The sequence below is a fragment of the Nocardia sp. NPDC059240 genome (assembly GCF_042753865.1).
GTDB lineage: Bacteria > Actinomycetota > Actinomycetes > Mycobacteriales > Mycobacteriaceae > Nocardia.
Genome location: NZ_JBHZAC010000010.1, coordinates 226718 through 280567, shown reverse-complemented (window position 1 = coordinate 280567; position 53850 = coordinate 226718). Strand labels below are relative to the sequence as shown.

General features: G+C 66.0%; 59 protein-coding genes (1 of these 59 running past the window's edge). 33 read left to right on the top strand and 26 right to left on the bottom strand.

Annotation, left to right across the window (positions count from 1 at the left end; genetic code table 11):
- Window positions 1-591 carry the 3' portion of a PCRF domain-containing protein gene (locus ACFXHA_RS33345; RefSeq protein ID WP_379363461.1) on the top strand. It extends 279 nt beyond the left edge of the window, so the window shows 591 of its 870 coding nt (coding positions 280-870); its start codon lies off the left edge, out of view; it ends in the stop codon at window positions 589-591.
- Window positions 592-733: 142 nt separating this feature from the next.
- Here the strand turns inward: ACFXHA_RS33345 and ACFXHA_RS33340 are convergent, their stop codons facing one another.
- Complete coding sequence (locus ACFXHA_RS33340; RefSeq protein WP_379363198.1) at window positions 734-1822, bottom strand: ADP-ribosylglycohydrolase family protein; 1089 nt, start codon at window positions 1820-1822, stop codon at window positions 734-736.
- A gap of 59 nt (window positions 1823-1881) precedes the next feature.
- On the opposite strand from ACFXHA_RS33340, the gene ACFXHA_RS33335 reads away from it, so the two are divergent.
- The 5 genes from ACFXHA_RS33335 to ACFXHA_RS33315 all read left to right on the top strand — a co-directional run bounded on the left by ACFXHA_RS33335 (window position 1882) and on the right by ACFXHA_RS33315 (window position 5930).
- Window positions 1882-2841: a nitronate monooxygenase gene (locus ACFXHA_RS33335; protein ID WP_379363196.1), complete on the top strand. Its 960-nt coding sequence runs from the start codon at window positions 1882-1884 to the stop codon at window positions 2839-2841.
- A 68-nt stretch (window positions 2842-2909) separates the two neighbouring features.
- Window positions 2910-3998: a hypothetical protein gene (locus ACFXHA_RS33330; RefSeq protein WP_379363194.1), complete on the top strand. Its 1089-nt coding sequence runs from the start codon at window positions 2910-2912 to the stop codon at window positions 3996-3998.
- Window positions 3999-4028: 30 nt separating this feature from the next.
- A complete protein-coding gene (gene lexA / locus ACFXHA_RS33325) occupies window positions 4029-4688 on the top strand; it encodes a transcriptional repressor LexA (protein WP_379363192.1) in 660 nt (219 codons plus the stop codon).
- Between the two features lie 9 nt (window positions 4689-4697).
- On the top strand, window positions 4698-5195 hold the full coding sequence (locus ACFXHA_RS33320; RefSeq protein WP_379363190.1) for a DUF4189 domain-containing protein: 498 nt from the start codon (window positions 4698-4700) through the stop codon (window positions 5193-5195).
- 111 nt (window positions 5196-5306) lie between these two features.
- Window positions 5307-5930, top strand: coding sequence for a hypothetical protein (locus ACFXHA_RS33315; RefSeq protein WP_379363188.1), 624 nt, complete (start codon window positions 5307-5309; stop codon window positions 5928-5930).
- A gap of 6 nt (window positions 5931-5936) precedes the next feature.
- On the opposite strand, the gene ACFXHA_RS33310 is transcribed toward ACFXHA_RS33315, so the two are convergent.
- The 5 genes from ACFXHA_RS33310 to ACFXHA_RS33290 all read right to left on the bottom strand — a co-directional run bounded on the left by ACFXHA_RS33310 (window position 5937) and on the right by ACFXHA_RS33290 (window position 11580).
- Window positions 5937-6929: an SMP-30/gluconolactonase/LRE family protein gene (locus ACFXHA_RS33310; protein WP_379363186.1), complete on the bottom strand. Its 993-nt coding sequence runs from the start codon at window positions 6927-6929 to the stop codon at window positions 5937-5939.
- A 101-nt stretch (window positions 6930-7030) separates the two neighbouring features.
- Window positions 7031-7609, bottom strand: a complete 579-nt coding sequence (locus ACFXHA_RS33305) for a GNAT family N-acetyltransferase (protein ID WP_379363184.1) — start codon at window positions 7607-7609, stop codon at window positions 7031-7033.
- A gap of 75 nt (window positions 7610-7684) precedes the next feature.
- Window positions 7685-8602: a Ku protein gene (locus tag ACFXHA_RS33300; protein ID WP_379363182.1), complete on the bottom strand. Its 918-nt coding sequence runs from the start codon at window positions 8600-8602 to the stop codon at window positions 7685-7687.
- Window positions 8603-9320: 718 nt separating this feature from the next.
- Entirely contained in the window at window positions 9321-10259 is a 939-nt protein-coding gene (locus ACFXHA_RS33295) for a hypothetical protein (protein WP_379363180.1), read from the bottom strand.
- A gap of 757 nt (window positions 10260-11016) precedes the next feature.
- Window positions 11017-11580 carry a hypothetical protein gene (locus ACFXHA_RS33290; RefSeq protein ID WP_379363178.1) on the bottom strand — a complete coding sequence of 188 codons (564 nt, stop codon included), beginning with the start codon at window positions 11578-11580 and terminating at the stop codon, window positions 11017-11019.
- Between the two features lie 640 nt (window positions 11581-12220).
- Between ACFXHA_RS33290 and ACFXHA_RS33285 the strand changes: the two genes are divergently transcribed.
- Window positions 12221-14803 (top strand): hypothetical protein, encoded by a 2583-nt coding sequence (locus tag ACFXHA_RS33285; protein ID WP_379363176.1) that lies wholly within the window; start codon window positions 12221-12223, stop codon window positions 14801-14803.
- 102 nt (window positions 14804-14905) lie between these two features.
- Window positions 14906-15307 carry a VOC family protein gene (locus ACFXHA_RS33280; RefSeq protein ID WP_379363174.1) on the top strand — a complete coding sequence of 134 codons (402 nt, stop codon included), beginning with the start codon at window positions 14906-14908 and terminating at the stop codon, window positions 15305-15307.
- A gap of 283 nt (window positions 15308-15590) precedes the next feature.
- Here ACFXHA_RS33280 and ACFXHA_RS33275 read toward each other — a convergent pair whose 3' ends face one another.
- Window positions 15591-16427: a hypothetical protein gene (locus ACFXHA_RS33275; RefSeq protein WP_379363172.1), complete on the bottom strand. Its 837-nt coding sequence runs from the start codon at window positions 16425-16427 to the stop codon at window positions 15591-15593.
- Window positions 16428-16721: 294 nt separating this feature from the next.
- Here ACFXHA_RS33275 and ACFXHA_RS33270 point away from each other — a divergent pair, with 294 nt between their 5' ends.
- From ACFXHA_RS33270 to ACFXHA_RS33260, 3 genes are all read left to right on the top strand, one after another.
- Window positions 16722-17042, top strand: a complete 321-nt coding sequence (locus ACFXHA_RS33270; RefSeq protein WP_379363170.1) for a hypothetical protein — start codon at window positions 16722-16724, stop codon at window positions 17040-17042.
- Window positions 17043-17271: 229 nt separating this feature from the next.
- A complete protein-coding gene (locus ACFXHA_RS33265) occupies window positions 17272-17478 on the top strand; it encodes an NUDIX domain-containing protein (RefSeq protein ID WP_379363459.1) in 207 nt (68 codons plus the stop codon).
- 464 nt (window positions 17479-17942) lie between these two features.
- Window positions 17943-18764: an HpcH/HpaI aldolase/citrate lyase family protein gene (locus ACFXHA_RS33260; RefSeq protein WP_379363168.1), complete on the top strand. Its 822-nt coding sequence runs from the start codon at window positions 17943-17945 to the stop codon at window positions 18762-18764.
- On the opposite strand, the gene ACFXHA_RS33255 is transcribed toward ACFXHA_RS33260, so the two are convergent.
- Window positions 18761-18946 carry a hypothetical protein gene (locus ACFXHA_RS33255; RefSeq protein WP_379363166.1) on the bottom strand — a complete coding sequence of 62 codons (186 nt, stop codon included), beginning with the start codon at window positions 18944-18946 and terminating at the stop codon, window positions 18761-18763. The genes ACFXHA_RS33260 and ACFXHA_RS33255 overlap by 4 nt on opposite strands.
- Window positions 18947-19231: 285 nt before the next feature.
- On the opposite strand from ACFXHA_RS33255, the gene ACFXHA_RS33250 reads away from it, so the two are divergent.
- The gene (locus ACFXHA_RS33250; protein ID WP_379363164.1) at window positions 19232-20539 is read left to right on the top strand and encodes a YhgE/Pip domain-containing protein; all 1308 of its coding nucleotides are present in this window, start codon (window positions 19232-19234) and stop codon (window positions 20537-20539) included.
- A 42-nt stretch (window positions 20540-20581) separates the two neighbouring features.
- Here the strand turns inward: ACFXHA_RS33250 and ACFXHA_RS33245 are convergent, their stop codons facing one another.
- The 5 genes from ACFXHA_RS33245 to ACFXHA_RS33225 form a co-directional block, all read right to left on the bottom strand.
- On the bottom strand, window positions 20582-21436 hold the full coding sequence (locus tag ACFXHA_RS33245) for an alpha/beta fold hydrolase (protein ID WP_379363162.1): 855 nt from the start codon (window positions 21434-21436) through the stop codon (window positions 20582-20584).
- Window positions 21437-21521: 85 nt separating this feature from the next.
- The gene (locus tag ACFXHA_RS33240; protein ID WP_379363160.1) at window positions 21522-21917 is read right to left on the bottom strand and encodes a VOC family protein; all 396 of its coding nucleotides are present in this window, start codon (window positions 21915-21917) and stop codon (window positions 21522-21524) included.
- Window positions 21914-22336 carry a VOC family protein gene (locus ACFXHA_RS33235; RefSeq protein ID WP_379363158.1) on the bottom strand — a complete coding sequence of 141 codons (423 nt, stop codon included), beginning with the start codon at window positions 22334-22336 and terminating at the stop codon, window positions 21914-21916. Before ACFXHA_RS33235 ends, ACFXHA_RS33240 begins: the two co-directional genes overlap by 4 nt.
- Window positions 22337-22345: 9 nt before the next feature.
- Window positions 22346-22813, bottom strand: a complete 468-nt coding sequence (locus ACFXHA_RS33230; RefSeq protein WP_379363457.1) for a helix-turn-helix transcriptional regulator — start codon at window positions 22811-22813, stop codon at window positions 22346-22348.
- 289 nt (window positions 22814-23102) lie between these two features.
- On the bottom strand, window positions 23103-23858 hold the full coding sequence (locus ACFXHA_RS33225; RefSeq protein WP_379363156.1) for a type 1 glutamine amidotransferase domain-containing protein: 756 nt from the start codon (window positions 23856-23858) through the stop codon (window positions 23103-23105).
- Window positions 23859-24009: 151 nt separating this feature from the next.
- Between ACFXHA_RS33225 and ACFXHA_RS33220 the strand changes: the two genes are divergently transcribed.
- Window positions 24010-25191 (top strand): M48 family metalloprotease, encoded by a 1182-nt coding sequence (locus tag ACFXHA_RS33220; protein WP_379363154.1) that lies wholly within the window; start codon window positions 24010-24012, stop codon window positions 25189-25191.
- Window positions 25192-25200: 9 nt separating this feature from the next.
- On the opposite strand, the gene ACFXHA_RS33215 is transcribed toward ACFXHA_RS33220, so the two are convergent.
- Genes ACFXHA_RS33215 through ACFXHA_RS33200 form a run of 4 tightly spaced genes read right to left on the bottom strand, consistent with a single transcriptional unit; the run spans window position 25201 to window position 27725 of the window.
- Window positions 25201-25854, bottom strand: coding sequence for an NUDIX domain-containing protein (locus ACFXHA_RS33215; protein ID WP_379363152.1), 654 nt, complete (start codon window positions 25852-25854; stop codon window positions 25201-25203).
- A complete protein-coding gene (locus tag ACFXHA_RS33210; protein WP_379363150.1) occupies window positions 25851-26735 on the bottom strand; it encodes an NmrA family NAD(P)-binding protein in 885 nt (294 codons plus the stop codon). The genes ACFXHA_RS33215 and ACFXHA_RS33210 overlap by 4 nt, the downstream gene beginning before the upstream one ends.
- Window positions 26732-27145: a hypothetical protein gene (locus ACFXHA_RS33205; protein ID WP_379363148.1), complete on the bottom strand. Its 414-nt coding sequence runs from the start codon at window positions 27143-27145 to the stop codon at window positions 26732-26734. Before ACFXHA_RS33205 ends, ACFXHA_RS33210 begins: the two co-directional genes overlap by 4 nt.
- A gap of 58 nt (window positions 27146-27203) precedes the next feature.
- Window positions 27204-27725 carry a MarR family winged helix-turn-helix transcriptional regulator gene (locus tag ACFXHA_RS33200; RefSeq protein ID WP_379363146.1) on the bottom strand — a complete coding sequence of 174 codons (522 nt, stop codon included), beginning with the start codon at window positions 27723-27725 and terminating at the stop codon, window positions 27204-27206.
- Between the two features lie 113 nt (window positions 27726-27838).
- On the opposite strand from ACFXHA_RS33200, the gene ACFXHA_RS33195 reads away from it, so the two are divergent.
- Both ACFXHA_RS33195 and ACFXHA_RS33190 read left to right on the top strand, forming a co-directional pair.
- Entirely contained in the window at window positions 27839-29491 is a 1653-nt protein-coding gene (locus tag ACFXHA_RS33195) for a hypothetical protein (protein WP_379363145.1), read from the top strand.
- 61 nt (window positions 29492-29552) lie between these two features.
- Window positions 29553-30173, top strand: coding sequence for a hypothetical protein (locus ACFXHA_RS33190; RefSeq protein WP_379363143.1), 621 nt, complete (start codon window positions 29553-29555; stop codon window positions 30171-30173).
- A gap of 5 nt (window positions 30174-30178) precedes the next feature.
- Here ACFXHA_RS33190 and ACFXHA_RS33185 read toward each other — a convergent pair whose 3' ends face one another.
- The gene (locus ACFXHA_RS33185) at window positions 30179-30658 is read right to left on the bottom strand and encodes a MarR family winged helix-turn-helix transcriptional regulator (protein WP_379363141.1); all 480 of its coding nucleotides are present in this window, start codon (window positions 30656-30658) and stop codon (window positions 30179-30181) included.
- A 145-nt stretch (window positions 30659-30803) separates the two neighbouring features.
- Between ACFXHA_RS33185 and ACFXHA_RS33180 the strand changes: the two genes are divergently transcribed.
- Complete coding sequence (locus ACFXHA_RS33180) at window positions 30804-32249, top strand: MFS transporter (RefSeq protein WP_379363139.1); 1446 nt, start codon at window positions 30804-30806, stop codon at window positions 32247-32249.
- A gap of 4 nt (window positions 32250-32253) precedes the next feature.
- On the opposite strand, the gene ACFXHA_RS33175 is transcribed toward ACFXHA_RS33180, so the two are convergent.
- A complete protein-coding gene (locus tag ACFXHA_RS33175) occupies window positions 32254-33243 on the bottom strand; it encodes a diiron oxygenase (RefSeq protein WP_379363137.1) in 990 nt (329 codons plus the stop codon).
- Between the two features lie 154 nt (window positions 33244-33397).
- Here ACFXHA_RS33175 and ACFXHA_RS33170 point away from each other — a divergent pair, with 154 nt between their 5' ends.
- Window positions 33398-34252: a DUF1266 domain-containing protein gene (locus ACFXHA_RS33170; protein WP_379363135.1), complete on the top strand. Its 855-nt coding sequence runs from the start codon at window positions 33398-33400 to the stop codon at window positions 34250-34252.
- Here the strand turns inward: ACFXHA_RS33170 and ACFXHA_RS33165 are convergent.
- Together ACFXHA_RS33165 and ACFXHA_RS33160 are read right to left on the bottom strand one after the other, a co-directional pair.
- Complete coding sequence (locus tag ACFXHA_RS33165) at window positions 34230-35117, bottom strand: hypothetical protein (RefSeq protein ID WP_379363133.1); 888 nt, start codon at window positions 35115-35117, stop codon at window positions 34230-34232. The two genes, ACFXHA_RS33170 and ACFXHA_RS33165, sit on opposite strands and share 23 nt — an antisense overlap.
- A gap of 148 nt (window positions 35118-35265) precedes the next feature.
- A complete protein-coding gene (locus ACFXHA_RS33160; RefSeq protein ID WP_379363131.1) occupies window positions 35266-36840 on the bottom strand; it encodes an MFS transporter in 1575 nt (524 codons plus the stop codon).
- 87 nt (window positions 36841-36927) lie between these two features.
- Between ACFXHA_RS33160 and ACFXHA_RS33155 the strand changes: the two genes are divergently transcribed.
- The 3 genes from ACFXHA_RS33155 to ACFXHA_RS33145 all read left to right on the top strand — a co-directional run bounded on the left by ACFXHA_RS33155 (window position 36928) and on the right by ACFXHA_RS33145 (window position 39508).
- Complete coding sequence (locus tag ACFXHA_RS33155; protein WP_379363129.1) at window positions 36928-37362, top strand: MarR family winged helix-turn-helix transcriptional regulator; 435 nt, start codon at window positions 36928-36930, stop codon at window positions 37360-37362.
- A gap of 146 nt (window positions 37363-37508) precedes the next feature.
- A complete protein-coding gene (locus tag ACFXHA_RS33150) occupies window positions 37509-39122 on the top strand; it encodes an FAD-dependent oxidoreductase (RefSeq protein ID WP_379363127.1) in 1614 nt (537 codons plus the stop codon).
- Window positions 39119-39508, top strand: a complete 390-nt coding sequence (locus tag ACFXHA_RS33145; protein ID WP_379363125.1) for a 4Fe-4S binding protein — start codon at window positions 39119-39121, stop codon at window positions 39506-39508. Before ACFXHA_RS33150 ends, ACFXHA_RS33145 begins: the two co-directional genes overlap by 4 nt.
- A 133-nt stretch (window positions 39509-39641) precedes the next feature.
- On the opposite strand, the gene ACFXHA_RS33140 is transcribed toward ACFXHA_RS33145, so the two are convergent.
- Complete coding sequence (locus tag ACFXHA_RS33140) at window positions 39642-41150, bottom strand: PucR family transcriptional regulator (RefSeq protein WP_379363123.1); 1509 nt, start codon at window positions 41148-41150, stop codon at window positions 39642-39644.
- 165 nt (window positions 41151-41315) lie between these two features.
- Between ACFXHA_RS33140 and uraD the strand changes: the two genes are divergently transcribed.
- The 10 genes from uraD to ACFXHA_RS33090 all read left to right on the top strand — a co-directional run bounded on the left by uraD (window position 41316) and on the right by ACFXHA_RS33090 (window position 49665).
- Window positions 41316-41831 carry a 2-oxo-4-hydroxy-4-carboxy-5-ureidoimidazoline decarboxylase gene (gene uraD, locus ACFXHA_RS33135; protein ID WP_379363121.1) on the top strand — a complete coding sequence of 172 codons (516 nt, stop codon included), beginning with the start codon at window positions 41316-41318 and terminating at the stop codon, window positions 41829-41831.
- Between the two features lie 10 nt (window positions 41832-41841).
- Window positions 41842-43194, top strand: a complete 1353-nt coding sequence (locus ACFXHA_RS33130) for an 8-oxoguanine deaminase (protein ID WP_379363119.1) — start codon at window positions 41842-41844, stop codon at window positions 43192-43194.
- A gap of 299 nt (window positions 43195-43493) precedes the next feature.
- Window positions 43494-44918 carry an NCS2 family permease gene (locus ACFXHA_RS33125; RefSeq protein ID WP_379363117.1) on the top strand — a complete coding sequence of 475 codons (1425 nt, stop codon included), beginning with the start codon at window positions 43494-43496 and terminating at the stop codon, window positions 44916-44918.
- 10 nt (window positions 44919-44928) lie between these two features.
- Window positions 44929-46053, top strand: a complete 1125-nt coding sequence (locus tag ACFXHA_RS33120) for an XdhC family protein (protein WP_379363115.1) — start codon at window positions 44929-44931, stop codon at window positions 46051-46053.
- On the top strand, window positions 46053-46436 hold the full coding sequence (locus ACFXHA_RS33115) for a gamma-glutamylcyclotransferase (RefSeq protein WP_379363113.1): 384 nt from the start codon (window positions 46053-46055) through the stop codon (window positions 46434-46436). The genes ACFXHA_RS33120 and ACFXHA_RS33115 overlap by 1 nt, the downstream gene beginning before the upstream one ends.
- On the top strand, window positions 46433-47230 hold the full coding sequence (locus ACFXHA_RS33110; protein WP_379363111.1) for a hydroxypyruvate isomerase family protein: 798 nt from the start codon (window positions 46433-46435) through the stop codon (window positions 47228-47230). The genes ACFXHA_RS33115 and ACFXHA_RS33110 overlap by 4 nt, the downstream gene beginning before the upstream one ends.
- Complete coding sequence (locus tag ACFXHA_RS33105; RefSeq protein WP_379363109.1) at window positions 47227-48117, top strand: NAD(P)-dependent oxidoreductase; 891 nt, start codon at window positions 47227-47229, stop codon at window positions 48115-48117. Before ACFXHA_RS33110 ends, ACFXHA_RS33105 begins: the two co-directional genes overlap by 4 nt.
- On the top strand, window positions 48114-48320 hold the full coding sequence (locus tag ACFXHA_RS33100) for a hypothetical protein (protein ID WP_379363107.1): 207 nt from the start codon (window positions 48114-48116) through the stop codon (window positions 48318-48320). Before ACFXHA_RS33105 ends, ACFXHA_RS33100 begins: the two co-directional genes overlap by 4 nt.
- Window positions 48317-48487, top strand: a complete 171-nt coding sequence (locus ACFXHA_RS33095) for a hypothetical protein (protein WP_379363105.1) — start codon at window positions 48317-48319, stop codon at window positions 48485-48487. Before ACFXHA_RS33100 ends, ACFXHA_RS33095 begins: the two co-directional genes overlap by 4 nt.
- Entirely contained in the window at window positions 48484-49665 is a 1182-nt protein-coding gene (locus ACFXHA_RS33090; RefSeq protein WP_379363103.1) for a glycerate kinase, read from the top strand. The genes ACFXHA_RS33095 and ACFXHA_RS33090 overlap by 4 nt, the downstream gene beginning before the upstream one ends.
- 57 nt (window positions 49666-49722) lie before the next feature.
- On the opposite strand, the gene ACFXHA_RS33085 is transcribed toward ACFXHA_RS33090, so the two are convergent.
- From ACFXHA_RS33085 to ACFXHA_RS33075, 3 genes are all read right to left on the bottom strand, one after another.
- Window positions 49723-50010 (bottom strand): hypothetical protein, encoded by a 288-nt coding sequence (locus tag ACFXHA_RS33085; RefSeq protein WP_379363101.1) that lies wholly within the window; start codon window positions 50008-50010, stop codon window positions 49723-49725.
- Between the two features lie 236 nt (window positions 50011-50246).
- Window positions 50247-50882: a TetR/AcrR family transcriptional regulator gene (locus ACFXHA_RS33080; RefSeq protein WP_379363100.1), complete on the bottom strand. Its 636-nt coding sequence runs from the start codon at window positions 50880-50882 to the stop codon at window positions 50247-50249.
- Window positions 50883-51028: 146 nt separating this feature from the next.
- Complete coding sequence (locus tag ACFXHA_RS33075; protein ID WP_379363098.1) at window positions 51029-51241, bottom strand: hypothetical protein; 213 nt, start codon at window positions 51239-51241, stop codon at window positions 51029-51031.
- 84 nt (window positions 51242-51325) lie between these two features.
- On the opposite strand from ACFXHA_RS33075, the gene ACFXHA_RS33070 reads away from it, so the two are divergent.
- From ACFXHA_RS33070 to ACFXHA_RS33060, 3 genes are all read left to right on the top strand, one after another.
- Window positions 51326-51598: a hypothetical protein gene (locus ACFXHA_RS33070; protein ID WP_379363096.1), complete on the top strand. Its 273-nt coding sequence runs from the start codon at window positions 51326-51328 to the stop codon at window positions 51596-51598.
- 72 nt (window positions 51599-51670) lie between these two features.
- On the top strand, window positions 51671-52324 hold the full coding sequence (locus ACFXHA_RS33065; RefSeq protein ID WP_379363094.1) for a response regulator transcription factor: 654 nt from the start codon (window positions 51671-51673) through the stop codon (window positions 52322-52324).
- Window positions 52321-53454: a sensor histidine kinase gene (locus ACFXHA_RS33060; RefSeq protein ID WP_379363092.1), complete on the top strand. Its 1134-nt coding sequence runs from the start codon at window positions 52321-52323 to the stop codon at window positions 53452-53454. Before ACFXHA_RS33065 ends, ACFXHA_RS33060 begins: the two co-directional genes overlap by 4 nt.
- Here ACFXHA_RS33060 and ACFXHA_RS33055 read toward each other — a convergent pair.
- Window positions 53448-53831: a hemophore-related protein gene (locus ACFXHA_RS33055; protein WP_379363090.1), complete on the bottom strand. Its 384-nt coding sequence runs from the start codon at window positions 53829-53831 to the stop codon at window positions 53448-53450. The two genes, ACFXHA_RS33060 and ACFXHA_RS33055, sit on opposite strands and share 7 nt — an antisense overlap.
- Window positions 53832-53850: the final 19 nt, after the last annotated feature.

The window sequence follows — 53850 nt, the reverse complement described above, 5'->3', positions numbered from 1 at the left end:
GTGCCCGCGCCGGCATTCGGATACCGCTCTGCCACCCTGTCGATCAGCGCCCGCGGCGGCACCTGGCCTGCCTTCGCCGAGGAAACCGGATTGCATCGCGGTCGGTGGCTCCCGTTCACCGATCCGCCCGAGCGTCCGGTCGTGGCGGATGCGGAAGTCCTCGCCTACCCGGAATCATCATGGTGGGAACGGTTCTGGCCGGACGACTCCGAAGTCGTGTTCCATCAGTACAACTACGGCCCCTTGCCCTTGGCCCGAAGGATGCCCGACGTCCTACTGACCCACCTCCCCACCGGCGTCGAGGCCTACACCGCACCCACCTACGGCCGAACCGCAAACGTCAAACGTGCCCAGAAACTCTTGGTCGCCCGCCTGACCGCCGTCGCCGAGGGCCGCGCCGAACCCACATACTTCGCCCGCGTCCCCAGCCGCGGCCCGACCGATCACATCCGAACCTACAACCTGATCGCCAATGAACTCACCGACCACCGACTCGACCTGGTCCTGTCCGCACCCTTCGACCCCGACAACCTGACCCTCCTCGCCGAGGCGTTGCGTGCCCCGGTGCCCGGCTCCGAGCCACCCGAGTAGCCGATGGCGGATGCGCTGACGTCCTGATGCTGTGCGGGGAGCCCGAAGTTGCGGGGGATGAGCCATCGTTACGCCTATGCGCTGGAGGCGTACTGCCGGATTTACGGCGAGTCCGTAGCTACGCTTACCGACCGGCTCGCGGTCAGCTGACGATCCCACTGTCGATCGGATACCGCTCCTCGAGGGTGGTGCGGTCGTTGTAGTGGAAGTTGAGGACGAGGTCGTCGGCGATTCGGAATAGTTCGTCGCGGCCTTCGACCGTGGCGATCCAATCCATGGGGAGCGCGTTGAGGCCGTGGACCGCGCCGATGAGGTTGCCTGCGACGGCGCCGGTGGAGTCGGAGTCGCCGGAATGGTTGACCGCCAACAGCAATCCGCCGCGGATGTCGCCGGTGCGGTAGGTGTACAGGGCGCAGTAGACGGCGATGGCCAGGCAGGTTTCGGCGGTGAAGCCTCGGCCCATGAGCTCCAGGCGTTCAGGGGTGGGGTCGCCGAGCTGGATGGTGGTGAGGGCCGAGGCCAGGGCGGTGACGGTTTCGGCGCTCGCGGGCATCGGGGCGAGTCGAGAGATGGTGTCCTGCAAGGCGTCCGGGAGTTCCCGTCCGGCCACCACATGGTCGATGAGGATCGCGAACGCGCCCGCCGACAGATACGCGGTGGGGTGGCCGTGGGTGAGCTGTGCGCAGTGCATCGCGGTATGGAAGGCGCGGTCGGCTCCGAATCCGGCCAGCCCGAACGGCGCCGACCGCATGACGGTCCCGCACCCCTTCGAATTCGGGTTCACCGGCCCGGGTTCACCGAATTCCAGCGCGGGGAGGAACTCTTCGGCCTGCCGCCGCAACCCGGTCATGCACGCGTTGCCCGGGGCGCGCATGGCGTACAGGAACTGTTGCTGCGCAAGCCATCCATCCGACTCGGGTCCCGGCTGATCCCGTGACTGGGTATCCCGCCACCGCAGATACGCCCGCCGCAGTACCGGCGCGTAGTTGCCGCCCGGCGGACACCGCAGCAGCCCTTCGGCGGTGAACATGGTCATCTGCGTGTCATCGGTGATCTGTTGCGCCGCCCCGGCTTCCCCCATCGGCAGATACCCGCTCACACCCGCGGGCCCGTAGCGCTCGCGAATCTCGTTCAGTCGCAGGAACTCGATGGGCCACCCCAACGCGTCGCCCACCGCCCCGCCCAGCATCGCACCCCGCACCCGATCGAACAGCCGCTCGTGATCCTCCACGCGACCACCCTATTCGGTGCACGCCCGACGCTCCCTTTCGAGCCGCTACCGTGGGTCCCATGGCATTGCGGACCGAGTTCACGGAGCTGTTCGGGATCACGCACCCCATCGCCTGCGCGCCGATGGGCGGGGCGGCCGGTGGGGCGCTGGCGGCGGCCGTATCGGAAGGCGGCGGCCTCGGGCTGGTCGGGGGCGGCAGCGGCGACCCGGAATGGGTCGAGCGCGAGCTCGCGATTGTCCGCGAGCGGACCAAGAAGCCTTGGGGTATAGGGTTTCTGGCCTGGGGCGCGAAGGTCGACGCAGTGCGGCGGGCGCTGGAGTTCGGGCCGCACGCGGTGTTGATCTCGTTCGGAGATCCGCGGCCGTATGTCGAGGTGATCCGGGCGGCGGGCGCCAGGTTGATCGTTCAGGTGACCGATATGGCCGAGGTCGATCGGGCGGTCGAGGTGGGGGCCGATGTGATCGTGGTGCAGGGCACCGAGAGCGGCGGACACGGTGCTCGCCAGGGACGCTCCACCCTGGCTTTCGTGCCGGCGGTGATCGATCGGGTCGGGCCGACTCCGGTGCTGGCCGCCGGCGGGATCGCCGATGGTCGTGGACTGGCGGCGGTGCTGGCGCTCGGCGCGTCGGGTGCACTGCTGGGGACGCGATTCCAAGCCAGTCTCGAGGCGCTGGATTCCTTCGCCGCCAAGTCGATCGTCGAATCCGGCGGGGAGAACACCGAACGCAGCGCACTGCTCGATATCGTGCGCGACTCGGCCTGGCCGGCGGAGTACACCGCACGCACGCTGTCGCATCCGATCCTGGACCGCTGGCGGGGCCGCGACGACGAACTCGCCCGCGACACCGAGGCCAAACGCGCCTACGCGCAGGCCGTGGCGACCGGCGAGCTGCCCGCGACGGTCTGGGCAAGCGAGGCAGTCGATCTGATCGGCACGCTGGAACCGGCCGCCGATCTGGTCGCGGCCCTCGCGGCCGAGGCCGAGGCGGCATTGCGTCGGGCAGTCCCCGCCGACTGAGCGCCCGGTCTGCGCGGCTGTGATTGCCCGGGATAGGCTGTCCGCCTGTTTCGAGAGGAAAGTCGGTTATGGGCGGGTTGTGGGGGCGGCGGATCGCGCCGGTGTTGGCGGTCGCGATCGGTATCGGTCTCGTCGGTTGTTCGGGGCAGCACGGTGATTCGGATCCCGGTGCGAAGGGATCGGCGCCGACGAGCACGACGGCGGTGGCCCCGCCGGTATCTCCGGTGGATACCTTCGGCTGGGATCCGTGTGGCTACCTGACCCCGGAGCTGTATGCCGATGTGGCCGACCACGATCCGGCGACCGGACTGCCCCGGGTGCAGATCGATCCCGTCGATTTCGACCTGTGCGAAGTGCATATCGTCGTGCCCGGACCGACGTATCACGAGATTTCCGTCGCGTCGAACAAGCGGCAGACGCCACCGACTCCCGGCGTGTACGACAATGCCGACCGCTATTCGGTTGCCGCCGACGGTGATTGGACGGTCGTCACGCAGAAGCAGGAGAACATGGGTTCCTGCCTGCGGGCGGTGTACTCGGCGCAGAGCGCGGTCACGATCACCTCGTCGCAGGACACGTTCGAGAAGGCGCTCCCGGTGGACGTCTGCGATCTGACCGATCGGGCGGAAAAGGCGCTGGTCGCCGCATTGCACGCGAACTCGGTGCCACGACTGTCCTTCCCGGCGGATTCGCTGGGCCGCACCGACAGTTGTGCGCTGCTGACCGATGCCGAGATCACGGCGAATGTCGCACTGCCCGGCTGGAATCCGCCGGCCGCACGCCATCCGGGCCATTTCTGCCTGTGGCAGGCAACGGAGTCGACCGCGCCGGCCAACATGCCCGTGATCTCCCCGTTCCAGTCGAAGTACAACCTGGTCTCGCTGATGCCGGGCCTGAACAAACCTGCGGCCTCGGGCCGGACCGTCACCATCGCCGGTGTGCCCACCGTGCTGAGTGGCGGCACGCAGAGTTGCACAGCCACCGTGGCCGGCCGGACGTGGCAGCCGTGGCCCGGCAAACAGGTCTATCAGGCCCGTTACCCGCAGCCGGACACCCTGGTCGAGTCGTTGCAGCTCGCGGTGGTGCTCGCCGACACCGGCGACGCCTGCCAGGCCGTGCAGAATCTGGCCGAGAAGGCGTGGCCCCGGCTGCGCTGAGTCGCGGTTTTCTGCCCGTAGGATTCCCCGGTGACCTATGACGACTTCGACGGATTCGAGCATCTCGACACCACCACCTTGCCGGAGCGGCAGCAGCGGATTCTGTGCACGATCCGGGATTGGGTGCAGCGGCACGGGTATTCGCCGAGCACCCGGGAGATCGGGGATGCGGTCGGATTGAAGTCTGGTTCTTCTGTTTCGCGGCATTTGCGCGAGTTGGAGGACCGTGGATTCCTCACGCGCAGTGAATCGGTCACCCGGCCCATGGATGTGCGGATGTTCCTGCAGAGCACTCCGGCGCGGCAGCAGGACGAGAACTCGGTGCCGGTCCCCGTGGTCGGCGATATCGCGGCGGGCACGCCGATCCTCGCCGAGCAGCACACCGACGATGTGCTGTCGCTGCCGCGCGAACTGGTCGGCCGCGGCACCGTCTTCGGCCTGCGGGTACGCGGTGATTCGATGGTCGACGCCGCCATCTGCGACGGGGACATCGTGGTGGTGCGTCAGGAGCACGAGGCGCACTCCGGTGAGATCGTCGCGGCCATGATCGACGGCGAGGCCACGGTGAAGGTGTACCGCCGCAGCAACGGCCACGTCTACCTGGAACCACGCAATCCGGCTTATCCGGTCATCGATGGCGATCGCGCCCAGGTGCTCGGTAAGGTCGTCTCGGTCATGCGGCGAGTCTGACTGTCTGGCATGATGACGCCCGTTATCACCTTCCATCCCCGGGAGTATCGAATGTCGTTGCTGCGCAAGGCCGGTTTGGGCCTCGCCGTTACGTCGATGGCCGCGATGGGCACCGTGGCCGCAGGACCCGCCTCCGCGGCGGACGGCGATCCGGTCTTCACCGCTGCCTCCGGTGACCTGTACGGCGCTCTGGCGCTGTCCAAGAGCACCGGAAATGTCGCATATGCCGTGAATTACGGCAGCTGGGACGGCGCGGACGGCGCCGCGGTCGAAAAGTGCGGTGGCGGCGACTGTGCCGTCGTCGTGCACTTCGCCAATGCGTGTGGTGCCGTCGCTCAGGGCGCCGACACCCGGTTCGGCTGGGCCTGGGCCCCGTCCAAGTCGGAGGCCGAATCCTCGGCCATCAATGTGCTCGGCAAGAGTGCCCCGGGTTTCCCGGACACCGGTTCCTCTTCGCCGCGCCAGGCCAAGGTCATCCTGTCGGCTTGCACGGACAACGCGAGCTGACAATCGGCGAATCATCTCGGCGCCGCATCGGATCACTCCGGTGCGGCGCTGATTTGTTTGCCGGAGTCCGTTTTCCAGCAACACGCCCGACCGGCCGGGGATGATTTGCCCGTGGACGACATCACCTACGAGGACACCCGGTTCGCCCTGCACGCCGCGGCCGAACTGCTGATCGCCGGTCCGCAGTACCGCCGTTTCGGCAGCATTCGCATGCGCATCGTGCTGGGCGGCTTCGCCGGGGTCAAATGGCCGGTGTCGGTGACCGGCACCGACCTGGTGTGGCCGCAGGGCCGCATCCGCCTGCACGGCACCTACAGTGACCTCGCCCTGAGCGCCGGATACGAGGCCGACGCCCCACCCGCGGGCCTCTACTCCGACGGCACCCGGATGGATCCGGACGAACCCTTCACCCTCGACAACGACGCCGCCACCGCCGTGCACGACTGGTTCGCGGTGGGGGACACCGCCTTACGCCGATTCGCCGCCGAACAGCCGGTGCTGTGGCCCGAGCACTTCGATCTGTCGGTCGCCGTCGACGAGGTGAATTACGGTGTGTCACCCGGAGATTGGGACAATCCGCAGCCGTACGCGTATGTCGGGCCGTGGACGCGCCGGCGCGGTGAGTTCTGGAACGCGTCGTTCGGGGCCATGCGGCCGCGCTCGGAGACATCCACGGTGGAGGGTCTGCTGGAATTCTTCCGCGAGGGGAGAGCCCAAGCGGCACGGGACAATTGAGCGCCGTTAGACCGGTGGCACGTGGGCTTTCAGCACGTCGCCGTTCTCGGTGCCCAGCAGCAGCAGCCGATTGTCGCTGGGGCTCACCGCCACCGAGGTCAGCGGCTCGACCGAGGCCAGGGTACAGCTGGTGTGGGTGACCGGATCCGCGCGCACCAGCTGGCCGGAGCCGGTCGCGACATAGAGGAATCCGCCCGGGCCGACCGCCAGATCGTCGGGCAGCAACGGCGAGGTGAGCGGGGCCGCGGCCAGATCCACCGCCGGTGAGGCCTGCGCGGGATCGGCGATCGGCACCGCGACCACCCGCGCTGTCGGGCTCTCCAGCAGTGTCACGTACAGCAGATCGCCGACCGCGACGATCCCGTCGGTGCCGGAACCCAGGGCCGCGAGGGCCTTCCCGGCTCGGTCGGTCCAGTCGGCGTCGAGGGTGCCGTCCCGGCGGATCCGCTCGATCGTGTTCGAGACGCTGTCTGCGACATAGAGATTCCCGTCGGCGTCGAAGGCCGCCCCGTTCGCCTGACCGAGGCCCGAGACGAACACCTCGGGTCGCGGGTCGGCGGCATTCGGGTCGAATCGAAGCACGCCACCTTGCTTGGCGGCCCCACTGATCGGGGAGTTGCCGAATGTCACGTACATCAGGCCGTCCGGGCCGAGCCGGACCGCACCCGGACTCGTCACCGGCACGCTCGTCACGACCTGGCCGCGGTTGTCGTTGTCGTACTTCTCCACGACATTGCCGAAGTTCCGCGCCACCCAGATGGCACCGCTCGCATCGAATCCGAGGTTCTCCGACCAGTCCAGCAGCGGCGTGCGGGTCGGCAGGCCCATGAGGAGCTTGGCGGGGGAGCAGGAAACCGTTGGTGCGACGGGGGTTTCGGGAGCGTCCGCGGCGGCCGGACCGGCGAATGCCGCCGAGCCGAGCATCAGCGCGACGACTCCCGCGACCCGCCCCCTGCGATCCGACTGTGGCACAGCGGCTTCCGGTCGCCGACGCGGCATCACGGTCTTCCCTTCGTTGGGCGATGATCAACCGGTAGCGTAAACCGCCTGGTCTGCTCCGGCAACGCGCCCGACCGGCCGCGGCATCGGCGGGCGCGGAACTAGCGTGCGGGCCGCCCGTGCCGCCCGTCTCCGGCGATCCGGCCGCGCCGGATCAGATCCCGCTTGGTGCCGGGCCCGAGCGTGACCTGCTCGTCCTCCCCGGCCAGCGCCTCATCCGGATTGGGTCGCACGAACAATGTCACGGTGGTGCCCTCGGTGAACCCGTTCTTGCGCATCATCCCGGCCGATGCCGCATTGTGCAGCTCCACATCCGTGACGATGCGACGCGCACCGTGCTTGAAAAGCAGGTCGCAGCAGGCGGTCATGAGTTTGCCCGCGACGCCGCGTCCCTGCATATCCGGGGACACGGCGATCCACTCGAGGTACGCCCAATCCTCGCGCAGTTCGAATTCCATGGAGGCCAGCACGAATCCGACGACACGATCCGAATCCACCGCCACCCAGCAGGACTTGCCCGCACTGTCGAGGTGCTCGGCGACCGAGGTCAGCGACCACGAGGTGTAGGGCTTGGCGTGGGTGTCGAACACCTGGTAGCCCAGATCGATGACCTGACGCAGATGCCCGAGCCCCATGGGAACGATGGCGATATCGGATTGGATGGATATGTCGGATTCCATGCCCGACAGTTTGCCAGGTGAGTGCTGACTCACCTGGGACCCTCCGGGTACGGACTCCGCGTCAGGGGCGTGCTATCACGCGCCCTTGCGTGCCTGCTTGGCCGCGGCTTGCTTGGCCGGAGCCTTCTTCGCGGCCTTCTTGGCGGGCTCCTTCTTCGCCGGTGTCTTCGCGGCAACTTTCGCGGGCGCGGCGGGTGCGGCACCGGTCTTGCGTCCGGATGCTTCCAGACTGCGCTGCAGGGCCGCGACCAGATCGACCACCTCGGCATCCATCTCCGGTGCCGCCGCCTCGGGCGCGCGGGTGACCTTACCGCTGCCGCTGGCGATCGCCTCGTCGAGCAGTTTCTTCAGCTCGATCTGGTATTCGTCCACGTAGAGGCCGGGATCGAAATCATCCGACAGCGTGTCGACCAGCGTCTCGGCCATCTGTAATTCCTGCTTCTTGGGCTCGGAGACATCCTGCAGCTTGTCGAACGCCACCGCCCGCACCTCATCGGGCCACAACAGCGTCTGCAACACCAGCACCCCGTCACGCACCCGCAGCGCCCCCAACCGCGTCTTCTGCCGCAACGTGAAATGCACCAGCGCCACCCGATCCACCCGCTCCAGCGTCTTCGCCAGCAGCACATACGCTTTCGGCGTCGTCGAATCGGGTTCCAGATAGTAGCTCTTGTCGAACAGAATCGGATCGATCTGCTCCGACGGCACGAATTGCAACACCGGAATTTCGTGCTTCTCCGCCGCCGGCAGTTTGCTGAAGTCCTCGTCGGTGAGTATCACCCGATCCCCATCAGGCGACTCATAAGCCTTGTCGATATCCGAATACTGCACCGGCTGCCCATCCACCGTGCACACCCGCTCATACCGAATCCGCCCGCCATCAACAGCATGCACCTGGTGAAACTTGATGTCATGGTCCTCCGTGGCGGTATAAACCTTCACGGGAACATTCACCAGCCCGAACGCGATGGAGCCCTTCCAAATGGACCGCATCGTCCGATGGTACTTCGGACGGCGTGTCGTGTTCGGTAACACGCCGCCGACCTGGGGGTTTGAGGTGGCTGAAAGTTGTTGTTGGTGGCTGGTAGTTGTCGTCTGACGGCCCGTGGACGGCCCGGGAATCGATCTTGATGTGGGATTGACAGGGTTCCTGAGCTGTGTGTTGTCGCTGTCCTCTCGAGCTGTATGAACCCCGGCCGAGCGTGATCGAGGGCGCTGGCCTATGCACGATTGCACGCCAGAGACGTGCGAGGTGGGCACTGGTCGCAGGATCGTTTCCTGGGCGGGGAACTATGCAGATGGCAACCGTACTGACCAGCATCTTCTCGTCGGAGAATTGGTAATTGCAGCCGAATTCGACCTGAGCGCAGGCAATCGGTGCAGGTGATCGACGGCAAGTATCCGGTTAGACCAACCTGTCCGAGGTCGTGTCGCGGCCATGCATGTTCATGTCGTTACTCACTCCCTGTGCTGGTTGCTTGCCGATTGCTGCGGCGGTGATGGGCTGCTGCGATAGCGGATCCTGTGCCACCGATGGCCGCAGCGATCACAACTGGTCCACACAACGCCGCCAAGGTGACCGTCGACGTGCACAGGACGATGACGATGAGGAGGGCTCGCCGGAACCGATGTGGATCGGAAAGTACGAAATAGATGAGCCCGCGCCAGGTCTGTGGTTCGGCTTCTTGGGTTACACGTCGCGCCGAAGGGGTCATCTGGCACCGCCAAAAGGCGCTCGGCCGCTCGGAAAGTGTCGCTCGAGTCGCAGTCTGGCATCTCCGAAATGGACTTCGGCACGGTCCTGTTCCTGACGGACCGCGACCGCCGTGGCGAGTCCGACCAGTGGATGTGTCAAGGCACGGGCGACATCTGCAGCTGGGACCGCATGGAGCCCGCCTCCCCACCGAACGACCCAGTCTCGGTCATGTCCCCAGCAGTAAGTGAACTTCCATGGAGACGTCGGTTGTCGTGGGCGGCGTATTGGATCGTCGATCAGTGCGCCGACTGCCCACTTTTCGGTTCGACTGTGCAGATGTAGGCGTGAGACCAACGCTGCGAGAAGGCGCTCGGCGTCCTCGCTCATTTCCGGTAGACAGTCCAGGGCGAGTCTTTCCTCGTCAACTAGCCCTATGTCCTGACGGAGCCAGTCGGCCGTGCCGAGCAGCGTGTGCTTGGGGCACTTCTGACGCATTTTCGGATGATGACTCGGAAAGTACCGAAGGCTGAGGGCGCTCCCGGTCGGGAGGTGTCGCAAGATCAATGCGTCGTGTTTCAAGTCGACGGTTTCGAATCGGGTGCCGGGGAAAAAATACACCGTTTTGACCATGTGACCGGGGATAGCGGAGAAGATTGCTAGCTCGTCGAAGCGCGGAGAGAGGACGAACGAATAGGTCATGAGCCCGTTGCGATCGTGCCAGTAGCGATCTCGGTTGTGGTTGGCTTCCAACAACTCCCGCGGCGGTGTCTGCGCCGAGTTGAGCGTGTACAACGCCAACTGCGCCCGTAGTTGCTGTTGTGCACGATTGTCGGTATCGAAGCCGATCTGGCTGCCCCGGACTCCAAACCGTGCTTCCCACAGTGGCTCGGGGGAGTAGCGTCGCCGGACGCTGACTAAGTTGCGGTGGCCCAGGTAATTCGACGAGTTTGACATCGCGCGTCTCCACACTGCCCAGGCATCAGCACAGTGACACGCCAGTCTCACTGACGGGAATTGGCCATGGTTACGCAGTCCACGCCCTGCGTGGTTGCTGTCAGGGATGCCTGGAATCACCGACAGGCCTCGGCTACTGCTGCCGAGCAACCTCATGTTGTGGAGATGACTTTACACATGTCGAAGGTGGCTTGTCGACCAATCCGATTGCGCGCGGGCCACATCGGGCGAGGCTCGAACATCGTGGAGCCCGCGAGGCTCCGGCCGGCCGGAGGTGGGTCGAACCAGCGGTCCGGTCGTCAGAAGGTCACATGCTGTCCAGCACAGTTATCTCGTTTCCTGCGACTTCGGTTTCGGGTAGGACTTCGTCGAGCCAGGGTTGCTGTGCGCCTACGGTTTTCAGCCAGTGACGCCAGTCTCCGAGGTGCCGGTGCTCTGTCCAGGTGAACGGAGTTGGAGAACGTTTTCACCTCCGTCACGGTGACCCAGTTCGAACCAGCATTGGAAGTTCCGGTTGGTTAGATCGTTGCAATAGCAGTACTTTTCGCGGATCTCAAGAGGTAGTCCCCATAGTGGGGCGATCAGCTGCTCGACGAACCTGTCGTGTGTCGCGGGCACTCCAACCAGGGTGTCGAATTCGAATTTGAGTTTGCCTCCAAGCTTCCAGCCATGAACGTAGAACGACGTGGTAGCCGAGCGAAACAGCGCCGCTCGCCGCAACAAGCCGGACCCGACCCACGAGGTTTCGCGTTGATAATTATCGTGAACTTTTTCGGTGAGGAACGACCGCGGCTGGTTCCACAGCGCTGTTCCGCCCTGAGATTAGGAGTTGTTGAAACTCTGCGACGGCACGGGCGAAGTCTGTGCGAGGTCCGCCCCGAAACCGCAGCCGGGCATCGGTTCCGACCAGGGTGAGGACCAACTCGCGTCGGCCCGCGCAGACGATCCGCACGTCGGCGACACCGTTGCTGTAGCCCGATTCATCCACCGCGTGGGGCAGCACTGACTGCAGTAGCCAGCCGGCATATGACTCGGTCGTTTCGAGCCCGTACATCGTGTCTACGACATGCAGCGTTGTCGGTGTTCGATAGTCGGTCGGCAGGATCACCCGCTTGACTCCGAACGGATTCGGCACCACTTCTCGACAGTCTGCTAGTCGGGCGAAGACTAGCGATTCCAGCGCTTGTTGATCCGGGTTTACCGCAGCGGGAATCGGATTCTCCCGGTCGATGCGGCAGTCGCCGACGATCCTCTGATGAGGAGTGCCGGTGTAGTCGCGATATCGACGTGGCGAGATCTTGCGATCGAGGCGGGCAGGCATCGGTTCGCTCCTTCAGGGATGCCGCTGCCCTCGGCACCCATCACGGATGCGCCGCTCCATAGGAGCGTGAACTGACTGATAGGTGATGTCTGATCCCTACCTGGGCGGCGCTCGGTGGCAGCCTTCTTCCTCTGTGGCACCGCGCAATTGGGCAGAGTGCGGGGCCGAGGACGGCCACCCTCAGTGGCCGCTGCTGATCATGCCAAAGTTGCGGGTCGATCCTCGGTGACACACCGACACTGTTGCCGCTGACATTGCAGAGTGCCGATCGAATCGCCGCCCGCTGAAGGCTCCCTCGGCATGGTGTGCTGTCGCATCGCCGCAGTACTCCGCAGGGTTCAGCAATCATCCGCAGTGCGCCGCAGAAAAGGGTGCGGCCAGTTCCGCTGTGGTGCAGTGAAACCGAGTAGGGGCCAGCAACCGAAGGGCCGTCCGCTCACCGCAGTCACGATTGACGGAATGGGGATGACAATGTGGGCGGAACTCGGTAAGACGGTCCGTAAAGCCATGGAGAGCTGGGGGCACACGTTACGGCTGTGCGTGTGTGCGAGCGTACTCGGGTCGATCGCTGTCGCGATCCTCATTGTCTCGGCACTGTAATCCTCTGCCGGGCATGATCGCGTCAGAGAGGACGGAACGGATGAGCAGCTTCACCGGTGACGCCAGCCAACGACTCACGCGCGAGCTCGTGGCCTTGCGTCACCGTGTGCAGGCTGCCAAGACCGCCCTGCCGAAAGCCTTGAAAGGCAGTGGCGACTCCGTATCCGGCGACACCATCAACAGGATTGAGAACGGCACACACGTGTCGGAGCAGTCGGTATTGACCTACGTTCATGCGTGCCAACGAATCGCCGAAGAAAAGAAACTGCCGATCAACCCGGCGCGGTTCGACCGAGGGTACTGGTCTCGGGTGTGGAAGGACGGCGACGCCGCGCCCCCGTTCGATCTTCGGTATGAACGTTCGAACTCGGTGCCCGTCGTAGCCGGCAACGAACCTGCCTCGTTGCCCGAACCGAACACGAATGGGATGGTCGGCGGCGCTGCGTCATCCCGGGCACTGAGTGAGCCGGTCGCCAAGCCTGTCTGCGAATGGTCGGCTGAAGCTCTGCGCGTCCATGCGACAGTGGGCGGGACCCGAATGATCGACTATGTCCCGCGCCCACACGACACTGAAGTTCGAGGCGCCCTCGATCAAGCCTTGGCTGGGAGCGGAAGCAGGATGATCGTCCTGCGTGGAGGTTCGTGTACAGGCAAGACCAGAACTGCGATCGAGGCTCTGCTGGATCGTATCCCACACTGGTCGCTGCTCCGCCCGACCGGAGCCGCGCAGCTACGGCATGTCCTCAAAACGGACCAAGCCACGTCGACCGTGATTTGGCTCGACGAGATCCAGGCGTTCCTCAGCGATGGTGATGGCGACCACATTGCCGAGCGTCTGTTCGAAGTCCTCACCAGCGATCGTGATGTTGTCGCGATCGGGACAGTATGGGGTGGAGCAGATTTCGTCGAATGGCTCGACCTCGCGCCCGAGGTCAAGCGGTTCTTCGATCACGACGTTGAGTTGATCGACGTCCCATCGTCGTTCTCCAAGCCCGAAATCAAGCACGCGAGACAAACACTGGGCCCCGAACTAGCCGAAGTCATCGATGCTGCCGCGGCCAGCGGTGAGCTCATCCAGAACCTTGCAGGCGGTCCTCAGCTGGTAAAGATGTACACCCACCCCCACGACGCCTACCTGGCTGCCGTCCTGACCGCCGCAATGGACCTGTTCCGAATCGGCCATACGCTGCCAATCCCCAGCACGATGCTGAACGAGGCCGCCTTCCACTACCTGGGCCAGCGTCGACAGCACACGAGACCGTCCGATTGGTTCGAGGCCGCCATCCGGCAAGCAGCAAAACCGATCAAACAGGCGGTTTCGGCACTAGAACCTGCCCGAACCACCATCGAAGGTGACGCCCTGGACGGATTCGTACTCGCGGATTTCCTTGGCTACCACGGTAAACGGCATCGAAGCGAGCCTCCACACCAGCGACTGTGGGCAATCGTGGCCGCACACGCAGTCAATCACGCTGCGGCCCGCGCCGTAGCACTCGAAGCCGGTCGCCAGGGCCTGCACTCGGTCGCCGAGCGGCTGCACCGTCGCAGTATCGAGTTAGGCTTCATAGGCGGCTGGGCGGACCTCGCCCGGCAAGGTGCCGAACGCCGTGACCTATCGAACGCCGATGAACTGATCACTGTTGCGCGAGCGGATCTCGGTGTGGCACATGGATATCCGGGTTTTCTCTGGTATGAGATCGCTCTGCTCTACTATGCCGCCAATGATAGAACGACAGCCGAGGAGATGCTGCGCAACGCCAACGAAGTTTTCATCGATTGGTCGACCGTAACGAAGGCGCGTGAGCGACTGGGAGATTCGGCCGGTGCGGACGACGCCGCACGAAAGGACTGTGAGCGACAAGGCTTCCCGACTGCCTGGTACGAATATCTCATTCCGAGCCGTGCCGCATCCGGCGATCTGGTCGGTGCCGAGCGCGCCGCCGAGGACATGTTCGCTGCCGGATGGGCATACGGATGGGTAGAAATCGGCAATAAGCTCATGTTCAAGGGCGACTACCGCGGCGCTGCCCAAGCCTTCCAGACGGCCGCTGAACGAGGGATCGAGAACGTCTGGCAGGACGCGGGCCGTGCACTGGCGTTGCTGGGGGAACATGCTGCGGCAGAGCAGGCGATGCTACGCACCGCCTTGTCGCCCAATGTCGATGAGCCGCAGTATGCATGGGCTGAACTCGCCGCGCTGCGACACAGCCTCGGCGACACGGCCGGCGCGGAGGCTGCCGCGGAAAACGGTGAAGGAATGGCGTGGGCGCGGCTTGCTTCGGAGCGGGCAAAGCAGGGCCAATTCGAATCAGCAAAGACCGCCGCCGCCATCGCCGCAGGCTTGGGGGACGGCACTGGATGGGCGGATCTGGCTGGCACGTACGAGCTCGCCGGATTCCCCGAAGAAGCCGAGCTCGCCGCGCGGGCTTCCGCACCGCTCGAGTACAGCATCCCGCTTTTCGGTGGTGGACCAAGTGGATGGCGCCAGATCATCCGGCAACGGTGCGAGAGAGAAGACTGGGAAGCAGTCGAACGAGCTTGTCGGGAGTACCGGAAGGTTGACGAGGAGTATGTCCAGCGGGTACTTGCAACCCACGAAGCTCCTGATGATTGGCTGCTGTGAGGGCGGAACTGGGCATCGCCAGGCCGACGCCTGCTGTTGGTGCCGTGTTGAACAGCCGCGGTCGGTCCGGCCCGCGCCCGGTGCCACCATAGACTGAATGGTGTGAGCCATCGTAGTCGACTGTGCCACTTCGTCATTGACGTCCACGATCTCGATCGGGGAGTTGCATTCTGGTCCGGCGCGCTCGGTGCCGCCGAGGAGCCGGTCAATCCCGGGAGCCGCCACGTATACCGCCGCCTGCGCCTGCCCGATTCGGATGTTCGGGTGCTGTTGCAAGCGACTTCGGACCCCAAGGCCGCCAAGGAACGCATGCACCTCGACATTGAGACCGACGACGTGCCGGCCGAAGTTCAGCGGCTCGAGGCGCTCGGTGCGGTGCGATGGGATCACCAGCAAGAACGCGGCTACGACTTCTGGGTCTTGCGCGATCCGTTCGACAACGAATTCTGTGTACTCCAAGCCGAATTTCCCGATCAACTCGCCCGCCGTCCAGTGTGGGACTAAGCACCACTCGCGCGCCCGGACCGTCCACCATCTGCGTGACGTGAGAAGAGATGACGGTCCGGGTCGCTGGTGTTGCGGGCACAGCTCAGATGGTGGCGACCGATTCCGGGTGACGGCTTAGACGAGGTACGGGTGAACCCAGAAGCTCAGCACGATCCGGCATGGCTGGAATGGAGCCCCCCGGAACGGACAGAGACACAAGTCGATTGACTGTTCAGGCGGGTGATGACCACCCCCGCCCAAGTCGTAGGAGGTCCGCTACATGCGGAACCCAAGGATCCGCCTACGCGAGCTGACGCTGTACCTGATCGAAGGTAACGCCGACGACCGTCTGGAACGGCACCTCGACGACTCTTCGCCCTCTCTGGACGCGGACGGTTCCACGCTGCAAGATGCGTTTCCAGTGCAGCACAAGCTGAATGCAGGAACCTGCGGGAACGTTGACGGTGATCTCCTCAGAATGGCTCTCGCGGAAATCCGAGCTATTTGAATATGTGTCGCGCAACGCGGTCTCGATCGTATGTTTGACGCTAGCCCACTGAGGGCCGAAGCCGAACTCGTTGTTCGTGCGACGACTTCTGTCGGTTCCGAAGGTGATGGTGTGCGACCACTCACGGCTAGCCCGCACAACCCGCACCACATTCGCTGCACCCGTACGGTTGTCGATCGTGCGTGTCTCGTCCCCCATCGGCTCCTCGGTTCGCTGAGCCTCGATGACCTCCAAGATTTGCAAGTCCGTCGGAAGGGGTGGCGCAGCGGCAGGGATCGGCGCGGTGACCTGTTCCAAGCTCCAGGAGTGCATCCACGTGAGGACCCGGAACCTGGTGGAGAACGTGATCTCCTGACCCGGCGCGATCGTGACAGCGACCACCGCGCTGCTCCCCTCACCGCACCTGATCTGCACTTTGTGCGTCCCAGCGGGGATCGGCAGGCTCGTTGTCGCTAAGTGCGCAACCTGGCCCGCGCTTCGCCCGTCGATCATAACGTGTACGTGTCGATGGAAAAGCTGGACGTCCCTCTCTCGACGGACATGGATGATGCAGGTCTCCACGTCTTCTCCCACCGTCGTGATGGCGTCGCGCTCGCGGCTTTCAGAGTAGGCGGCGGCGATAGCTGGCATGTCCGGTTCAGCCCAACGACACGCAGAGAGTGCGCGGGTCCCGTAGCGGATTCCTTCGGGCCCAAGGAATGCTCGACCTGTTCAAGACCAACAGCTATATGCCCGAGCCGGGGAGCCCACCTACTCCGTCGAAGCGCTGTAGCCCACGGTGGCGGAGTCGACGAATTCTCCAGCGCCACACCGTGCTCGGGGCGGAAGGTCGAGGACGGGCAGCTGATCGGCTACGTCGGTTCGAACGGCCAGCGGATCCGATGACTGGATGGACGCCTTCTGCAGCTGGCACTTTCCCGAGAAGTGCGACCTCCTCGGCCCGACAACGCTGCGGTACTCGACGAATTCGTGTGCTGGGTCGGGCAATGCTTCGTCCGCCGCGCCGGAGCGATCTGGGTCAACGACATCGACGGACCTCGCATCGGCCACAGCGCCTTCAGCCCTGCCGTCACGTACCGGCTGGCCCCGGAAACGGTGCCCGACAACATGGTTGAGCTGGTCGTTGCCCCGTCCAACGACATCTTGGAAGACGACGATCCCGGCTTCCCCACGTTGTGGGCACTCGACCGAATTCTGCGGGCACGCGTGGAGAGCTACCACTACCAGACAAGTCATCCGGACTAGCGGACTTTCCGAATGTGCCGGTGGGTCACGTGGCTGGCGGGCTGGCCTTTCGGACCGTCGGTGTAGCCTCTGCCGCTATGCAGCCTGCGTCCGCTGTGGTTTCGAAGATTGTTGACAGCCTCTCGCCGTTCAATGACCTCGAACGCGAGCACATCGCAACAACTTTGGACTGGCTCGGATCGACCGATGACGTCTTCCGGCGCGTAAAACCTGCGACGCCTCGCCGGACCTGGTTGCCTATGCCGTCCTCGTCGATCCCGAACGGCGCGGGGCCTACCTCGGTCAGCACCGTAGGGCAGGCCTGCACTTGCCGATAGGCGGACACATCGAACCGCAGGAGCACCCCCTGGACGCCGCACGCCGCGAGGCTCGCGAGGAGCTCGGCCTCGAACCCCACTTCGACGTGGCAGGCGGGCGCCCACTCTTCCTCACCTGAACCGTCACCGTCAGTTGGACGGCCGGGCAGTCGGTCACGCAACAGCGGTTTCTGCTGTAGCGGTTACGCATTCACCGCCGATACGACAGACCATCCGTGAGCGCGAGGCTGCACGCGTGCGGTGAGCTGTCACGCCGATGACCGTGACGGTCGCATCATCGCCTGCTTGTGAACGCTGCCGGGATCCCTTCCTGTGGGGATGGTGCGTGCGGGTGTAATCGAGTTCGAGGGAAGCCTTTTCGTAGTGACGCACCTCATGAACTTTATTTACGAAATATATCTTGCAGCTCTTCTGGTGGTTACCGACGAGTTCGCTTCCGCTCAATTGCGGGCATAGAGGTACCGCACATATCCTGTAGTCGCGATCCGGTGCGGGGGCGCAATCATTTCGGCGATATCTGCCGACGGGGATGAACAAGAGGAAGGTTGTCTGTGTTTGCAGTGAATTCGAAGGCGGAACTTCGATGACCACCTATACCGGATTGTCCCCCGAACTGGCGCGATCGTGGTGGCTGCTGTCGGCGACCTCCGACAACACCAGCCACATGGCGGGTACCCGCGCCGACGTCGCTGTCATCGACCTAGAGGACGGTGTAGCTCCGCAGCGGAAGGGCTTCGCGCGCACCGTGGCCCGTGGGATTCTCGAGCAGGCTCCGGCCTGGATCCGCATCAACGACGTCCGCTCGCCGTACTGGCGCGACGATGTCGAGGCGATCGGCGACCTGTCCCAGCTGGCGGGTGTCATGATCGCGAAGGTCGACTCGGCGACCGATATCGAGCTGGTCTCCGCCGCCCTTCCCACGCCGGTGCCGCTGGTCGCATTCATCGAGACGGCCGTGGCTTTGGAAGCGGCGCGGGAGATCGCCGATCATCCCCGGGTCTGCCGCCTCGCCCTGGGCAGTGGCGATCTGCGCATGGATCTGGGGGCGGAGCCCGGATCAGCGATTCTGGATTACGCGCGTTCGCGGTTGGTCGTCGCCAGCCGGGCTGCGGGCCTGCCGGGACCCATCGATGGCCCGTCGATCGTGAACGACGAGGGCTTCGTGCAACGGGAGACCGCCGCGGCACGTTCACTGGGCATGACCGGCCGGCTTTGCCTCGACCCGGCGCACGCCGCCCTCATCAATACCGTCCTCAGCCCGACCGTCGACGACATTGCGGCGGCGCGAGCGACCATCGCCCAGCTCGGTTCGGACGGAGCCAACGCGACCAAGGGCAGCGACATCCCGCGTTTGCGCCGTGCGCACCGCACCATCGACCTCGCCTCCCGGTTCGATCTGATCTAGGGTCGCGGGTCGAGAAGTATCGCAAGGGTCGTGCCCGACCGGACGGTCTCCTCGCTGGTGCGGATTCCATTGTCGGCCAGGGCGAATGGGCCGATCCGTTTCCGGTATTGATGGTCGTCGGAGTGACTTCTGCCGATCAGGACACCGAACGCCATGATCGGCAGGAGAAGCCGCGAGCTCATGGGGCCACAGGAATCCCGGCTTGCTCCGGTAGGAATCGAGCTAGGCGCGTCGAGTTGCTGGGATTCGCCGCGGGCGACGTGACACTTCATGTAGCGAATTCAGCTGCGCCGCACGAGCGTCCCCGGCCGCGACACCTGCGAAGGTCGGCAAGAAGGAGGAATAAGAGACTGGCTAACCGGACTCTGGGGCCGAGGGGATAGACCGCATTTGCAGATCGTACTTCGGACGGCCGCTTCTGGCGGGTTACCGCCTCTGTGTCATCTGTCAGCAACTACGGTGCTGTCATGGCCAACGCCGAACCCAGTGAAAACGTCAAGGATCGTCGTTCGGGCGTGCGTGTGTGGCTCGCGCCCGCAATTGTGGTCTCGCTCCTGATGGCCCTGCTGGCCACGATGTATCTGGCTTATGTGGTCGACCCTTCCAAACACTTGCATGGTTTTCCGATCGCCTTGGTCAATCAGGACGACGGGGATGTCATCGGTGGCAAGCCTGCGAACGTGGGCAAACAGATCAGTGATGCTCTCGTCCAGCAGATCCCCAGCGACAAGATCGATCTGCGGGTGCTCGGCATCAACGCGGCTCAACAGCAGTTGACGGCCGGAAGTGTGTACGGGGCCATCATTATTCCCAGCGACTTCACGAAGCGGCTCGGTATCTTCGCCACGGCCAGCGTGGTTGCGGGGGATGTCACCCAGCCCACCATCACCGTCAACACCAATCCGCGGACCGGGTCGTTCAATGCGCAGGTGGTCCAGTCGATCGCGGGAACGGCTCTCGCGCAGGCCAACAAGACCGTCGGACAGCAGCTGACGCAGACCGTGCAGGAGCAGCTGCAACCCGCCGGGGGCGGACAGGCACCCGAGTTGGTCGGGCTGAGTCGTCTGATGCTGGCCAAGCCCATCGACGTGTCGGTTGTTCCGTTCCGTCCGCTGCCCAGTGGCACCGGCGGCGGTCTGACCGCGTTCTTCTACACCCTGATGGTCCTGCTTGCCGGATTCACCGGCGCCATGGTCATCAACGGAATGGTCGACTCGTCCCTCGGTTTCGCACCGACGGAGTTCGGCCCCTGGTACGTGCACTACCCGGCGACGCCGATCTCCCGATTCCGGACATTGCTGCTGAAATGGGGTGTCATCACCGGCACCGCACCGGTGGCCTCGGCGATCTTCATGGCCGTCGGGCACGCGCTGGGCATGCCGATCGACCGACCACTGATGTTGTTCCTGTACAGCACCTTCGCCATCATCGCGGTCGGCGTCACCGCCCTGTCGATCGTCTCCGCACTCGGCACCGCCGGCCTGCTGATCAACCTCATCCTGTTCATCGTCCTCGGCATGCCATCCTCCGGCGGCACCATCCCGATCGAAGCCATCCCGAAATCCGTTGCCTGGCTTGCCCAATTCGAACCGATGCACCAGGTGTACCTGGGCATCCGCGCCATCCTCTACTTCAACGCCGACGGCTCGGCAGGCCTGAGCCGCGCAGTCTGGATGACCCTGCTCGGCCTGACCATCGGATTGGTCCTGGGTGGCACGGTCACCCGCTACTACGACCGAAAAGAACTACTCCGCGCTCCCGCCGCATCACGGTAGGTGTGCGAAAGAACCCGATCGCCGAATGGTGTATCGAGGCCGTCAGTGTTCGGCCGCGTACTGGTATCCGCCCTGGAGCCAGGCGGCGAGGAGGCGGCCGTAGTCGTCGGCGGCTTCTTCCCAGGCGAAATGGCCTGCGTCGAGGGCTTGGATTTCGTTGTGCGGGAGGGTGTCCGACAGGAATTGATTGTTCGACCAGGGGACGAGGTCGTCGTTCTTGCCCGCCATGATGAAGGTTGGTGTGGAGATGGTGGGTAGTAGGTCGCGCAGGACTTGGTTCTGTTTCGGGTAGTGGCGGACGAAGCGGGCCGATTCGGCGAAGCGGCCGAGGTCGTAGGCGCTGACGTAGTCCTCGTGGACTTCCGGCTCGGTGGCCGCGGAGGCGGCCGATTCGACCGAGTGGCCGATATTGGTGCGTGCGTCCAGGCCGCGGATGATCTCCAGGTCGGGTGCCTCGATGACATCTTTGAGAGCCCCGCCCGCCTCGATCGGGTGGAGGACGGCTCCGCCTCCGAGGATCAGGCTCGTGACGCGGTTGGGCGACGACGCTGCCAGGAAGAGCGCTGCCGCGGTGCCGACGTCGGGGCCGACGACATGTGGCGCGCCCAAGCCCCACTCGTCGATGAGGCGGGCGAGGAACTCGCCCATCGTGTCGGGTGCGATGAGGTCCGTGCGGTGCTGGTCGGAATGGCCGAAGCCCGGCATATCGATGGCGACCACCCGTGCCAGCGGGGTGATTCGATGCCAGATCCGCCGAAAAGCGAAGAGCGTCTCCGGCCAGGGCGCGAGCATCAGCACGATGGTGTCCGTGTCGGCCTTCGTGTCGGCGTAGCGCACCCGCACTCCGTCGACGACTCGGAAGTAGGTGTTGATCGATGCGGGTTGTTGCGCGCTCATCTGCCTGCCCTTCGGAACCTGAAACCAAGTGTGGCTGTTCGGTGTTCGTGTTCGGGGCCGAATAGTGGGAGCGCTCGAATCCGTGTCAGCCGATGATTTGGATCTCGTTGCCGTCCGGGTCGCGGAGGCGGAACATCGGGGGCACGTGGTCGCCGAGTCGCAGGATGGTGTCGTCGACATCGATGCCGCGGGCACGCAATCCGGCGTGCGTGGCGGTGATGTCGTTGCTGTGCAGGATGATTCGGGTGTCGCCGCCGACGCTGCCCCACATGCCGCCGCGGGGCGGCACGAGTGCGATGGTGGTGGCTGATTCGGCCGGTGCGACTTCGAGCCAGCGGAATCCGGCTTCGGCCTGGAAGTCTCGGCGGAGTTCGAGTCCGAGGGCGTCACGGTAGAACGCCAGGGCCTGTTGCTGGTCGGTGACCGGCACTACGACGGTCGCGATCGAGTCGAGCAGGGTGGCGGTGGATTCGGCGGTCATCGGGTGACTTCCGTCGGGCGGGGTTCGATGAGCACCATCCAGTTGCCCGAATTGTCGCGGCAGACCGCTTCGGTGCCATAGGGGCGCTCGACCGGTTCCTGAACGAATTCGACCCCTTTGCCTTTCAGGTCGGCATAGGTCTGGTGGCAGTCGTCGACGTTGAGGCCGAGTCCGCCGAGTCCGCCGGCCTTCTGCGCCAATTCGAGTTCGCGGGCCAGTTCGGCGGTGAGGGGTGGGCCGAAGCGCACCAGGCTCACCAGTAGTTCGGGCTGGGACGGGTGTCCGACCGTGCACCAGCGGTAGCCGGGGCTGATCTGTACGTCGTCGCGCTCTTCGAAGCCGAGCACATCGATGTAGAAGCGTTTGGATTCCTCCTGGTCGGCGACCAGGACGTTCACGATTGCGACTCCTGAAATCATGGCGAAACTCTATGTCGCGGCGGTGTCGCCCGGCTTCTCCTCGATTGCGGAAATTGGTTGCCGCTCGGCCAGTCCCCACATCAACACCACGCACCCGGGAATGCGTGGCGGGCCGAGCTCGCGATACCGGGCCTGGAACTCCGACGGTGATTCCCCGGTGACCGCGCGAAAGCGTCGCGAAAAAGTGCCGAGCGAATCGAATCCGACCGCTAGCGACACCTCGGTTACCGACAGATTCGCAGCGCGAAGGAGGTCCTGCGCGCGTTCGATCCGGCGCACCGCCAGATACGCGCCCGGCGTCTGCCCGTATACCGCGCGGAAAAGCCGCAGAAAATGGTATTTCGACACCCCGGCGACCGCCGCCAGGCGATCGAGACCGACCTCTTTCGAGTCGAACTCCCGGTCGATCAGGTCGCGCGCACGCCGCAGATCCGCCAACAACGCCTCGGGCACCCGCTGCTCGGTCACAGCAACCAGTCTGCCCCGCGCCCGGCAATTCCGGAGCCCGGCCAGTCGCAATTCACGTCAGAAAGGGACTTTCGATGTCGACGCTGTCGATAGAGCCTGATGGTGCTCCCTAAGTATTGGGGGACAACAGAATTCGTGGCACGCCAGGGTCTTCCCGCCCGGTTACATTCCCCGTCGTCACCTGGCAATCAAAGGAGCAGATTTTGTCCATCAAGCGTTTGGCGGCAGGAACGGTTCTCGCGGGTGCAGCAGTCCTGATACTCGGTACGGGCGCGGCGACCGCCGATATCCCGCTGGATCAGCTCGTCGTTGCGGCGAGCAGGTCGAGGTAGCGGTGGGCGAAGAGGTAGGCGTCACCGGGCCACCGCGCCGACAGGTAATTGCCATCCGAGACCGTGAACGCAGCGCCATCATCGGTGGCGGTACCACGGCGCACGAGTTCGGTTGGGCCGCGCTGGAATTGAATGCCAGGTTCGGTGAGGGCGGCCCGGACCTCGTCCTCGACGTAGGCCGGGTACGTGCGGTAGTAGCGGCCCAACCGCCAGGCGGTCAGGAAGTAAGCGCTGCGCTCCATATATTTCGGCAGGCACGTGGTGCGCCGATCGGCTAGCACGCTGCGGCCGGTAGCGGGATTCTGCGCGCGAGCCAACACCAGCACCCCATGGCAGATGGCACCGAGGGGCCGCTCCAACCCCCAGAACCGGCCGATCTTCTCCTGCAGCACAGCGGAGCCGAGGTACTGCCGCATTCCGGGCGCGTGCCCGCCGGGCAGGAGCAGCCCGTCGAATTCCGCGACGTCGAGATCCGACCACGCCATCGTGGCACGGAATTCCGGAGCTTCGGTGAGCTGCCGATAAAACTGTTTCGGCTCGTCCTCGGCTCCGAGCTGACCGAACAGCACCCCGGTCAGCAGCCGGGGATCCGCCTGCGGAACGGTGCCGGCGTGTTCGGTGGCGAACACAACCTCATGTCCGGCGTCGGTCAGTATCCGCCACGGCACCGCGACCTCGGTGACATCGAAATCCCTGTCCGGGACTGGCATCAGCACGCGCATGACAGCATCCTCGCAGGCTGCCATCGCCGGTGCGACCTCCGCCCGCGTCCCTTCGCGAATGGCTATCGTGGTGTGCAGATGCTTTTCTGCGCCGGGGGGTGTAGCCGATGATCGCTGGTTTCCGGCAGTTCGCCGAAAGCAGTTCCCGCCCATGAACGTTCATTCCCTCCGAACCGCCGACGCCACCGCCGGCGCCGTCTACCGGAGCGAACTTCGGCGCCAGGCCTGGCCCTGGTCCATCGGAATGTTATTGGTGTCCTGGCCGATCCCAATGCTGACCGGGCTGCTCCTGTATCGACTGGGCGATCTGCTCGCGACCTGGGCGGCGTTCGCGGTGCCGGCCTCGTGGCTCGCGTATGGACTCGTCCTCCTGCTGCTGCCGACCCCTTTGCCGGACCCGATCGGACCCGGCCTCAGACCTCATCCGGAATTGCCGCGACGCCCCACCGCTGCGGAAGCCGAAACGCTGGATCCGGCCTGGCGTGCTGTCACACGCACCATCGGGCTGGCGGAAGGGCCTTTCTCGCTCTGGGTGCGGGATACGCCGGGGCCGATGGGGGTCGCGCATCCCGCCGGTTTCGTTATCGTGTCCACCCGGGCAGTTCATGAGTTGTCGACGGCCGAACTACGCGGCGTGCTGGGCCACGAGATCGGCCATCGCGTGGGCGACGGTGGCGGGGCCTGCTACCGGCTGTCTTGGCTGTACAGCGGGCTACTGCGAATGTGGTTCGGGGTGGCCGCGAGTGGTGCCTCATGGCTGACCCGCAGGTGGCCCCGGCTCCAGATCGCCGCCGCGGCTATCACCCAACTCGGTGTACTGACCGGCTTGGTTGCGCTGTTGCACTTGCTGTTCGGCACGGCAGCCGCCGTCATGCTGCCAGTTGCGGCCGCGGCGCAGATGGGCGGCCAGCGCGCGGTCCTGCGCCGCAACCAGTACAACGCCGACCGGGTGTCGGTGGATCTCGGCGGCGGCCCTGGATTGCGCTCGTACCTGTTGCGCACGACCCGGTCGACCTTGTACCCGCGCCGATACCTGCCCCTGCGGAACCGAATGGTCCTGCGGTGTCTCGAAGTCTGCTCGACCGATCCCTGGCCGGATCGGCGAATTGCGGCCCTCGGGGTCCGCATGCTCGGCAATCCTTCGCGACCACCGGATCTGCCTCGGCCCGGATGGTTGGCGCGGCTCGTCCACGCCGTCCTCGCCCCGCTCGGGCGACTGCTGTACTGGAGCATCACAGCCCCGACTCTGAATCCGTTCGCGGGCAGGCGAATTCCGGACTTCGAGCCGCGCCCCTATCGGCGCCGAAGACGACGTCATCGGTCACGATCCTGAGTTGCGCCGCTACCGGCGTCGAAACGGTCCGTCGAGTGCGGCCCATTGCAGGAGCATGATGGTTTTGGCGTCGGCGATATCGCCCGTACGGATCATGGTGAGTGCCTGGGGGAACGGGATTTCCACGGTGGTGATGTCCTCGCCTTCGGTGGCGATTCCGTGGCTGCCGGTCGCGGCGTAGTCGTAGGGGGCCGCGAAGAAGTGCAGGCGTTCGGTGACGGAGCCGGGGCTCATGAAGGCTTCGAAGACGGGTTGGACTTCGCCGATGTGGTGGCCGGTTTCTTCTTGGGCTTCGCGGCGGATCGCCTCCGAAGGGCTGTCGCCGTCCAGGAGTCCGGCCGCGGTCTCCAGGAGCATGCCGTCGGGGTGCCCGTTGACGTAGGCGGGGAGGCGGAATTGGCAGGTGAGCAGGACGGTTTCGCGGTCGGTGTTGTAGAGCAGGATGGTGGCGCCGTCGCCGCGGTCGTAGGTTTCGCGTTGTTCGCGGGTCCAGTGGCCGTCGTTGTGCTGGTAGTCGAAGGTGGTGTTGCGCAGGATGTACCAGTTGCTGGCGAGCACCTCGACATCGTGGATTCGTACGCGCGGGTTTCCGGTCAGGTCGCGGCCGTGGAGGTGTAGGCCGGTGCGGCCGCGGCGATCCGGGGTGTCGACACCGTCGGTCATCGGACGGTCTCGATCGCGGTGCGGCCGAACGCCTTCAGATTCTCGGCCAGGAAGGACTCGAGCGTGCGAGGAGGTCGGCCGAGGATCTCGGCGACGGCTCCGGTGGGCTGTTCCGGTCGGGCGATGGCCATGCGCTGAATCTCGGTGACGTGGTCGGCCAGCCAACCGGGCATGCCGGATCGCTCGACGAGCTGATCGCGGAAATCGGCGGGCGGAAGGTCGATATAGCGGACGGGGGTGTCCAGCAGGGTGCTCAGGATGGCCGTGAGGTGAGGGTAACTGTAGGTCTCGTGACCGGTGAGAGTGTATGTACCCCCGGCGATTTCAGTCCGCGTCAGGGCAGCCGCCGCGACATCGGCGAGATCGCGGCAGTCGATATAGTTGCAGGCGGCCCCGCCCATGGTGCCGACGATGACGCCCTGCGCGGCCACCTGAGGCGCGAGCAGGAGCAGCTTCTGCATGAACGCGTACGGCCGCAGAATGGTGTGGGTCAGGCCGGAGTCCCGCAGCACCTCCTCGATCGCGTGGTGCCACCGCGAGATCGCCACGGGCGCGTCCGGCTCGGCCGCCGGTGCGGAGAGTTTGACGATGTGATCGATGCCGCCGGCTGCGGCGATCTCGATTGCGCGAGTTTCGAGTTCGACCTGATCCGGGCGGTTCACCATGGTCAGAAACAGTTGGCTCGCACCGGCGAATGCGGAGCGCAGCGATGCCGGGTCGGTCGCGTCGGCGTATCGGACGTCGACGCCGGCGGACGCATTCAGGTCGGCGCGCAGGCGATCCGGCTCCCGGGTCAGCGCCCGGCACGGCACCTTCAGGGCGGCGAGGCGATTGACCAGCGCATTTCCGGTCGTGCCGGTGGCTCCCATGACGACGATCATCTGTCTTCCTTCCGATAGGTCGAACTCCAGCGCGCCGTAGTGATCACGGTGGCGATGAGGGCCGCGATCGGGACATCGACGCTCAGGCGGTTCGGTAGTTGCGCTACCGATCCGAGCAATTGGGTGAGTGCGACGGCGACCACGACGGCTCCGATACCGGAGGCCACGGCCAGCCGAACGGGTGTTGTCCGTCGCAACCTCGGGTAGCGGATCCCTCTGTGTTGCAGCCACATTCCGATCGCCAGTGCGACCACCGCGGACGTCCCGGCGATCGATGTGAGTGCCGCGACCATGAGATCCGCACGGCCGGTGATCAATCCGCCCGCACCGGCGCAGATCGCCGGTGCCAGATACGCGAAGAGCACCTCCCGCCACAAGACGAACCGAGTCTTCGTGATCGCTGCAGCCATCTGATTAGGTACCTAACTATATGATCGTGACGAACCTCGGCTCACTGCCCGTCCGTGGTCAATCGGTCAGTGCGGCGATGCCCTGGTTGATGCGTTCGAGGAGGTCGAGGAAGGTGGCCCGCTCCTCGCGGGAGAGTCCGCTCACCATCGACTGCAACCGGCTGAAATGCTCCGGCGCAACCTCTCGCAGCTTCTCGGCGCCCCGCGCGGTGAGTACGGCGACCGCCGCGCGCCCGTCCTCGGTCGAGGCGCGCCGCACCACCAGCCCCTGCTGCTCCAGCCCGTGGATGAGCCCGGTCACCGTGGCCCGGGTGACGCCGAGGACGGCCGCCAACTGTGATGGCGCGAGCTCGCCGTCACTGTCCTCGAGCGCGGCCAGCAACCGATACCGCCCGGTGGACAACCCGAATCGGGTGAAGTGCGTCTCGGCGGCCTGCCCGAGCCTCGTGCCGGCGGCCAACAGGCGCACGGCGACCAGTACCGCCTGCGGATCGGCTTCCGCTTCCAGCCCGTAGCGTCGAATCTGCTTGCGCGCCTGCGCCAGGGTGGGGGAGTCGATACTCGACGGGCCGGTCTCCATGTAACTAATATGGCACCTAACTAGTTTGTGGTCAAAGGACTGCGAGGTAGATCTCTTCGGCGCATGATCTCGCCGTGATCGATCGATGATGACCGGCCTGCGATGGTCTGGGCATGCGCAACAAATCCAGGCTTCGGGCCGCGGCGGCGATACTGCTTCTGGCGGTGGCCGGGTGTGGTTCCACCCCGGCGGCGACCCCCGGCGGCACCGCCCCCGCGAAGGGCTCGTCCACCGGCGGGAGTCAGCCCGATTACACGCCCACCGGAAAACTGGTGGCAGACTCCGGGTTCCGGCCCGCCGTCGATGGTTTCGGCTTCCAGAACTACGGCAACGACAGCGGCCCGATCAATCTGACCGCGAATACGATGCGTGCCCTGTTCGGTGACGCGGTCTGCGCGAGCACCCAGGGCGATTGCGAGCTGATCCCGCAGGCCGAGACCTGGATGGCCGAACAGAACAAGGGCATGGCGAACGGTCACTGCTACGGCATGTCGGTGACCAGTCTGCTGGTGGCCATGCACAAACTCGATCCGGCCAAGTACGGCGCCGACAGCACCGTGAAATTGGATCTGGCCCACAATGCCGCACTGCAGGAGATGATCGCCCAGCAGTTCGTCGGCCAGTGGATGCCGAATGTCGTCGCTGGTCAGGTGAAGGGCAGCCCCAAGCAGATCGTCGACAAGCTGACCGAGGTCCTGAAACCCGGTGCGGCCGAGACATATTCGGTCGGCTTCTACAAGCGGGACATGACCGGCGGCCACGAGGTCACGCCCTATGCGATCGAGGACAAAGGCAACGGACAGTCTTCGATTCTCATCTACGACAACAACTTTCCCGGCGTCACCAGCCATATCGATGTCGATCGCAACGCCGACACCTGGCGCTATCAGACCGCCTCGAATCCGGCCGATCCGAGCGAGCCCTACGACGGCGACGCGGGCACCGCGACGCTGATGCTGGATCCGACGACGCCCGCGCAGCAGCAACAGACCTTCCCGTATCTGGTGCACGACACCAAGGGTGCGAAGGGTGCCAAGCCCGGCGGCCCGGCGCTGACGGTGTTCCTCGACAGTGATCCGGTCGACCACGGACACCTGCTGATCACCGCCGATGGCGGCAAGCGGATCGGCTACGTGAACGGCAAGCGGATCAATGAGATTCCGGGCGCGCGCTTCGTCGACGTCAAGTCGAACAACTCCACCTACAAGTTCGAACCGGAGTACCAGATCCCGGCCGGTACGCATTTCACCGTCACGGTGGACGGCGCGGGACTGAAGAAGACGCAGAAGTCCGATGTGGTGATTCTCGGCGGCGCCTTCGACGTTTCGGTCGGCGGCATCAACCTCGCGCCCGGCGCCACATCCACGATCGATATGGGAATCGACGGTGACCGGGTGAAATACACCTCCACCGACGCTCAGGCTCCCGATATCGAGATCGGTGAGAGCTACGACAGTTCCGACTACGCCTTCGCGGTCAGCAAGGCCGCGGTCGGTCCGGGCGGCACCGTCGAGGTCACACTCCCGCTGGACCGCAACGTCTTCACCGTCGACGCCACCAAATCCCGCGCACCCGCCTCGCTGGGCGTGACCATGGAGCGCATCGACGACCACGGCAAGCGCACCTTCAGCAAGGACGGCGTCGCCGTGTCCGGAACCGCCACCGCCGCCTTCGACTTCGACGCCTGGGACGGCGGCGGCAAGGCCATCGCATTGACCGTCACCGACCAGGGCAAGAAGAACACCACCCAACTCCCCGCGAACTGAGTCGCTACAGTGGAGGATTCGGGGGCGCTCGGGCGCGCCTCCGGATTGGGGAGGATTGATCATGTCCGACAACGATTTCCGATTCACCCGCCTGCGGCGGATGGTGCGTCGCGCGACAGCGGTCGCGACCCGGGGTCCGGCTGTCGCCGCGTCCGCACCGGTTGCAAGCCTACCGGCGGCCGAGAGCCCGACCCTGCACATTCCGTCCCGCAAGGTATGCCCCCGGCTGCCGGAATGGGTTTTCACCCTGAACGGATCCGAATTTCAGAAGATGCTCGACTGCGACCACCCGCTGCCTCCGGCCCTGACGGTGACCGATTACCTCGCACATCAGCAGCGGCACTTGGCGATCCGCCTGGTCATGGACCCGCCCAACGGTCGCAAACCCCGCACCGTCCTCGAATTCATTCAGCGCTGCGACGCGGCTGAACTGCGCACGATCTGGGCCGAGACCGTCGGCGGCGACGCCCTCGTCGCCACGGCCACCGCGGGCCCGCTACCCGCCCTGTCCCTGCTGGCCGCCGAAATGCTCGACCGCGCGCACCGCTGGCAGGACCTGCTGGAACTCGAACACGCCAGTGACAGTGCCGGATTTCGGGCGCGGGAGTTGTTCAAGGACTACGTCCACCCCGACCGCGTCGACCATGTTCGCGTCGGCTGGGGCGTCACCGGTCGACGGTGACGCGGTCAGGGATGCTGAAGCGGCTCTGCCGGTAGAGCTGTCGCGGGACGCGGCCATGGGCGGCCGTGATACCGCTCGATGGCGGTGTTGAAGCGCCCGAGATAGGCGGCCAGCGTGGCGACCTCCGCCTCCGGCCAGTCGGCGAGGATGGCATCCAGGTGGCGGATGCTTTCGGTGCGTTCGTCTTCCAGCGTCGCGGCACCGTCGGCGGTGACACGGAACTTGCGGGCGATCCCGCCGTCCGGATCGGGGATGCGTTCCAGGAGACCGGATTTCATCATGGCGGCGGTCTGACGGTTCAGCGTCGACACGTCCAGGGCGAGGGCTTCGCTGAGCTGACCGATGGACAGCGGACCATTGGTGCGCAGCAGGCTCAGGATGGTGTACGCGCTGCGGTCGAGCCGGTCGTGGCCCTTGCGGGAGATGAGGCTGTAGCGCCCGAAGAGCATCGCCTCGAACTCGAGCAAGTCGGTGGGTTTGGTCAATTCCGTTCCTTCCGCTGATCCGCGTCGACCGGCGTTCCGCGTGCTCATCACTACACCCTACGGGATGTGCATACGGCACTAGATATGCGCAATGCACGCGATGTGTATATTGCACATAGTTGCTCGTAGTGTTGAGGAGAAGCACGTGACCCAACCCGATGCCAGGCCGCGGACCGGCGGCATTCTGGCGGTGCTGGCCTATACCGGCATCATCGCCTCGCTCATGCAGACCCTGGTCGTGCCGCTGCTGGGCGAGTTGCCGCGGCTCCTCGGCTCCACGGCGTCCGACACCTCGTGGGTCGTGACCATCACCCTGCTGGTCGCCGCCGTGGCCACGCCGGTCGCGGGTCGGCTCGGTGACATGTACGGCAAGCGCCGCATGATGATCGCCTCGACCGTGCCACTGATCATCGGCTCGATCACCTGCGCGCTGGCCGGATCACTGATCCCGATGATCATCGGTCGCGGCCTGCAGGGGCTCGGCGTCGGCGTGATTCCACTGGCCATCGCGTTGCTTCGCGATGTGATGCCGCCGCAGCGGCTCGGTGCGTCCATCGCACTGATCAGCTCGTCGCTGGGCATCGGCGGCGCCTTGGGCCTGCCGCTGGCCTCGGCGGTCACCCAGTACAGCAACTGGCGCGTAATGTTCTGGGCCGCAGCTGTTCTCGTCGCCGTCGCGACGGCATTGCTGGTGGTCGTCGTACCGGAGGGCAGCGCCGAGGGATCGTCGGGGCGTTTCGATGTCCCGGGTGCGCTGCTGCTCGGTGCCGGGTTGGTCGCCTTGCTGCTGCCGGTATCCAAGGGTGCCGCGTGGGGCTGGAGCAGCGGGGCGACCCTGGGACTGTTCACGGCCTCGATCGCGTCGCTGCTGGTGTGGATGTGGTGGGAACTTCGCGCACCGGAACCGCTGGTCGACCTGCGTATCACGGCCCGCCCGCAGGTGCTGGTCACCAACCTGGCCAGCATCGCCCTCGGTGTCGGCATGTACGCACTGCAACTGAGTGTGCCGCAGCTGCTGCAGCTTCCGAAGGCGCTGGGCTACGGTCTGGGCCAGTCGATGCTGGCCATGGGCCTGTGGATGGCGCCGGGCGGATTGATGATGATGCTGATCTCCCCGATCGGCGCGAAGCTGTCGGCACGGCGCGGTCCCAAGGTCACGCTGACGACCGGTGCCCTCGTGATGGCCGTCGGCTACGGCCTGGGCGTGCCGTTGATGGGCTCGGTGTGGGGCCTGCTGGTGGTGAACATCGTCTGCAGTTCGGGCGTCGCCTTCGCCTACGGCGCGATGCCCGCCCTCATCATGGGTGCGGTCCCGCAGTCGGAGACCGCCGCCGCCAACAGCTTCAACACCCTGATGCGCTCGATCGGCACCTCGGTGTCCTCGGCGGTCGTCGGCGCGGTGCTCGCACAGATGACGATTTCCGTGGCGGGTCACGCCATTCCGACGGAGAACGGCTTCCGGGTCGTCTTCCTGATCGGCACCGGCGTCGCCTTGCTCGCCGCCCTCATCGCCGCCGCCATCCCGGTCCGCCGTGCCACGCCCGAATCGGCCGCCCGCCCGGCCCAACCGGCGGCCGCATCCAGCTCCTGAGGTGTCAGGCTGCGCGGCGCTCGGGTTCGCTGCGGTAGCGGGACCGGTCTCCGTCGATGTGCAGGAATTTCCACAGTCGGCGGGTGACCGGGTTCATCAGGCCCAGTTCGTCGGCGAGGGAACGCATGTCACCGAAGTAGCCGGTGAGGGTCTTCGCGCCCGCCGGGCCTTGCCAGAAGGCTTCCTTGATGACCTCGCGTGGAATGTCGAAGCGGCGGGCGAATTCCGGTGGGGGAGCCATGATCTCACCGGCCAGCCATCGCATGGCGAGTGGGAAGGCGATACCGCAGACATTGCGGTACGCGATATTCATAGCCGGGACGTGTTCCTTGAGGAACTCGTTGGCGAAGGAGATGTGCCGGGCTTCCTCGGCGATATGGATCTCCATGCAGCGCACTACCGCCGGCGGCAGGTTCGCGCCATTGCGGATGACCGCCTTCTGATAGTGATCGATGGGTTCCTCACCGCCGAGAATGCCGATGAACAGAATCGCCCACGCGTACCCGCCGGCCACTCCGATGAACGGCGACAGTCGCCGGAAGATGGGCCGCATCCCGGGCACATCCACGCCGATGCGATTCACCAGCTCCTGGAACATCTGAATGTGGTTGCACTCCTCGGTCATCTCGTGGAGGCAGTAGCGGAATTCGGGGGAGCCGTTGGGCAGCTGCATGATGTACTGCATCATTCCGCGGATCAGGACGCTCTCGAAGGCCGCACCGACCTTGACGGCGTTGGCGATCCGCCACTTCCCGATCTCGATCTGCCGTTCCAGCGGCTGTGCCCGATACCATTCGGTCGCGCCCAGCGGGTCGACTTCCGGGGCCAGCACCCAGCGTGGATCGTGCGGGTCGATCGCGAATTCCGGTGCGTCCCAGGGGATATCGAGGTATGGATCGAACCGGCGTTGCACCGATCCCTCCGAGAGGGTGTGCAGCAGGTCCGTGTAGTCCCGTGCCGCAGGAACTTTGCCCGACATCGTCGTCAGAGCCATCATTGCCTCCTGTGTGGTGCGACACAGTCCAAGATAAGTGCTAACCAGGGTTACAGACAACCCCGGATTTGCCCGGCGCACGGTAAATACCCAGCAGTCCGGGGCCGGTAGGATTTCGGCGGATCGGATCCACACGGATGAGGGGGTAGGGCTGATGGTCGAGATCGCACCCGCGAACATGCCACGGATCATCGGATTCCCGACCCCGGAGGTGAGTTTCAGCCCCGATCCGTGGTCGGGCGCGAAGATTTCCGAGGACCGGATTCGCGCGCTCGCGATCGGCGCGTACTACGCCGACAGCTGGGGCGCCTACCACGACACCGTCGCCTTCGCGCCGGAACTACCCGGCCGCCCCGAGACCTTGCGGGAGCGGACCATCGACGGTTTGCACGACGCGTGGGGCGTCGACAATGCCGAGGATGCCCGCGACACCATCGGCCGGCTGCTCGCGGGCATGCACGCACCGCTGTTCGCGCTGATCCACCCGCTGGCATCGGAGGCGGCCAAGGAGTCCTACCGGCCCGACCGTTCCGGCATCGCCTCCGGGCATCGCGACTTCCTGCACCTGCTCTCGCAATTCCGCGGCTACGAGGGTGCGGCGGGACTCGACCGCGACTACGACGCCTGGCTGCAGGCCATCAAACTCGGCATCGTCGACGGTCTGCCGCAGCCGTTGCACACCGACGCGACAGCGTGGGATCTGGCGCGCGTGGTGTTCATCGCCCGCGCGGCACACACCGCCGGGTACCTCACCGAGGACGAAGCGTGGCAGCACCTGCTGGCCGGGCTCGCCATCGCGCAAGCGCACTACCGCAATTGGCGACAATTCGGATCGGGCTTCCTGACCGGGGCGATCTTCTGGGCCGCGACCCGCGATCTCGCGGCGGCCCGGGAACAGGTCGGGGAACGCCGGAAAGTACTGCACGGCTTCCACATTCGGCCGTCGAGCCCGTGGCGGCGGGTGGCCCTGCACCCCGGCACGCCGATCAGTTCGGCAGCGCCAGCATGATGCCGATGGCCTGACGCTGAAAAGCTTCGTCCTCGACCATGCCGAGCCGGCGACGCTCCGTCAGCAACTGCCACTCCGCGAACAACTCCACCGCGGACGGCCGGGCCGGGCCGATCGAGCCGTCGAGCTGTTCGATCTCGCAGGCCAGTCGCAAGCCCTCGGCCAGCCGCGTGAAATCCGCTGCCTCCCAATCGATGAACTCGTGCGCGGCGGGGAAGGCGTGCACCCGTAGCGTCGCGACCGCGCCGGGCGCCGCCGGCGGCACCACCTCGGTGCGGTCGACGACGGCGATCGGTAGCTCGTGGATGGCGTTCGTGCCCAGGAACAGCAGCCGCCGGGTGGTGACGGCCAGTAACCCCGGTATTCCGGTGTAGGTGGCCTGCGCCAGTTCGAGCACGTATTCGTCGGCCCTGGCCAGGGTCTGCAACGCGGTGATGCGGTGGGTGACATGCCCGGTGAATCGCATCCGCTGCGCGGCCGCGGTCACGTCCCGCCGCATCGGGCCGTGCGGTGAGGATTCCAGCGGCGGCGGGGTGAGATCCGGTCGCGGCGGCTGGATCCGCCGAGTATCGAGCAATTCCCGTTCGACGGCCCGGACCAGTTCGGCGGCCTGTTCACGCAGCTCCGGCTCGAGGAACACCGGCACCGGATGGTGTTGCGTGGCAACACCGTTCACCACGTACTCGGGGGAGTGGAAGTACAGCAGCACCGCGATGCGACCGTCCTCGGTGGTGGCCACCCGGGTGCGGCGCAGCACCGAGATCGGCACTTCGAGCGCGCTCTCATCATTGGCCTGCAACGGCTGGGTGACCAGCCGCCCCTCCCCGAAACGGATGACCGTGCGCCTACCCCACACTTCCAGCATCGCCCCTGCCCTCCCTCACTCCACCGCCGGGCCATCCCGAATCTGCAGCGTAGCGAAACCCTCGGACATCCTCGGTTCCGGGCAGTGTCGAGCACTGAATTTCCCTGCCGAAAACCGTCTTACGTGGCAAAGGTGAGCTGAACGGCGGTCAGCGGCTGTCGGCGGCGGCCAATTGCTGATCGGCGGCGGGGGTCTCCCCGGCTGCGCTCGACGAAGCGTGGCGTGAGCGCAGCACGACGGCCAAGGTGGCAGCCCCGGCGAGGGCGAACAGCATCGTCCAGACCGAACCCACGTGCATGGCGTGGATGAAAGCATCGTCGGCCGCGTGAGCCAGATCCGGGCGGTTGATCGCGGCCGCGACGTGGCGAGCCTGTTCGGCGGAGACCTGAGCGGGTTCGCGGGTCGCGTCGGGAAGATCGGTGACCGCGCCTTGGATTCCGGTCCGGTAGGTGATGGCCATGATGGTGCCGCCGACCGCGATACCCAGGACGCTGCCGGTCTGGCGAACCGTATTGGTGACCGCCGACCCGGCTCCGGCCCGTTCGAGCGGCAGGGTGCTCATCAGTGCGCTGGTGACCGAGCCGATCACCATGCCGATCGAGAAGCCTTGCGTACCAGAGAGAATCACATTCCAGATGATCGGCGTGTGCAGTCCGAAGAAGGCGATACTGCCCATGCACAGCGCCCCGACGGTGAGGGCGATCGCGCTGACCGAGCGCAGCGACCAACGGCGCACCAGCCGGATCCCCAGCGGCCCGCCGATGATGACGCCCAGTGCGGCGGGGGAGTTGATCAGACCGGCCGCCAGCGGTGAGAAGCCGCGTGCCCCTTGCAGATAGAACGCGCCGTAGAACCCACTCGCGGTCATGGCCAGGAACAGCAGGCCCAATGCCGCGTTGCCGCCGCCGAATACGCGCTGGGCGAGCAGTCGCGGGTCGAAACTCGGCTGTGCGGAACGCAATTCGACCACCACGAAGGTCGCCAGCAAGGCCACGCCGACAGCGATCGGCGCCCACACCTGCACCGGCGTCCAGGCCGCGACCTGCCCGGCCCGGATCAGCCCGTAGGCGAGCGCGGTCAATCCGGTGACCGACAGCGCCAACCCGGTGAGATCCAGCGGCCGCGGCGTGGGGCTGCGGAAGTTCGGGACGAAGACCGCGATACCGGCCAAGGCGATCACGACGACGGGCACGTTCACCAGAAACACCGAGCCCCACCAGAAATGGTCGAGCAGCACACCCGCCAGCAGCGGTCCGGCGGCGAGCCCCACGCCCGCGGAGGTGGAGAACAATCCGATTGCGGTGGCACGGTCCGGTCCGGTGAAGGTCCAGGTGACGGTGGCCATGGTGGCGGGCATGATCAGCGCGCTGCCCACCCCCATCACCGCGCGGGCGGCGATGAGTTGCGCGGGGTCACCGGCATAGGCGGCCCAGACCGAGGCGACCGCGAAGACGATCAATCCGGTGGCCAGTACGGTCCGATGCCCGAACCGGTCGCCGAGTGCCCCGGCGGTGAACATGAGCGCGGCGAAGACCAGCGTGTAGGACCCCGAAGCCCATTGCAGCTGAGCGGGATTCGCGCCGAGGCCGCGCACCGGATCGGCGAGGGTTTCCAGCGCGGTGGCGAGGATGGTGTTGTCGATCCAGATCAACAGGGATGAGAGCAGGAGTACGGCGAGGATCAGCCGCTGCCGTGATTTCGGCAGCGTCACAGGCGCAGTCATGGAAACCTTCGATATGATTGGTAGGAACCTGACGATCTCGAGTGTGCTTGATTGTCAGGAACCTGTCAATCTCTGGAAGGTGGTGCGGTGAGTCAGAACGATTGCGGCAGCGATGGATCCCTGACCTTCATGGTCCGCAAGGTCTGGCTCGGCATGCGTGCGTCGATCGGCGAGGTGCTCGCGGACTTCGACCTCACCAGCTCCCAATACGCCACCTTGATGATGACCCAGGGTGAACCGGGTATGTCCGTGGCCGATATCGCACGCAATGTCGGCAGTACGCGCCAGGCCGCCAACGAGATGCTCGGGACGCTGGAGAAGGCCGGTCTGATCGAGCGGCAACCGCATCCCACCGATCGCCGCACCCACCAGATCCACGTCACGGACGCGGGCCGGGCCGTCTACCGGAAGGCGGATGCCGCCGTCGTGCGCCGCGAGGCCGAGTTGGAAGCCGCCTTCACCCCGGCGCAGCGGGCCGCCGTCCGAGCATGGCTCACCGGCATGGCCGACGCCTGCCGGTGAACCGAATCCGAGTCCACCCGCGTGGGCAAGCGAGATTCCACGAGGTGGAAAATTCCGCCCCCATCCGATCGGCCTGATCCGAACCCTTCGGCGGAAACGACCGCCCGCCTTACCGTTCCGGCACCAACTCGCGTGAGGACGTGCCGATGAGCGAACCATGGCAGATCAGTACCGATGTGCTGGTGATCGGCGGCGGACCCGCTGCCTGCTGGGCGGCCGTGCACGCCCGGGAAGCGGGCGCGGAGGTCGTGCTGGTGGACAAGGGCTACTGCGGAACCAGCGGCGCGACAGCGCCTTCGGGCACCGGCGTCTGGTACGTCGCCCCCGAGGCTTCGGCCCGCGCCAACGCCAAGGCCAGCCGCGAAGCCCTCGGCGGGCATCTGGCCGACCACTATTGGATGGATCGCGTCCTCGACCAGACCTACGCGAACATGAACCGGCTCGCCGTCGAAGGCCGCTATCCGTTCCCGGCCGACCCCACGAGCGGGGAACAATTGCGCACCGGCGTGCAGGGACCGGAGTACATGCGGCGCATGCGCGCGTGGGTGCAGCGGCTCGGGGTGCGGATCCTGGATCACGCACCGGCACTGGAACTCCTGATCGACGCCGACGGCGTGGTCCGCGGCGCAGCCGGATACCAGCGACAGGCCGACACCGACTACCGCGTCACGTCCGGTGCGGTGGTGCTGGCCACCGGCGGCTGCGCGTTCCTGTCCCGCGCACTGGGCACCAATGTCGACACCGGCGACGGCGCGCTCATGGCCGCCGAGGTCGGCGCGCGCTTCTCCGGCATGGAATTCTCCAACGCCTACGCCATCGTCCCCAAGGGCTCCACCATCACCAAGACCGCCTACTACGGCTACGCCACCTTCTTCCACGAGGACGGCCGAGTCCTGGAAGGCGCGGGCTCCACCAAGGGCAGGTCGGTAATCGCGCGACATCTGCTGTCGGAGAAAGTATTCGCACAACTCGACCGCGCCGACGCTGACGTACAGACCCGAATGCGGCTGGGCCAGCCCAACTTCTTCCTCCAGTTCGACCGCCGCGGCATCAACCCTTTCACCGACCGCTTCGAAGTGGACCTGCTGGCGGAAGGCACGGTCCGGGGGACAGGCGGTATCGACGTCATCGACGACGACTGCGCGACAACCGTTCGCGGCCTCTACGCGGCAGGCGATGCCGCCACCCGGGAACGAATCTGCGGCGGATTCACCGGCGGCGGCAGCCATAATTCGGCCTGGGCCATGTCCTCCGGCAGCTGGGCCGGACGCGGTGCGGCGGCCTTTGCGCTGAGCTCGGGCAGCGTGGACCCGATCGCCCTCCGTGGTGCCGGGCAGGTCGGATTACGGCCCGGGACAGGCGAATCGGTTACCGCCGACGAGGTGGTCACTGCGGCCCAGCAGCAACTGATCCCCTTCGAGAAGAACTACCTACGCCACGGCGACCGCATCCAGCCCGCGCTGACCCATCTCGACGCACTCTGGGATCGCGCCACCCGAGGACTGGGCACCGGTACCGGCGTCGAGCGTGTCCGCGCTCGCCAAGCCGCCGCCATCACCGCCGTCGGCCGCCTGATGTACCGATCCACCCTGGCCCGCACCGAAACTCGAGGCATGAGCAAACGCTCCGACCACCCCGACCAGGACCCGACCCAACGCCACCACATCCTCTCCGGGGGCCTCGACCAGGTGTGGGTCACGACCACACCGGCCTCGAGCGCCACCCCCGCAGCCCCGCAGGTCGCGGCGGTGGCGTCATGATCGAGCTGGTTCGCGCACAGGACTGCATCGCCTGCGACAAGTGCGTCGACGTCTGCCCCACCGACGTCTTCGACCGCACCCCCAGCGGAATCCCGCTGATCGCAAGACAATCCGACTGCCAAACCTGCTTCATGTGCGAGGCATACTGCCCCACCGACGCCCTCTATGTAGCCCCTGACGCCACTCCACTCGTCGACCACGCCACCATCCCCGAAGCCCAGATCGGCCGCTACCGAGAACAACTCGGATGGGGGAGAGGCCGCCGCCCCGGCAGCCTCCTCGCCATCGGCCCCGAACTCCCGCATGGTGCACCACCTCCGCGCCGACCGGAGCTCACGCCACGCGAATCGATGCCAGCGTCACCGAACACAACGCCGTACGAGTAGTTGGCCGAACCGGATGCCAAATACGCGGCCGCTTCGATAGCGGTCGCGTATTAGTTGTGGTGGTGATTTGGTGCTGAGGCGTTTATCAACCCGTGCCGCGATGTGATTGGGGTCCGCCGCGGGCGGGAGAGCGTCAGCGCAGGGCGAGGGCGAGGAAGAAGTCGACGCGGTCTTCCAGGCGGGAGAGGTCGCGGTTGGTGAGTTCCTCGATGCGCTGGATGCGGTAGCGCAGGGTGTTGACGTGCAGGTGGAGGAGGTCGGCGCATTTGGTCCAGGAGCCGGAAACCTCGAGGAAGGTTTCGAGGGTGTGGACCAGGTCGGCGCGGTTGTCCTGGTCGTAGACGCGCAGCGGGTCCAGCAGGCGGATGCGGAACATGCGGCGGACTTCGTCGGGGACGCTGGCCAGCAGCAGCATGTGGGTGGCGAGTTCGTCGTGGCGGACCACGCTGGTGGGCTGCTGGCGTTCGGCGGCCATGCGACGCGCGTAGCGGGCTTCCTCGACCGCGCCACGCAGGCCCTCGCCGTCGACCGCGCCGCTGATGCCGACCGCCAGCCGGCTTTGCTGCAGACCGGGTTCCAGCGCCTCGATGGCCCGGTGGATGTGGTCGTCGAGGGCCTGTTCGTCGCCGAGCGCGACCAGCAGGATGACTTCGCCGTCGACCACGCCGATGGCCGGGCTGCGGCCGTGCAGGATCTCCCGCAGCACCGCGCGCAGCTCACCCGGTCGGACCGCACCGGAACTCGCGGTCGCCGCGACCGCGAGATAGCGGTCGGACAATCCGAGTCCGGTGAGTTCCAGCCGGGAGATGATGTCGGCGGGCTTGGCCTCGGACATGATCAGCTCGATCAGTTCCTGTGCCAGTCGTCCTTCGGCGCTCTGCCGATCGTCCTGCCGAGCCCGCTCGAGGGACACGACCGCGGCCAGTTCGCCGATGAGTGCGCGCCGGTCCTCGGGCCAGTCCTTGTAGTCGCTCTCGAAGACCAGGAACCAGTCCGCGATCCGCGAGGTCCCGTCCGCGTCCACCGCGAACAGCGAGTACCGGATCTGACTGTGGGAAAGCACATGCGGCAGCCGCTTGGCGCTGAGGAAGGCCGAGCGGACCTGTTCGGGCAGGTCACGGGTGGGCCCGGCGACAACCCGGCCGAGCGAGGAGACCACCCAGCAGCGGGTGCCGAGCGTGCGATGCACGAGATCGAGCACGGAATCCAGCCCGCCGCCGGAAACCAGCTGCCGGTGCCGATCGAGGATCGCGCTCAGATCGGCGGCCCGCCCGGAGGACAACTGCCGGTTGATCTGCTCGGTGACCGTGGCGAAGGCGATATCCTCGCCGACCTCGAAGAGCGGGATTCGGTGTTTCTTACAAGCGACGACGAGATCCTCGGGCGTTTCGCCGAACAGGGCGCTGCCGGCGACCAAGGCCGCCACGCGTGCGCCCGCGATTTTGCTGACGAATTGCTCGCTGTCTTCGGGTTTCTGTCGCCACTGCAGGCCGGTCAGCACGAACTCGCCGCCTGACAGATACCGGCTCGGATCCAACATGTCCGTAGTTACGACCCAGCGAACGAACCTATCGAGCTCGTCCTCTCCGGAGACGAGTCGTAGGCCCAGGTCGCTCATGGTCAGCAGGGAACGTAACCGCATGATTCCCGAGGCTAACAGCCAGTGACGGCCGGGTTACCGAACTTGGATGTAACTACAAACGAGTCCGTGTGTTGCAGGCCACAGATTCGGATGTCTCGTCCTTTCGATCCTGTCCACTCACCGGGTTAGGTAGTGGAAACACGCCAATGACGGTTTGGAGGTCGGATGTCGAGTCGCCTGGAATGGCTCGGTTCGCTGTCCCTGGAAGAGGCCGAGGCGCAGCTGCTGACCTGCAATGCGTCCCGCTCCTGGGCACGGAAGATGGTTGCGAACCGCCCGTACGCCGACGAGTCGAATCTGATCGCCGCCGCGGTCACCGGGGTCACCGAACTGGCTTGGATCGATATCGAGGAAGCGCTTTCGGCGCACCCGCGTATCGGTGAGCGTACTGCCGCCAAGCATCAGTCCGAGCAGGAAGCCAAGTGGTCCGCCGATGAGCAGTCCGGCGCGAGCGATGCCGATGCGCAGGTCAAGGCCGATTTGGCGGCCGGTAATGTGGCCTACGAAGATCATTTCGGTCATGTCTTCCTGATCCGCGCCGCGGGTCGCAGCGCCGCCGAGATGCTCGAGGAGCTCCAGATCCGCCTCGGCAACTCGGTGCCCGATGAGCAGTTGGTCGTCCGTCGCGAACTCGCCGACATCACCGGGCTGCGCATCCGCAAGCTCCTGGATTGTCAGTAGAGGACTGGACGTGAGCAAGCTCGTTATCGAAAACGCTTATATCGCACCGGTTGTCGGTGACGAGATCCCCAACGGCTATCTGATCGTCGGTGACGACGGTCGGATCGAAGCTCTCGGCGCGGGACCGGCGCCGACGGTGGTGGGTGCTGACCGCCTCTCCGGCACCGGTTGCCTGGTAACCCCGGGCCTGGTGAATACCCACCACCACCTCTACCAATGGGCCACCCAGGGGCTGTTCCAGGACGCCACCCTCTTCGAGTGGCTGACCGGCCTCTACAAGCTGTGGGCGACCATGGACGCCGAGATCGTGCACGGCGCGGCCCAGGCGGGTCTGGGTTGGCTGGCGTTGACCGGCACCACCACCTCCACCGATCACCACTACATCTTCCCCAAGGGGCGCGGTGACGTGTTCGAGGCGGAGGTGCGTGCGGCCCGTGAGATCGGGATCCGTTTCCACCCGTGCCGCGGATCCATGGACCGCGGGCAGTCGCAAGGTGGACTGCCGCCGGACGAGGTGGTCGAGGATCGTGACGAAATCCTCTCCAGCACAGAGGAAATCATCGCGACCTACCACGACCCGTCCTTCGACTCCATGCTGCGCGTGGCCGTCGCTCCCTGTTCGCCGTTCTCGGTGTCGGAGGGGTTGATGGTGGAATCCGCCGCGCTGGCTCGTCGCCACGGGGTTCGACTGCATACTCACCTCGCCGAGACCCTGGACGAGGAGGAGCACTGCATCGAGCAGATGGGTTGCACGCCTGTCGAATACATGGAGAAGCTGGGTTGGCTCGGCGACGACGTGTGGTTCGCGCATGCGGTTCATCTGCACGACAAGGACATTGCGGCCTTCGCGAAGACCGGGACGGGTTCGGCGCACTGCCCGACCTCGAATGCCCGCTTGGGTGCGGGGATCGCGCGGGTCACCGACCTGCTGGCCGCGGGCGCGCCCGTCGGCCTCGGTGTCGACGGCGCGGCGTCGGCGGAGCTGACGTCCATGGCCGGCGAGATGCGTCAGGCGCTGCTGTTTCAGCGTGCCGTGCGCGGACCGCGGGCCATGACGGCGCGTCAAGCGCTGGAGGTCGGCACCCTGGGTGGTGCTCGGAACTTGGGGCGGCATAACGAGATCGGCTCGCTCGAGGTCGGGAAGCTGGCTGATATCGCGGTCTGGCGGGTGGACGGCTTCCGGGCCGCGCTCGAGGATCCGGTGTGCGCGGTGGTGTTCGGCCCGCAGCCTCCACTGGCCCGGCTGCTCGTCGGTGGCAACACCGTCGTGGCAGACGACGAACTGCAAACCATGCCGCAGGATGCGGTCGGACGCGCAGGCGCCGACGCCCGCAGGCGAATCATGCGACAGGAGCAGCGATGACGTTCAGATAGACCCCACTAGCCTGACGACCCCCGCAGTCTTCGGAGAGCCACACCCATGCTCTCCTCGACGCCTGCGATCGCCGCAGCGATTCGCGATGCCTGCCGCACGCGGGGCGGCACCGGGAACCTCACCCTGGTTCCCGTGAGTCCGGAAAACAGCATCCGGAAAAGTTGATTAACAGGGGCAAGTCCGTCTCGCACGGTAAGGACCCCACAACAAGCATCACCGAATCCGCGGCTCGGGACTATCCCCCAGCATCCGTGCCGCTGGTCGGCTACGCCCATAGGAGGGCAGCCATGACCCAGACTCAGTCCCCGATCACGACGTCGGAGACGCGGGTACCCGCGCTCGACAAGTTGTTCCGGTTCACCGAGCGCAAGACCACACTATCGCGTGAAATCCGCGGTGGCATCACGACATTCGTCGCTATGGCGTATGTCATATTGCTGGTGCCGCTGATTCTCGGCGGTGTCACCGACATTCACGGTGACAAGTTGAGCATCGCTCAGCTGACCACCACGACCGCCTTCTCGGCGGGCCTGACCACCGTCCTCATGGGCGTCGTCGGCAATGTGCCCCTCGCATTGGCCGCCGGCCTCGGACTGGTCCCCGTCGTCGCCTTCCAGGCGGCACCGCACATGACCTGGCCGCAGGCCATGGGCCTGGTGGTGCTGATGGGCATCGTGATCGTCATCCTGGCCGCGACCGGCCTGCGAACCATGATCATCAATGCCATTCCGCTGGCCATGAAGAACGCCATCGGTGTCGGCATCGGCATGTTCATCGCCATGATCGGCCTGGCGTCCTCGGGCGTGGTTGGCAAGGGCGCCGGTACTCCGGTGACCCTGGGTGTCGACGGGCATCTGTCCGGTTGGCCCACAGTGATTTTCGCGGTCGGTCTGCTGCTCATGCTCGCTCTGTTCATCCGCAAGGTGCCGGGCGCGATCCTGATCAGCATCGCCATCTCCACCGTGCTCGCGATCATCGTCAACTCGATGGCGAAGATCGACCCGAAGCAGTGGGGCACCGTCGTGCCCGAGAAGCCGAAGTCGCTTTTCGCCGCACCGGATTTCGGTCTGATCGGCCACATCGACCTGTTCGGTGGTTTCGCCACCGCCGGTGCGATGACCGCCACCGTGGTGCTGTTCACCCTGGTGCTGACCGGCTTCTTCGATGCCATGGGAACGGTTTTCGGCGTCTGTGACGAGGCCGGCCTGGTGGACGAGAAGGGTCAGGTGCCCGGCATGGGCAAGATCCTGACCGTCGACGGTGTCGCTCAGATCATCGGTGGTGTCACCGGTGGTGCGGGTTCCACGGTGTACGTCGAGTCCGCGACGGGCGTCGGTGAGGGTGCCCGTACCGGTTTGGCCAGCGTGGTGACCGGCGGATTGTTCTGCGCCGCGGTGTTCTTCACCCCGATCGCGGCCGTGGTGCCGATTCAGGCCGCCGCCCCCGCCCTGGTGCTGGTCGGCGCGCTCATGATGACCCAGGCCCGCAAGATCGACTGGAACGATCTCGAGATGGCCATCCCGGCCTTCCTCACCATCGTTCTCATGCCTTTCACCTACTCGATCACCAATGGTGTCGGCGCCGGTCTGATCGCCTTCACCGTGATCAAGCTCGCTCGCGGCAAGTTCCGTGAGATCCACTGGCTGGTGGCCCTGGTGAGCGTCGTGTTCGTCGCCTACTTCGGCATCAACGCCATCGAAATGGCCTTCTAGGGAGTCAGCAATGCGTGACATCGCGGCACAACTGCTCGAATGGCATGAGGCGGGCAAGGATTACGCCCTCGCCTCGGTCATCGGGATCGGTGGCTCCGCACCCCGACCGATCGGCGCGGCCCTGGCCGTGGATGCCGACGGCACCGTCATCGGAAGCGTTTCCGGTGGCTGTGTGGAGGGCGCTGTCTACGAGTTGTGCCGCGAGTCGCTGGCAACCGGCCGATCTTTTCGGGAAACGTTCGGCTACAGCGATTCCGACGCCTTCGCGGTGGGATTGACCTGTGGCGGAACCATTCAGGTGTTCGTCCAGTCGGTGACCGAGGCCAATCGCGATGCGGTGGACAAGGTCCTGCGAGCTGAGGGGGAGGCCGTCGCACTCGTGCGCGACCTCGACAGCGGCGCCATCATGGCGCTGGGCACCTGGTGGACCGCCGGAGCCGAATTCGACGAGCGGGTAGTAGCGCAAGCCCAGGCGCTGCTCGACACCGGCCAGACCGCGGTACGGACCATCGGCTGTGAGGGCAGTCAGGTCACCGTTCTCGTCGAATCCCATGTGCCACCACCGCGAATGATCGTCTTCGGGGCGATCGACTTCGCGGCAGCGGTGGCGAAGATCGGCAAGTTCCTCGGCTACCACGTCACCGTGTGCGATGCGCGGGCGGTCTTCGCCACCCGCGCTCGCTTCCCGGACGCCGACGAGGTGGTCGTGGAATGGCCCCACATGTATTTGGCGCGGACCCAGGTGGATGCCCGGACCGCGCTGTGTGTACTCACTCACGACGCCAAATTTGATGTGCCGCTACTGGAGGTGGCACTTCGCCTGCCGGTGGCGTACGTGGGTGCGATGGGTTCCCGGCGCACGCACGAGGATCGTCTCCAGCGACTTCGTGCGGTCGGGATGACGACAACCGAACTGGCGCGGTTGAAGTCGCCCATCGGACTCGATCTGGGCGGGCATACCACGGAGGAGACAGCCGTCTCCATCGCCGCCGAGATCGTCGCGGTCCGCCGTGGGGGCTCCGGGATTCCCCTGGGCGCCTACGGCGGACCGATCCACCGCGACGCGATCGTGGTGCCGGAAGTGACCGTGCCGGATTCCCCGGACGGGCTGCTAGTGAAAGAGGAACCACGGTAATGCCTTTGATCTTCCTGAACGGGGGTGCCATGCGCGGCGGACCCCTCAACTACCTGCTCGAGGGCGCGCCCTTCGCCGGAGAGGTCAAGACCGCGCCGCAGTACCGCTTCTATTCGGTCGACGACCGTTTCCCGGGCCTGCATCCGGTGGCCTACGGTGGCGTGCCCATCGCGGGCGAGCTGTTCGATGTGCCCATGGAGGTGTTGCGCAACCGACTGTTGCCCTCCAAGTCGCCGAAGCTCGAGCTGGGTGTGATTGCCTTGGACGACAACCGCTCCGTGTTGTCGATGATGTTGCGCCGCCCGACCCTGGCCGATCCGGAGATCGTCGACATCACCGATTTCGGGAGCTGGCAGAGCTACCGGGAGGAACTCGCGGGATGAAGTACACCGCCGACGGCGCGCTTCGGAAATTCGACGTGCACTGCTCGATCCTGTTCACCGACTTACCGCTGCTGGACCGTCCGGCGGCGGCGAAGGCGGCGGGGTTCGACGCGGTCGAATTCTGGTGGCCGTTCGGCGAGAACCCGGTGCCGGGTGACAAGGAGGTCGACGCGTTCGTCGCCGCCGTCGCCGATGCCGGGGTGCAGCTCATCGGGCTGAACTTCATCGATCTGGTGCCCGCTGGACGGGGACTGGTGTCCGTGCCCGGACGGGAATCCGAATTCCGGGACAATATCGACGTGACCGTCGGAATCGCCGAGCGGCTGGGATGCCGCTCGTTGAATGCGTTGTACGGCAACCGGATTCCCGGTGCTGATCCGGCGCGACAGGACGAGCTGGCGCTGGAGAATCTCGCGCTGGCCGCTCGCGCCGCCGCGCGCATCGACGCGCAGGTGGTGCTCGAAGCACTCAATTCCCTTGAATCGCCCGACTATCCGATCGTTTCGGCCGCGCGTGCCGTCGAGGTGATCGACGCGGTCGGCGCACCCAATCTCCGATTCCTCTGCGACCTCTACCATCTCGCCCGCATGGGCGAGGACCTCCACCGCGTCATCGCGACCCATGCCCCCTATATCGGGCATGTGCAGATCGCGGACGCGCCCGAGCGCAGCCGCCCCGGTACCGGCACGCTCGATTTCGAGAGCCTGTTCGCCGCACTCGACGCCGTCGGCTACGACGGCTGGATCGGCCTGGAATACAAGGACCCCGAACACGATTGGAGTTGGATCGAGTGAGCAGCATCGGATTCATCGGCCTGGGCATCATGGGCGGACCGATGGCCGGGCATCTGGTGGCCGCGGGCCACGTGGTGACCGGCTACAACCGTTCGGCCGCCGCGGTCGAGAAACTGGTCGCCGCCGGTGGGATCGCCGCCGGCAGTGTCGCCGAGGCCGTGGACGGCAAGGACGTCGTGATCACGATGCTGCCGCAGGACGAGCAGGTCGTGGCGGTGTTCACCGAGATCCTCGAGCACGCGAAACCCGGTGCGCTCTATATCGATTTCTCCAGCATCACCCCGAAGACGTCCGAATGGACCGCTGCCGAAGGCGCGAAGCGGGGATTGCGGGTGCTGGACGCGCCCGTGAGCGGCGGTGAGCCGGGGGCGATCAACGCCGCGCTGTCGATCATGGTCGGTGGGGTCGAGGCGGACTTCGAGGCGGCGAAGCCGATCTTCGCTGCCGTCGGCAAGACCTACGAACTGGTGGGGCCCAATGGTTCCGGTCAGGTCGTGAAGGCGGCCAATCAGCTGATCGTGGGCGGCACCTACGCCCTGATCGCCGAGGCGATCGTGCTCATGGAGAGCCTGGGTGCGGACGCCGCCAAGGGGCTCGACGTGCTGGCCGGGGGTCTGGCGGGCAGCAAGATCCTGGAGTTGAAGCGAAAGTCCATGCTGGCGCGTGACTTCCGGCCCGGCTTCCGCATCGACCTGCACCACAAGGACATGGGCATCGTCACCCAGGCCGCCCGCGACGCCGAGGTGACCATCCCGATGGGTGCGCTCACCGCGCAGCTCATCGCGGCCGCCCGCGCCATGGGGCACGGCTCGCTGGATCACTCCGCCCTGCTGCTGGTCGCCGAAGCGCTCTCCGGCAAGGCGAATTCCGGTGAGGCCGACGCGTGAACGACGTCATGACCCGGCCTCCGCATTGGCTCGACCAGCACGGCCACGGTGAAATGGCCTGGCCCACCGGTTGGGTGATCGAACGCTACACCGTGCAGGTGCCCGTCGTCGGCGCTGGTGAGCCGACGTGTGCGCCGGACGGAACGGGCACGGAGACCATTGCGGCACAAGCGGAATGCGAGTCGATCGGCTGCGGACTATGAGCCGCGAGGATTTCAGCGCGGCCAGCGAGATCGACCGCTCCGGCCGGGTCCGTGGCCTCGGCCGCGACGACTCCGGCTGGTTGCGGGTGAGCGGCCGCGCAGGCTGCGAGCCGGTGCGTGCCATCAGCCGTGACGAGGCGGCCCGAATCGAGGGTGGCGCACGATGATCCAGCCACGCGGCGGTGTGCGCCGGGGGTGGATGGAGGGGCACGTGATCGTGGCTCCCGACAAGTTCCGGGGTTCGCTCACCGCGCCTCAGGTCGCGGCGCATGTGGCGGCGGGGCTGCGGGCGGCGCGGCCGGATGTGCCGGTGGTGACGGTGCCGGTCGCCGACGGCGGGGATGGGACGGTGGCCGCGCTGGTTGCGTCGGGGTACTCGGGTCTGCAGACGAATGTGACCGGGCCGGTGTGCAATCCGGTGGTGGCGTCGTTCGCGATGCGTGGTGACGAGGCCGTCGTCGAGTTGGCCGAGGCGTCGGGAATCCGGCGGCTCCCCGGTCGGCCCACACCCACCACTGCGTTGACCGCGACCAGCGCCGGGACCGGGGAGCTCATCCGGACCGCCGTGCGGCGGGGTGCGCGCCGGGTGGTGCTGGGGCTGGGTGGCAGTGCGTGCACCGACGGGGGAGCGGGCATGCTCACCGCGCTCGGGGCCAAGCTGCTGGATGCCTCGGGACGCCCGATTCCGCCCGGCGGTGCGGCCCTGCGGCGACTGGCCCGCATCGACACCACCGACCTGCTGCGCGTTCCGGTGATCGTGGCCTCCGATGTGGACAACCCGCTGCTCGGGCAGCGCGGTGCCGCACAGATTTTCGGCCCGCAGAAGGGTGCGGGGCCGCGCGAGATCGAGGCCCTCGAAGCCGGGCTGACCCGCTTCTCCGAGATCGCCCGGCGCGATCTCGGCGTGGACGAGGCCGACATGCGGGGCGCGGGTGCGGCGGGCGGCGTCGGGTTCGCGGCGCTGGCCTTCCTGGGCGCGACCATTCGGCCCGGCATCGAAATCATCCTGGAGCAGCTGGATTTCGCGCAGGTGCTGGCCGGTGCGCGACTCGTGATCACCGGTGAGGGATCCCTCGATGAGCAGACCCTCTACGGCAAGGCCCCGATCGGCGTCGCCCGCGAGGCGTGGCGCGCGGAGGTGCCCGTGGTCGCGGTGTCCGGCCGGTGCGCGATCGACCGGGACATGTTGCGCCGCTTCGGCATCGACGACGCCTACGCCCTCACCGATCTCGAACCCGACCCGCGCGTATGCATCCGGCAGGCCGGAGCGCTCCTCGAACAGCTGGCGCGCGGCATCGCCGCCGACCACCTGGACCGCCAGCTGACCCGAAACCACCGGGGCTGACCACCCCTTGCCCGGCCGGGGGCCGCTGACCGATGAGGGGTCGGCGGCTCCCGCGCCCTACCGGGTGAGTGCCCGCTCGACGACCGCGCTGTAAATCGCGGTCTCCCAAGGCTCGCCCTCCCCGTCCAGGATGTCCTCCAGTAATGGCGCCCGCGCCAGACTCCCCGACCCGTAATGCCCCGACGCCCCCGCACTGGCGATCACCGCGTAAATGACCGTGGCATACACCTCGGACCGGGACGCCGTCACCACACCCCCATTCGCTTCGTAACTGCGCAATCGGGCCTCGACAGCGTCGATCACGTCACGCAACGCACGAATCTCGACATCCGGCCGCCCGTCCATGTCACCAACCCCCTCGTGCGCCTCGATGCCTCCCCGGCAACGATCTACCGGTCTCTCTGCATAGCGGAAGGTCGAACATTGTTGGAACCTCCCCGATTCGGGAACGCGAACCCCAACAGCACACCATCAGCGACCCAACCACGACACCAGTTCGGCGATATCGTGCCGATGAATTTCAAACCCCCAGTACGCGTTCCCCTTTCACGTAAAATGCAGCGCGACCCGGTGGCTGCCTGCTACTCCGCAGGCCGAAGCAATTCTCTCTCCAACGCTTCGATCCACCAGCCCTCCACCCGTTGCGGCGACCAGTCGCGTTCGATGCACAGGGTTTTGTAGACGTCGATATTGCACAGCGCGGCATAGATATCGACGGCGGTGGTCAGATCCAGACCGGATCGCAGAGTGCCATCCGGCCATCCTGCGAACACCTGCGCGCGAGTTCTGTCAGCGATGCGCCGGGCGTCGTCGTACACGCTGGTCAGATCGGGTTCGTGACGGCCCGCCTCGCGAATCACGACGATGAGATCTCCTGCGCTCTCGAACAACCGGCGGTCGTAACCCGCCATCGCCGCCAGTTGTCGGCGAGGGTCTCGCGCGGCTTCCAGTTCCGCGATCATGCGGTCCGGATCGGCCGAAAGATCGGCGGCATCGACCAGGGCCCGGACCAGCCCCACCTTGCTCGTGTACGCGGCATACACGGTGGGCACGGAAACCCCCGCCTCCCTTGCCACCTCACGCACCGTCGTGGCCGCCCACCCCTTCGCGAGGAACAGTCGGCGTGCGGCATCGGCGATGTCGGCGTGGGTCTGCTTGGCCTGTGCCATCCGGCGCAGGGATTCGTAGGGCCGCCGGGGTGGGTGCGAGTTCGTCATTGTGCGTCCACGCTACCCCTCCTATATTGACTAGAGCAGTGTTCAAGTGAATTAGGGGTGGTCTGTATGGCTTTCACCGTCTGGGCGGGTCTGGCCGGATTCGGGTTTGTGCTGCTAGCCGTCGGAATCAATGTGATCTACGTGCGCTATCGCTTGCCATTTCCCTTGGCGGCCGGGGGATTCGACGCGGTCGCGGAAGCGTTTGCCGTGGTCGGCCCGGTTTTGAAGCGGCCCTCGGTGGCGGCACCCGCAGCGTGGATATGTACGACGGTGTTCGCCGCGGGCATGCTCTCGGTGTTCTGGGGCGGCGAAACGGCCGGGCAGCCTTGGGCACTGGTCGGGTTCGCGGGCGTGATCATGCAGAATGCGACTTTTGCGGTGGTGGAAGCGCTGCGGTTCGGGATGGCGGAAGGGGCCGCCCGTAATCGGGACAGTATCGCCGGTTGTGGACCCTCAGCAACGTCCTGCTCGGCTTCAACCAGGTCTTTCTGGCCCTGGCCCTGCTCGGGTTCAGCGCCGCCGGAGCCGCGACGGGGTTTTTGGCGGTGTGGCAGGTCGTGCTCGGATACGTCAGCGCGGCATTGCTTTTCGTCTCGGCATCGATCAGCCCGTATAACGCTAGTGGCACCGGGAAGGGTGCCTTCATCGGTTTCGTCGGCTGGCTGGGCTGGGCGGCCTGGATCGTGGCCGCCGGGGTGACCCTGGTGCGTGCCTAGCGGGCCGGTGTCGTGGCGCGATCCATCGGATCCTCACAGCGTCCTAACAGGTCGGATGCGCACCATGATCGGATGCGAGTGCTGGTGGTCGAGGATGAGCAGCTGTTGGCCGACGCTATTGCGCGTGGGTTGCGGCGGCATGCGATGGCGGTGGATGTGGTGTTGGACGGGGCGGCGGCGCTCGAGCATGCGGGGGTCAACGATTACGACGTGGTGGTGTTGGATCGGGATCTGCCCATGGTGTCCGGGGACAAGGTGTGCGCGGAGTTGATCGGGCGGGGCGAGGCCCGAATTCTGATGGTGACGGCGGCGACCGCGGTGGCCGAGCGGGTTGCGGGGCTGGGGCTCGGTGCCGACGATTATCTGACCAAGCCGTTCGCGTTCGCCGAGCTCGTTGCGCGGGTGCAGGCATTGGGCCGCCGCGCCCGCCTGGCCGCCCCGCCGGTACTCGAGCGGTCGGGGATTCGGTTGGATCCGCACCGGTTCGAAGTCACTCGGGCGGGTGTGCCGGTGCCGTTGTCGCGCAAGGAATTCGCGGTGTTGGCCGAGTTGCTGCGGGCCGACGGCGGGGTGGTGTCGGCGGAGCAGCTGCTCGAGAAGGCGTGGGATGAGCACATCGACCCGTTCACGGGGGTGGTGCGCTACACCATCATGATGTTGCGGCGGAAGCTCGGGGATCCGCCGGTGATCGACACCGAACCCGGCGTCGGGTATCGCCTGCGATGAGTATCCGGGCCCGGCTGACCCTGCTGTACGCGGTGGCGTTTCTGCTCGCCGGGGCGCTGTTGATCGCGCTGATGTATTTGAACCTCTATCAGTTCATGGGTCGGCGGCCGGGTGCCAATGCGCAGGGGCTCGCGCGGCAGTATCTGGCCGCACGGCACGTGACGATCCCGCACGAGGTCATTTCGGCGCTGGCATCTCAGGCCGAGCAGATCCGGCGGGAGACCTTGCGGACCATGCTGTTCCGGTCGCTGATGGCGCTGGGACTGCTCGGTGTGGTGGCCGGTGGCTTCGGCTGGCTGGTGGCGGGGCGGGCCCTGCGGCCATTGCAGCAGATCACGCTGACGGCACGGCGGGTGGCGGATCGCAGTCTGCACGAGCGCATCGCGCTGTCGGGTCCCGCCGACGAGATCCGGGATCTGGCCGACACTTTCGACGCGATGCTGGAGCGGCTGGATCGGGCGTTCGACGGGCAGCGGCGGTTCGTCGCCAATGCCTCGCACGAATTGCGGACTCCGCTCACGATCAACCGCACGCTCATCGAGGTGGCGTTGAGCGATCCGGAGGTGCCGGAGTCGACGCGGCGGCTGGGGGAGACGCTGCTCGAGGTCAATCAGCGGCACGAACGGCTGATCGACGGCCTGCTCGTGCTGGCGGGCAGCGAGCAGCAGCTCACCGAGTACAGCCCGGTGGATCTGGGCGAGCTGGCCGGGCAACTGACCGCCCACGGCGGCGGGGACGGCGTCGAGATTCGATGCGAGCCGGAAACCGCGTCGGTGCTCGGTGATTCGGTGCTGCTGGAGCGGCTGGTGCAGAACCTGCTGGACAACGCCGTCCGCTACAACGTGCCCGGCGGCTGGGTGCGGGTCGCCACTCGCACGGAGGCGGCGAAAGCCGTTGTGGTCGTGGAGAACATCGGCCCGGCGGTGCCGGAATCGGAGGTGGAGGGGCTGTTCGAGCCGTTTCGCCGGTTGGAGTCCGCGCAGCGGCTGGCGAGCGCGGCCCGCAATGTGGGTCTGGGACTGTCGATCGTGCGTTCGGTGGCGCACGCCCACGGCGGCGAGGTGCGGGCGGTGGCCCGGCCCGAAGGCGGGCTCACCGTCACCGTCACCCTGCCGCGGTCGGCTCAGTAGTTGTGGCAGCCGTCGAGGACGGCCTGCATGGCCGCCTTCTTCTGCTGGAACTCCGGTGAGTTCCGCTTTTGCTGCATCTTGTCTCGCGCTTCCGGATGCGCGTCGAGGTACTCCTGCGCCTTGGCCTTGCGTTGATCGACCGGCAGGCTCAACAGCTCCTGCAACCGGGCCTGCTTGTTCGCGTCGCCGTCCAGCTTGGCGGCCGCGTCCGGTGCCTGCGCGCGCAGCGCGGCATCGATCTGGGCGTAGGTGCAGGTGGTGTCGAGCAATCCGGACCCGTTCGCCGGCTGCGCGGAGGCCAGCCCGGGAATCAGGAGCGATCCCGCGATCGCCAGTCCGCTGCCGGCGAGAACGAGTCGGGTGCTGATCCGTGTCATGTTCCGAAGACCCTTCGTT

What these genes read in the sequence shown, in the direction of transcription:
- ACFXHA_RS33335 (WP_379363196.1), top strand. Translation starts at nt 1,882, where the DNA reads ATGGCATTGCGGACCGAGTTCACGGAGCTGTTCGGGATCACGCACCCC.
- ACFXHA_RS33330 (WP_379363194.1), top strand. Translation starts at nt 2,910, where the DNA reads ATGGGCGGGTTGTGGGGGCGGCGGATCGCGCCGGTGTTGGCGGTCGCG.
- ACFXHA_RS33320 (WP_379363190.1), top strand. Translation starts at nt 4,698, where the DNA reads ATGATGACGCCCGTTATCACCTTCCATCCCCGGGAGTATCGAATGTCG.
- ACFXHA_RS33310 (WP_379363186.1), bottom strand. Translation starts at nt 6,929, where the DNA reads ATGCCGCGTCGGCGACCGGAAGCCGCTGTGCCACAGTCGGATCGCAGG.
- ACFXHA_RS33305 (WP_379363184.1), bottom strand. Translation starts at nt 7,609, where the DNA reads ATGGAATCCGACATATCCATCCAATCCGATATCGCCATCGTTCCCATG.
- ACFXHA_RS33300 (WP_379363182.1), bottom strand. Translation starts at nt 8,602, where the DNA reads ATGCGGTCCATTTGGAAGGGCTCCATCGCGTTCGGGCTGGTGAATGTT.
- ACFXHA_RS33295 (WP_379363180.1), bottom strand. Translation starts at nt 10,259, where the DNA reads ATGTCAAACTCGTCGAATTACCTGGGCCACCGCAACTTAGTCAGCGTC.
- ACFXHA_RS33290 (WP_379363178.1), bottom strand. Translation starts at nt 11,580, where the DNA reads ATGCCTGCCCGCCTCGATCGCAAGATCTCGCCACGTCGATATCGCGAC.
- ACFXHA_RS33285 (WP_379363176.1), top strand. Translation starts at nt 12,221, where the DNA reads ATGAGCAGCTTCACCGGTGACGCCAGCCAACGACTCACGCGCGAGCTC.
- ACFXHA_RS33275 (WP_379363172.1), bottom strand. Translation starts at nt 16,427, where the DNA reads ATGCCAGCTATCGCCGCCGCCTACTCTGAAAGCCGCGAGCGCGACGCC.
- ACFXHA_RS33260 (WP_379363168.1), top strand. Translation starts at nt 17,943, where the DNA reads ATGACCACCTATACCGGATTGTCCCCCGAACTGGCGCGATCGTGGTGG.
- ACFXHA_RS33255 (WP_379363166.1), bottom strand. Translation starts at nt 18,946, where the DNA reads ATGAGCTCGCGGCTTCTCCTGCCGATCATGGCGTTCGGTGTCCTGATC.
- ACFXHA_RS33250 (WP_379363164.1), top strand. Translation starts at nt 19,232, where the DNA reads ATGGCCAACGCCGAACCCAGTGAAAACGTCAAGGATCGTCGTTCGGGC.
- ACFXHA_RS33245 (WP_379363162.1), bottom strand. Translation starts at nt 21,436, where the DNA reads ATGAGCGCGCAACAACCCGCATCGATCAACACCTACTTCCGAGTCGTC.
- ACFXHA_RS33240 (WP_379363160.1), bottom strand. Translation starts at nt 21,917, where the DNA reads ATGACCGCCGAATCCACCGCCACCCTGCTCGACTCGATCGCGACCGTC.
- ACFXHA_RS33235 (WP_379363158.1), bottom strand. Translation starts at nt 22,336, where the DNA reads ATGATTTCAGGAGTCGCAATCGTGAACGTCCTGGTCGCCGACCAGGAG.
- ACFXHA_RS33225 (WP_379363156.1), bottom strand. Translation starts at nt 23,858, where the DNA reads ATGCGCGTGCTGATGCCAGTCCCGGACAGGGATTTCGATGTCACCGAG.
- ACFXHA_RS33220 (WP_379363154.1), top strand. Translation starts at nt 24,010, where the DNA reads ATGAACGTTCATTCCCTCCGAACCGCCGACGCCACCGCCGGCGCCGTC.
- ACFXHA_RS33215 (WP_379363152.1), bottom strand. Translation starts at nt 25,854, where the DNA reads ATGACCGACGGTGTCGACACCCCGGATCGCCGCGGCCGCACCGGCCTA.
- ACFXHA_RS33210 (WP_379363150.1), bottom strand. Translation starts at nt 26,735, where the DNA reads ATGATCGTCGTCATGGGAGCCACCGGCACGACCGGAAATGCGCTGGTC.
- ACFXHA_RS33205 (WP_379363148.1), bottom strand. Translation starts at nt 27,145, where the DNA reads ATGGCTGCAGCGATCACGAAGACTCGGTTCGTCTTGTGGCGGGAGGTG.
- ACFXHA_RS33200 (WP_379363146.1), bottom strand. Translation starts at nt 27,725, where the DNA reads ATGGAGACCGGCCCGTCGAGTATCGACTCCCCCACCCTGGCGCAGGCG.
- ACFXHA_RS33195 (WP_379363145.1), top strand. Translation starts at nt 27,839, where the DNA reads ATGCGCAACAAATCCAGGCTTCGGGCCGCGGCGGCGATACTGCTTCTG.
- ACFXHA_RS33190 (WP_379363143.1), top strand. Translation starts at nt 29,553, where the DNA reads ATGTCCGACAACGATTTCCGATTCACCCGCCTGCGGCGGATGGTGCGT.
- ACFXHA_RS33175 (WP_379363137.1), bottom strand. Translation starts at nt 33,243, where the DNA reads ATGGCTCTGACGACGATGTCGGGCAAAGTTCCTGCGGCACGGGACTAC.
- ACFXHA_RS33170 (WP_379363135.1), top strand. Translation starts at nt 33,398, where the DNA reads ATGGTCGAGATCGCACCCGCGAACATGCCACGGATCATCGGATTCCCG.
- ACFXHA_RS33165 (WP_379363133.1), bottom strand. Translation starts at nt 35,117, where the DNA reads ATGCTGGAAGTGTGGGGTAGGCGCACGGTCATCCGTTTCGGGGAGGGG.
- ACFXHA_RS33160 (WP_379363131.1), bottom strand. Translation starts at nt 36,840, where the DNA reads ATGACTGCGCCTGTGACGCTGCCGAAATCACGGCAGCGGCTGATCCTC.
- ACFXHA_RS33150 (WP_379363127.1), top strand. Translation starts at nt 37,509, where the DNA reads ATGAGCGAACCATGGCAGATCAGTACCGATGTGCTGGTGATCGGCGGC.
- ACFXHA_RS33145 (WP_379363125.1), top strand. Translation starts at nt 39,119, where the DNA reads ATGATCGAGCTGGTTCGCGCACAGGACTGCATCGCCTGCGACAAGTGC.
- ACFXHA_RS33140 (WP_379363123.1), bottom strand. Translation starts at nt 41,150, where the DNA reads ATGCGGTTACGTTCCCTGCTGACCATGAGCGACCTGGGCCTACGACTC.
- uraD (WP_379363121.1), top strand. Translation starts at nt 41,316, where the DNA reads ATGTCGAGTCGCCTGGAATGGCTCGGTTCGCTGTCCCTGGAAGAGGCC.
- ACFXHA_RS33125 (WP_379363117.1), top strand. Translation starts at nt 43,494, where the DNA reads ATGACCCAGACTCAGTCCCCGATCACGACGTCGGAGACGCGGGTACCC.
- ACFXHA_RS33120 (WP_379363115.1), top strand. Translation starts at nt 44,929, where the DNA reads ATGCGTGACATCGCGGCACAACTGCTCGAATGGCATGAGGCGGGCAAG.
- ACFXHA_RS33115 (WP_379363113.1), top strand. Translation starts at nt 46,053, where the DNA reads ATGCCTTTGATCTTCCTGAACGGGGGTGCCATGCGCGGCGGACCCCTC.
- ACFXHA_RS33110 (WP_379363111.1), top strand. Translation starts at nt 46,433, where the DNA reads ATGAAGTACACCGCCGACGGCGCGCTTCGGAAATTCGACGTGCACTGC.
- ACFXHA_RS33095 (WP_379363105.1), top strand. Translation starts at nt 48,317, where the DNA reads ATGAGCCGCGAGGATTTCAGCGCGGCCAGCGAGATCGACCGCTCCGGC.
- ACFXHA_RS33090 (WP_379363103.1), top strand. Translation starts at nt 48,484, where the DNA reads ATGATCCAGCCACGCGGCGGTGTGCGCCGGGGGTGGATGGAGGGGCAC.
- ACFXHA_RS33085 (WP_379363101.1), bottom strand. Translation starts at nt 50,010, where the DNA reads ATGGACGGGCGGCCGGATGTCGAGATTCGTGCGTTGCGTGACGTGATC.
- ACFXHA_RS33080 (WP_379363100.1), bottom strand. Translation starts at nt 50,882, where the DNA reads ATGACGAACTCGCACCCACCCCGGCGGCCCTACGAATCCCTGCGCCGG.
- ACFXHA_RS33075 (WP_379363098.1), bottom strand. Translation starts at nt 51,241, where the DNA reads ATGATCACGCCCGCGAACCCGACCAGTGCCCAAGGCTGCCCGGCCGTT.
- ACFXHA_RS33065 (WP_379363094.1), top strand. Translation starts at nt 51,671, where the DNA reads ATGCGAGTGCTGGTGGTCGAGGATGAGCAGCTGTTGGCCGACGCTATT.
- ACFXHA_RS33060 (WP_379363092.1), top strand. Translation starts at nt 52,321, where the DNA reads ATGAGTATCCGGGCCCGGCTGACCCTGCTGTACGCGGTGGCGTTTCTG.
- ACFXHA_RS33055 (WP_379363090.1), bottom strand. Translation starts at nt 53,831, where the DNA reads ATGACACGGATCAGCACCCGACTCGTTCTCGCCGGCAGCGGACTGGCG.